Raw genomic sequence first — 55,167 nt, 5'->3', positions numbered from 1 at the left:
GCCTCGGGCAGAAGCTGACTGAACAGCGGCAAAGCGCCAGCGGTGGTTGCCGTCAGAAAGACCGAATCCGCGCCAGAGGAGTCCATTGCCGATTTGATCGTGGGGATCGAATTGATCACGCCCTGTTGCGAACGCTCGAACCCGACAGATCCCGCATTGTTGACGCGGCTGTTGCTCAGCGCGCCTGCGATAGCCGATTGACCCAATTGGCCGGAAGCATCGTTGCTGTGCACGATCACAATGCCGGTTTTGCCTTGCTGGCCTGCGTAACTGACAAGCCGGTTCGCGGTGTTGTCAAAGGTCGGACCCAGCACATAGACGTTGCCGCCCGCGATGGTGGTGTTGTTCGAAAATGACAGGACGTTGACCTTGTTGTTCAGCACTGCCAGACCTGCCGCATTTGCCGCTTGCGCATAAACGGGGCCCAGAATGATCTTGGCCCCGTCCGAGACCGCCTGCTGCGCCGCTGACGAGGCCGTACCTGCGTTGCCTGCCGTATCATAGACCCTCAGGTCGATATTGACATTCGGTAGATCATTCATCGCCAGCCTGGCCGCATTCTCAAGGCTTTGCGCCAGTGCAGCATCGCCCGATTGGCCGGATCCGAGCGGCACCAGAAGCGCGACGGGAACTGGCTCCGAGGTGTTGATCGACGGACCACCGGTATTCGCACCCGGCTCGCACGCGGCCACAAAGGCGGCGGCGGTCAGGGCAAAAACAAACCTGGTCAGTTTGCGGGCGGGCTTGCAAACGCTGAACATCTAAATGAAAACTCCCTGATCCGGCGGCTTTGAATGCTGCTATTCTATCGGTCTGCGATAATAAACGTCACGCTGTGAGGGTCCAGCTTTGAATTTCCAAAAGATCAGATTGGCCGCAGGCTTGTATTTTGTTGCCACTCCAATCGGAACCGCGCGCGATATCACGCTGAGGGCTCTGGATGTTCTGGCGTCCGCCGACATGATCGCGGCCGAAGACACACGCAGCCTGCGCAGGTTGATGGAGATTCACGGCATTCCGCTGGAGGGTCGTCGCATTCAGGCCTATCACGATCACAGCGGAGCCGGAGCGCGCGGCAAGATTCTGGATGCGCTGGCGCAGGGTATGTCGGTTGCTTATGCCTCTGAGGCCGGGATGCCGCTGATCGCCGACCCCGGTTACGATCTTGGGCGACAAGCGGCAGAACAGGGTCATCTGGTGACATGTGCGCCGGGACCATCGGCGGCTTTGATGGCGTTGACGTTGGCCGGGTTGCCGACAGATGCGTTCTTTTTCGCCGGGTTTCTGCCCAATGCTGCAGGGGCCAGAAGGACGCGGATCGAGGCGTTGCGCGACATTCCGGGTACGCTGGTCTTTTACGAATCGCCCAAACGCGTCGCCGCGTGTCTGTTGGATTTGTCAGAGGTTCTGGGGCAGGACCGACAGGCGGCGATGTGCCGCGAGTTGACCAAGAAATTCGAGGAAGTCCGGCGCGGAACGCTGGGCGAGTTGGCCGGGGAACTGGCCGAGCGAACGGTGAAAGGCGAAATCGTTCTGCTGGTGGAACGCGGACATTCACCGGTGGTTAAGGATTCGGACATAGAAGAAGCTTTGGTGAAGGCGCTCGAAACCCATTCGGTCCGGGATGCTGCTGATCTGGTGTCCAAGATGTACGACCTGCCAAGGCGTCCGATCTATCAACAGGCGCTGAAACTGGGAAAAGGATGACATGGCCAAACCCTCGATCCGTGGCTCGGTGTCCTATCACGCGGGACAGGCAGCCGAACAGACGGTGGCCGCCGACTATGAAAGGCGCGGCTATGCCATCGCTGGCCGCCGCTGGCGCGGGGCAGGGGGTGAGATCGATCTGATTGCCCGAAACGGCGATGGCGTGGTCTTTGTCGAGGTCAAAAAGAGCAAGAGTTTCGACAGTGCCGCCGCCCGGATCAGCCTGCGTCAGATCGAGCGCATTTGCGCCTCTGCCGCGCAATTTCTTGAGGGCGAGCCGCGCGGGCAGCTAACCAATGTCCGGTTTGATGCGGCGCTTGTGGATGCATCCGGGGCAGTTCAAATCATTGAAAACGCCTTTGGTCAGGGCTGATCGCCATTGAACCCTGCGCATCGCTGGGCCATGTATCAGGCGTGAAATCGAAGGACACGCCATGAAAATCGCTTTTCAGATGGACCCGATCGGGGCCGTGGATATCAACGCAGACAGCTCATTCCGGCTGGCCGAAGAAGCGCAGGCGCGCGGGCATGAGTTGTTTTTCTACAGCCCCGACCAACTGGCCTATCAGGAAGGACGCATTACCGCGCGCGGGCAGGACATGCAGGTGCAGCGCGTCCCGGGCGACCCTGCAATATTGGGCGCTGAGCGTGAGGTTGATCTGAGCGATTTTGACGTAATCTGGCTGCGTCAGGACCCTCCGTTTGATATGCATTACATCACGTCGACCCATCTGTTGGACCGATTGAAAGGGCAGGCTCTGGTTGTCAACGATCCGTTCTGGGTGCGCAACTATCCCGAAAAACTGCTGGTGCTGGATTTCCCGGATCTGACCCCGCCGACAACGATCGCGCGGGATTTGCAAACGATCAAGGCGTTCAAGGAAAAGCATCAGGATGTGATTCTGAAGCCGCTTTATGGCAATGGCGGCGCGGGCGTGTTCCGTCTGGATGCCAATGACCGCAACCTGACCTCGCTGCACGAGCTCTTCACCGGTTTCTCGCGCGAACCGCTGATTGTTCAGAAATTCCTGCCCGATGTCAGCAATGGCGACAAACGCGTGATTCTGGTTGATGGTGAGCCGGTCGGCGCAATCAACCGCGTCCCGGCCAAAGGCGAAACCCGATCAAACATGCATGTTGGCGGACGGCCCGAGAAAACCGGCCTGTCGGACCGTGACCTTGAGATTTGCGCGGCAATCGGTCCGCTGCTGAAGGAAAAAGGGCAGATATTCGTGGGGATCGACGTGATCGGCGACTACCTGACCGAGATCAACGTGACCTCACCCACCGGCATTCAGGAACTGGAGCGGTTTGACGGTGTGAACATTGCCGGGAAAATCTGGGACGCGATCGAAGCCAAAATCTAGGCCGCAACGCGCGCGCTGATGCGAAAACTCAGGGCCTCGGCCACATGGGGTCGCCGGATATCGGCGGTGCCTTCCAGATCGGCAATGGTCCGCGCGACCCGCAGAATGCGGTGAAAGGCGCGGGCCGACAGACCAAATCGTTCGGCGGCTTTGATCAGCAATTCTTTACCTTCGGCATCCGGCGTTGCGATTTCTTCCAGCAACTTGCCCTCGGCATCGGCATTCTGGCGGGTTGACGGCGCATCGCGAAACCGCGCGGCCTGAATGGCGCGGGCCTTTTCCACCCGCTCGGCCACGATGGCCGAACTGTCGCCCGACGGCGGCAGGTCCAGATCGGTGAAGCCAACGGGCGGCACCTCGATACGCAGATCGAACCGGTCCATCAGCGGGCCAGAGATACGGCCCAGATAATCCTCACCACAAACCGGAGCGCGGGAACAGGCGCGGGCGGGATCGGTGAGGTATCCGCATTTGCAAGGGTTGGCGGCAGCAACCAGCATGAACCGGCTGGGATATTTCACATGGGCGTTGGCGCGGGCCACCATCACCTCGCCGGTTTCAATCGGTTGACGCAATGTTTCCAGCACGGTGCGCGGAAACTCGGGAAATTCATCCATGAACAGGACGCCGTTATGGGCAAGAGAAATCTCTCCGGGTTTGGCACCCTTGCCGCCACCGACAATCGCGGCCATTGAGGCCGTGTGGTGTGGTTCGCGAAACGGACGCACCCGACTGATGCCGCCTTCGTCCAGCAAGCCACAGAGGGATTGGATCATCGAGGTTTCAAGCGCTTCGGCGGGTGTCAGAGGCGGTAGAATCCCCGGCAGGCGGGCGGCCAGCATGGATTTTCCCGATCCCGGCGTGCCGATCATGATCAGGTGATGACGTCCTGCAGCCGCGATTTCCAGTGCGCGTTTGGCACGTTCCTGTCCTTTCACGTCGCGCAAATCTCGCTCGCCTGCGGGCAGTGTGACTTCACCGGGTGTGGCCGCAGCCAATGGGGCCTGCCCGGAAAAGTGGCGCACCACATCGCCCAACGACGCGGCCCCGATCACCTGTGTCGCATCGACCCAAGCCGCCTCGGCGCTTGAGGCGCGGGGGCAGAGCAGGCTGCGATCCTCGGCCGCTGCGGTCATCGCTGCGGGCAATGCGCCGACCACAGGCACCAGCGATCCGTCTAAAGACAGCTCCCCTAGCGCCACGGCCCTTTCGGCGGCGTCTGCAGGGATGATGTCCAGCGCCGACAGCAACGCAACCGCGATCGGCAGATCGAAATGGCTGCCTTCTTTCGGCAGATCCGCAGGTGAAAGATTTATGGTGATCCGCTTTGACGGCAGGGCGATGGCCATTGAACTCAGCGCGCTGCGGACCCGGTCGCGCGCCTCGGATACGGCTTTGTCGGGCAGGCCGACGATGGAAAAAGCGGGCAGTCCGGGGGATACGGCGCATTGCACCTCGACCGGGCGGGCTTCGACCCCTTGGAAGGCGACGGTATGGGAACGGGCGACCATGAACAACCTTTTTGGTTAACAGGTCGTTGCTGCCATGGATGCGGTTTAGGAATGGTTAACGGCCCCTGCCATTGCGGTGAATTTCGGCCATGCGCCCGGATCCGCGACGGTTTTGTCGCGGCAAAACGCGTTGCAAAATCCCCAGACTTGCCCGTCCAGCTCCAGATAATGCGTCACCGGTTTGCCAGAATAAGGACAAGCAGCGTTACGCGATGGTCCAGTTTCGACGGCATAAGCCGCAGATGATCCGCCAATGGGCCAAGGCGTGTTTGGCAGGTTCAGTACGTACGGGAACGGATCATACGTCTTGGTCAATCCCATCGCGCGCCATTGCCTGACGGGCGCAGAGGCCAGCAGTTGCAGACAGTAGGCTTTGTTGGCGTCCGAAATAGGCAGGCCATACCCGATGATCCTAGCGGCGACGGGTGTGTAGAAAACATCTGCCAGCGAATAGGCTCCGAACAATGGGCCGGTGTCTGCGCCCGAAGTTGCGCGCGCATGGGTCCACAAGGTCTCGATCCGTTCCAAATCGGCGATGGTGGCCGATGAAGGGGCAAATCCTTGCCAGCAATGCTGTAGCTGCATTGAACATTCCGAGCGCAGCGCAGAAAACCCGGCCACCATTTCCGCGCAGAGCCACCGGGCGGTGGCGCGGGCCGCAGGGTCTTGTGGCCAAAGTCCGGCGTCAGGGTGGCGTTCTGCCAATGTCTCGGCCATGGCTAGGCTTTCGCCCACAACTGTTCCGTCGGGCAGTCGCAGGGCCGGGACAAGCCGGGCAGGTGCAAGCGGTGCCATATCCTGAGCCATCGAGCCGGAATAGAGCCCGACCATATGCGTGCGATAGGGTAGGCCAAACTGTTCCAGCATCAGCCAACCGCGCAAGGACCAGCTGGAAAACAAGCGGTCGCCTATAAAGAGATCATATGTCATGCCCCAACGATGACGATTGTCAGCCGATCCGTAAAACAGAGATTTGTGCGCCGCCCGTTCACGGACAGTGATTAATGCGCTCCACCGACCAAACATCCCCGTGCCGCGTGATTTCGGTGACGGACAGGTTGTCGATCCGGTGCGAAAACGCCTGTTGTGCATCCACGTCCAGCGCCCTTTGGACCTGAGTCAGGATGACCCCGAAATGCGCCACAACAATCAGGTCTTGCCCGTTATGGTCCGCGATCAGGCTATCGATCGTGTTGTTCACCCGCGCGCAAACCTCGTTCCAGCTTTCGCCATCTGGGGGACGGACGTCGCCCGGATTGTCCCAATAGGTGAAGGCAAGCTCTGGGTCTTCGGCTTCGATCTCGGCAAACGGTCGCAGTTCCCAGCTTCCAAAGTTGATCTCTCGCAAGCCACGTCGATGTGGCAGTCGAAGACGGGTTCCTTGAATGGCCGAAGCTGTATCGGCGGCCCGTGACAGATCCGAAGACACGACCACCGCCGCGCTGGGCAGATGATCGTGCAGCCGTTCAATCGCTTGCCCGTCGCTCAGGTCGGCGGGCAGATCGGACCAGCCCACCATGGTTTTGGCGTGAGTTGGGCCGTGCCGGACAAGGTGAAGGCGGGTCAAGGCAATTGCCCCTTTAGGACAAGCGGAAGGCCGGCGGTGACCTGAACCACAAGTTCAGCTTGCGCCGCCAGTGCAATGTTCAACCGGCCCTGTGCTTCGCGGAATTTTCGGGCCAGAACGTTTTCGGGGACAATGCCGTTCCCGACCTCGTTTGAGACCACAACAATGTCGGCCGCGCAGGACTGCAGCGCCTGAAATAGCACCGCCTGTTCCTGCGCAATATCGTTCTCTGCCAGCAGATGATTGGTCAGCCACATCGTTGCGCAATCGATCAGGCAGATCTGGCCGCTGGTCAGCTGACTCAGGTGGGGTTTCAGATCAAAAGGTGCCTCAATTGTGGTCCAGCCCGCGCCGCGCTGTGCAATATGCTGCACAATTTTTTGGCGCATCTCATCATCAAACACTTGTGATGTGGCGACATAAACTTGCTTTTTCCCTGACGAAGCAACAAGTTGTTCCGCAAAAGCGGACTTGCCCGACGCAGCGCCACCCAAAACAAAGGTTAAATTGGGACGCACTATTGTTACCTTTCTGGTGATCCAATCGGTGCAGTCCTGCGTATCGACCACAGGTCGGCAAGGCAAGCCCGACCAGCGCCGACAAATATGGGAGAGTTGCATGGCACTGGACAATGCAAACGATTTTTCGATGTCCCGACGAGCGATGAAGGCAGAACTGCTGGATGCCGAGACAGAATTGCGGTTGGCTTACGCCTGGCGTGACGACCGCGATGAACAGGCTTTGCATCGCCTGATTACCGCCTATATGCGGCTGGCGATTTCAATGGCGGCCAAGTTCAAGCGCTACGGCGCGCCGATGAATGATCTGATCCAAGAGGCCGGGCTGGGCCTGATGAAGGCCGCTGACAAGTTCGATCCAGATCGGGGCGTGCGCTTTTCGACCTATGCCGTGTGGTGGATCAAGGCCAGCATTCAGGACTATGTGATGCGCAACTGGTCGATGGTTCGGACCGGCTCGACCTCGTCTCAGAAATCGCTGTTTTTCAACATGCGTCGGGTTCAGGCGCGTCTTGAGCGTGAGGCGGCTACCGACGGGCTGGAGCTGGACCGTCATCAGCTGCACCAGATGATCGCCGCAGAAATCGGCGTACCCTTGCGCGATGTCGAGATGATGGAAGGGCGTTTGTCGGGGTCTGATTTCTCACTCAACGCCGTGCAATCGGCGGATGAAGAGGGGCGTGAGTGGATAGATGCGCTGGAAGATGAACGTGAACAGGCGGCTGAGGTCGTCGAGCAAAGCCACGATACGCAGCAATTGCGCGATTGGCTGGTGACAGCGATGCAAGCGCTGAACGATCGTGAAAGGTTCATTGTCCGCGAACGCAAACTGCGCGAACCGGCGCGTACTCTGGAAAGTCTGGGTCAGGAACTCGGACTGTCGAAAGAGCGCGTGCGTCAGCTTGAGGCGGCGGCTTTTGTGAAAATGCGCAAGAACCTTGAAGCGCAATCGCGCGAGGTGCAACACTTCTTCGCATGAGACATCTTGCGATTCTGGCCTGCGCCTGTTTTGTCAGTGCGGCTCGACCGGGCCTTGCACAGGAATTGATCCCTGATGATGTGACGGACGCCATGCGGGCGGCCGACGTCTTAATTCTTGGCGAAATCCACGACAATACGCAGCACCATTTGGTTCAGACCGAGGCAATCGAGGCGATCTCGCCTTCGGCCGTGGTTTGGGAAATGGTAACCGAGGAAGGGGCGCAGCGCCTTGCTCAAAAGGCTGCGACAAACCCCGAGGAATTGTCGAGGATACTGCGTTGGGCTGAGTCCGGCTGGCCGCCGCTCAGCATGTACTATCCAATTTTTCAGGCCGCGGATGTACCAATCTATGGCGCGATGGTTCCTCGCTCGGCAGCGAGGGCTGCAATGGAACGTGGGGCCGCCACGACGTTTGGGGCAGATGCGGCGCGGTTTGGTCTGACCGTCCCGCTTGCCCCCGAGGATCAAGCCGAGCGCGAGGCCGATCAGCTTGCCGCGCATTGTGATGCGCTGCCGCAAGAGATGCTGCCGCAAATGGTGGCCATTCAGCGTCTGCGCGACGCGGTTCTGGCGCGCGCTATCCTGCGCGCTGTGGATGAAACCGGAACGCCTGTGGCCGTCATCACCGGAAATGGCCATGCACGCAAGGATCGCGGTATCCCGACCTTTCTGTCGCGCCTGCGTCCGGGCCTCAAGGTTTTTGTGCTGGGTCAGTCCGAGGATGGTGCCGTAAATGGTGATTTCGATGCGGTAATCGACAGCCCTGCGGCTGAACGCGAAGACCCTTGCAAAGCCTTTGAGACGCAGAATTAACCGCTGGAACTTGGACCGGGCGTTGCCTAATGTCTGCACCGACTGGGACGGGAAGGGCTGAACATGCTGGCATCCAAACGCATTCTGCTGATCATCGGCGGAGGAATTGCGGCCTATAAGTCGCTGGATCTGATCCGCCGACTGAAAGAGCGTGGTGCGACTGTCACTCCGGTTCTCACCCGCGCTGCCGAAGAATTTGTAACACCCTTATCCGTGGCCGCACTGTCGGGGCAGAAAGCCTATCGCGATCTCTTTGACCTGACGGACGAGGCTGAGATGGGGCATATCCAGCTGTCGCGCTCTGCGGATTTGATCGTGGTCGCCCCGGCGACAGCGGATCTGATGGGTAAAATGACCTGCGGTCTGGCAAACGATCTGGCCTCGACCCTGTTGATGGCAACGGACACGCCGGTCTTGTGCGCACCAGCGATGAATGTGCGCATGTGGGATCACCCCGCGACGCAGCGCAATTTGACACAGCTGCAGAGCGACGGCGTCCGTTTTGTCGGCCCCAACGAAGGGGATATGGCCTGTGGCGAATACGGGCCGGGCCGCATGTCTGAACCGCTGGAGATTGTGGCCGCGATCGAGGCTCAACTGATTGCCGGGCCACTCGCGGGCAAGCGCATCCTCGTCACCTCAGGCCCGACGCACGAGCCGATTGATCCCGTACGCTATATCGCCAACAGATCATCTGGTGCGCAAGGCTCGGCGATTGCGCGTGCCTTGTCTGCCCTGGGTGCTGACGTGATCTTTGTAACCGGCCCTGCCGACGTTCCACCCCCCGACGGGGTTCAGGTTGTTCGGGTAGAGACCGCTCAGCAAATGTCTGACGCGGTTGACGCTGCTTTGCCAGCCGATGCCGGTGTGTTTGCGGCTGCGGTCGCGGATTGGCGTATGGCTGAAGCCTCGGACCGCAAGCTGAAGAAAAGCCGCGATGGTCTGCCCACGCTGGAATTTGCCGAGAATCCGGACATCCTCAAGCGCGTGTCTCAGTTGGATAAGGGCCGCCCCGGCCTTGTAGTTGGGTTTGCGGCTGAAACAGACAATGTAATCGAACATGCAACGGCCAAGCGGGAACGCAAGGGGTGTGACTGGATCGTGGCCAACGATGTCAGCCCTGCAACCGGGATTATGGGCGGGGCCGAGAATGCCATCATCCTGATCTCGGATCAGGGGGCCGAGGAATGGCCGCGCATGGGCAAGGATATGGTTGCAAACCGACTGGCGCAGAAGATCGCCGAAGCCTTGGCGGGGTGATCCGCCCACCCGGTAAGCTGGACGAGAGGGATGGAAATGGTCGCAATTCGTGTGATCCGAGAGGATTGGGCAGACCCGGCAGTGGCCTTGCCCTCGTATGAGACAGCTGGGGCGGCTGGTGCGGATGTGCGCGCCAATTTGCCTGACGCTAAATCCATCCTTCTGCGACCGGGCCAACGCGCGCTGGTCTCGACCGGGCTGCGGATCGAGATCCCACCCGGATACGAGGTGCAGGTGCGTCCGCGTTCAGGCCTTGCGCTCAAGCATGGGATCACCCTGCCCAACACACCCGGCACCATCGACAGCGACTATCGCGGGCCATTGGGGGTGATCGTTCTGAACGCCGGGCAAGAGGATTTCGAGATCGCCCATGGCGAACGCATCGCCCAGCTTGTGGTCGCGCCCGTTGTGCAGGCCCGTTTTGAAACGGTCGAGGCTTTGGGTGAGACTGCAAGAGGGGCGGGCGGTTTCGGCTCGACCGGACGCGGCTGATGCTGCTGGTTCTGTTCCTGGCTGCGGCGTTGTGGGGTGTTGGCGTTCTGGCTGGTGTGTCGCGAACAGCGCGCGTGGTCTCTGTCTCGGTCCTGTTACTGGGTGTGGTAACGGCGCATCTGGTGCTGCCGGATGGGCATCCCCTGCGGCTTGCGACAGGGGGGTCGGCCGCGATGTGGCTGATCCTTGGCGGCTTCGCGGTTTTGGCGCTGCTTTATGGGAAAGGACTTAAAATGCTGCGGAATCGCGCCACGACTGCGGCTAAGGCCCCAGAGCCAACGCCCGACAAGTTCAGCGAGACCGAGTTGGACCGATATGCCCGCCATATCGTCCTGCGGGAATTGGGCGGCCCCGGTCAAAAGCGTCTGAAAAAAGCCCGCGTTCTGGTGATTGGTGCCGGAGGACTGGGCGCGCCCGCGCTGCAATATCTTGCAGCTGCAGGGGTTGGCACAATTGGCGTCATCGACGATGACGTTGTGGAAAACGCCAACCTGCAACGTCAGGTCATTCATCGCGATGCCGATATCGGGATGCCCAAGGTGTTTTCGGCGCAACAGGCGATGCTGGCGCAAAACCCTAACGTTGTTGTCCTGCCTTACCACCGCCGTTTGACCGATGAAATCGCCACAGACCTGTTTGATGATTTCGACTTGATCCTTGACGGCACCGACAATTTCGACACCCGCTATTTGGCCAACCGAACTGCGGTGGCGCTTGGCAAGCCTCTGATCTCGGGTGCGTTGTCGCAATGGGAAGGGCAGCTAAGCGTCTTTGATCCCGCAACAACCGGGCCGTGCTATCAGTGCATCTTCCCCGAGGCGCCGGCGGCCGGGTTGGCGCCATCCTGCGCCGAGGCGGGTGTCATTGGTCCGTTGCCCGGCGTGGTGGGTTCGATGATGGCGGTTGAGGCGATCAAGGTGATCACCGGTGCAGGTCAGGCCCTGCGTGGTGAGATGCTGATATATGATGCGCTTTATGGCGAAAGCCGAAAAATTACCCTGACACAGCGGCCTGATTGTCCGATTTGCGGGACTTCTGAATAGGCGACCTCTGGATCATCGATCCGCGGGCTCTTAGCTATACGGTCAAAGGAGACCTCAATGACCAATCCGATCCTGTCCGACTGGACCACCCGGTTCGAAATCGCCCCCTTTGCCGATATCACCGACGAAGATTTTGCCCCTGCGCTTGAACAGGCGATGCAGGCCCACAACGCCGAAATCGATGCCATCGCATCGGCATCCGAAGCGCCCAGCTTTGCCAACACGATTGAGGCGCTTGAGGCTGCGGGCGCGCAAATGGACAAGGTTCTGTCAGTCTTTTTCACGGTGGCCGGCGCGGACAGCAATCCCAAACGGGAAGAGCTTCAGCGGGATATTTCGCCAAAGTTGGCGGCGCATTATTCGGCGATTTCATCGAACAAGGCACTGTTTCAACGGGTGGCGGATTTGTGGGATCGCCGCGACCAATTGGACCTGACCGAAGAACAGGCGCGCGTGCTGATGCTCACCCATCGCGGCTTTGTCCGCGCAGGTGCGGCCTTGCAAGGGGAGGACGACAGCCGGATGCAAGAGATCAAGGGTCGTTTGGCCTCGCTGGGTACGTCTTTTACCCAGAACCTGTTGGCAGACGAACGCGATTGGTTCATGGAGTTGACCGAGGATGATTTGCAAGGCCTGCCAGATTTCGTCGTGGATGCTGCCCGCGCCGCCGGAGAAGAAAAAGGCGCAGATGGCCCGGTTGTGACCCTTTCCCGGTCGCTGATCGTGCCGTTCCTGCAGTTTTCCCCTCGGCGGGACTTGCGCAAGAAAGCCTATCGCGCATGGACCGCACGCGGTGCGAATGGCGGCGAGACCGACAATCGCAACATTGCGGCCGAAATCCTGACCCTGCGACTGGAGCGCGCCAAACTGTTGGGCTATGACAGCTTTGCCGATTACAAGCTGGAAACCGAAATGGCGCGCACGCCGGATCGGGTGCGTGATCTGCTGATGCAGGTTTGGTCTCCGGCCAAGGCGCGCGCCGACGCGGATGCCGAGGTTCTGACCGCGATGATGCAAGAGGATGGCGTGAACGGCCCGCTAGAGGCCTGGGATTGGCGCTACTATGCCGAAAAACGGCGCAAGGCCGAGCATGATCTGGATGAAGCAGCGCTGAAACCTTACCTACAATTGGACCGTATGATTGAGGCGGCCTTCGCCTGCGCGGGCCGCCTGTTCGGGTTGGAATTTGCGCCGCTGGACGTGCCGCTATATCACCCTGATTGCCGCGCCTGGGACGTCACCCGGAACGGTCAGCATGTTGCGGTGTTCATCGGAGATTACTTTGCGCGTGGGTCCAAACGGTCGGGTGCCTGGTGCAGCGCGATGCAGGGTCAGGCGAAGTTTCCGAAGGAACAAGCGCCCATCGTGATCAATGTCTGTAACTTCGCCAAAGGCGACCCGGCGCTGCTGTCCTACGATGATGCGCGGACCCTGTTCCACGAATTCGGTCATGCGCTGCATCAGATGTTGTCGAATGTGACCTACGAAAGCATCTCAGGCACCAGCGTCGCCCGTGACTTTGTGGAGCTGCCAAGCCAGTTGTATGAACATTGGCTGGAAGTGCCCGAAGTGCTGGCCGAATACGCGACCCACGCAGAAACCGGTGAGCCGATGCCGCGCGACATGCTGGAAAAGGTCTTGCAGGCCGCCAATTTCGATCAGGGGTTTCAGACGGTCGAATATGTCGCCTCGGCGCTGGTTGATCTGGCGTTTCATGATGGCGATGCGCCAAGTGATCCGATGGCGAAACAGGCCGAGGTTCTGGCCGATCTGGGGATGCCGCAAGCCATCGGGATGCGCCATGCTACACCGCATTTCGCACATGTCTTTGCGGGCGACGGCTATAGCTCGGGCTATTACAGCTATATGTGGTCCGAGGTGATGGATGCCGACGCTTTTGCGGCCTTCGAGGAAGCAGGCGGAGCGTTTGACCCTGAACGCGCCAAAGCGTTGGAGAATAACATCCTCTCCACCGGCGGCTCGCGCGAGGCCGAAGAGCTGTATCTTGCCTTCCGGGGGCGCTTGCCGGGGGTCGAGGCGTTGCTGAAAGGGCGCGGATTGATCGCGGCTTAGTAACCCAATTCGCGGTCGACCAAATGCAGGAGGGGCTCACCCGCCTCTCCGCGCCGGATGTTCTCGCAGATGACCTGCGTCGCTGTGGTGGGGCGGGTCTCAGACGCGATATGGGGCGTGACCGTGACGTTGGGATGTGCCCAATAGGGGTGATCAGCGGGCAGTGGTTCGACCCGGAACACGTCCAGCGTGGCATGACCGATTTGGCCTGAATTCAACGCGTCCAACAGGGCATCGTCATCGATCAACGGCCCGCGTCCCGGATTGATGATCCGGGCCCCTTCGGGCAACAGCGCCAGCGTGTCGGCATTCAGCGTGTTCTCGGTGGCGGGCGTATCGGGCAACAGCAGAACGACGATTTCCGCCTGCGACAGCGCCTGTTTCAGGCCGCCAGGCCCGCTGAGGCAGGTCACGCCCGGGATTTCCTTTGGCGTTCTGCTCCAGCCCGTGACATTGAACCCCAGCGCCGTCAGGGCGCGGGCCGAGGCTTGCCCCAGCGCGCCCAGTCCCAGCACGCAGACATTGCGTTCCTGCGCCAGTGGCGGTGCCTGCGGTTCCCACGTCCCATCCTGCTTGGTGATGTGGGAATCCATGCCCAAATGGTAGCGCAGCACATGCCCTACGACCCATTCCGTCATCCCTTGTGCCAATCCGTGATCGACCATCCGCGCCAGCGGCACGGTCAGCGTCTTGTTATCCGCGATCTTCTCGACCCCGGCCCAAAGACTCAGAACGGCCTTCAGACGCGTAAAGGGCGTGAAGTCAAGCATCTCGCCAGTTGGGGCATAGACGATGTAGTCAACCTGATCCGGCTGAATATCCGTTGCCAGATGGAAATCCACCCCGGCCTTTTGCAGACCTTCGGTCAAAAGCGGTTCATATTCCGGCCATTGCTCAGGGCGCGCGGAAAACAGGACGTTCACGGGCATGGATGACCTTTCAGCGTGGACGGTGGATGTGGGCGCTTTGCACGATGCCAAAGGCTGCCATCAGCACCAGCATGGCCGAACCGCCATAGCTGACCATTGGCAAGGGTACACCCACAACCGGGGCCAGACCCATCACCATCGACATGTTGACGGCGAAGAACAGGAAGAAGTTCAGCGCGATCCCCAGCGTTACCAGTGACGAGAACCTGTCTTTGGTCGAAAGCGCCGTGACCATGCAGAAGATAAGGATCAGCCCGTAGAGGATCAACAAAGTAATGCCGCCGACAAAACCGAATTCCTCGGCCAGGGTGGTAAAGATAAAGTCGGTGTGTTTTTCCGGCAGGAAGTTCAGGCGCGACTGCGTGCCCTGCATGAACCCGCGACCATTCCACCCGCCCGAGCCCAGGGCGATCTTGGATTGGGTAATGTGATAGCCGGCACCCAGCGGGTCGGTTGAGGGGTCCAGAAACGTATCGATGCGGCGGAACTGATAGTCCTTCAGTAGCTGCCAATCGGTGCCACGGCTTTGGAACACAGCCGTGATCAACCCAACGCCTGCGGCGATAACGGCCGCGAAATAGGCCCAGTGAACACCGGCCAGAAACATCAGCCCGCCGCCTGCGGCCAACAGCAGGATCGATGTGCCCAAATCGGGTTGCTTCAAAACCATGAAAGTGGGGATCAGGATCAAGGCGACCGGGATCAATACCCACAATGGCCGAGAGGTCTTGTGCGCGGGTAGCCAGTCATAATACGCCGCCAGCACCATCACCAGCGCGACTTTCATCACCTCAGAGGGTTGCAGTCGCATAAATCCCAGATCGATCCAGCGCTGCGCACCCATCCCGATGGTGCCAAAAAGCTCTACAATGATCAGCAAACCGATTGAGCCCAGATAGGCCACCACCGACATGTTGCGCCAGAACCAGATCGGAACGATGGCGATGATGAACATAGCGGCCATGCCAAGGCCGAACCGCTCCATCTGAGGTTCCGCCCACGGTCTCCATGACCCACCCGCCACCGAAAACAGCATCAGGAACCCGGCGCTGGCGACGCTGATCAGCAGCAACGTCAGGGGCCAGTTCATATACAGAACCTTGCGGAACCCTGATGGCGTGGATTTGACGGCGTATTCGAGGTAACTCATGCGCGGTCCTTCTCGCCCGGACGCGCTTTGGGTCGCCGGTCACCTTCCAGCCGCTTTTGCTGTTCCTTGATGCGTTCGCGATCACCCTTGGGGTATGCCTCAAGCGGGGGCGTGCCGTTGTAGAGTGCCTGCAACATGATATCACGCGCAACCGGCGCGGCGGCTTTAGACCCACCGCCGCCGTGCTCAACCACAACGGCGATGGCGTATTTCGGGTTGTCATAGGGCGCAAAGCTAACGAACAGCGCGTGGTCGCGGCGTTCCCACGGCAGATCTTCGTTGCGGATCACACCTGCAGCGCGTTCGGCCTTGGTGATGTTGCGCACCTGGCTGGTGCCGGTCTTTCCGGCCATGCGGAAATCATCGGCAATGATGCGGCTGCGATAAGCCGTCCCGCGCCGGTCGTTCGAGACGGACCACATCGCCTCACGTATATAGTTCAGATTGGCGCGGTTGATCCCAAGCGGCTCGCCCGCGCCGGTTGGCTGTTCGATGCCGTCAATGGACCGGACCAGACGCGGCGTGACGGCGCGCCCGGTGGCGATCCTTGCCGTCATGACAGCCAGTTGCATGGGCGAGGCCAGCATGAAGCCCTGCCCGATCGAGGCATTGGCCGTGTCGCCGATCAGCCAGTCTTCACCATGGGTGCGTTGCTTCCATTCCTGATTGGGTGCCAGACCGGCGCGCACGGCAGACATCGGGATGTCGTGCTTGACGCCCAGCCCAAGGGTGCGCGCCATCTCGGAGATCTTGTCGATGCCGACCTTGATCGCCACGTCATAGTAATAAACATCGCAGCTGCGCTTGAGCGACGTGTTGAGGTCCACCATGCCGTGACCTCCGCGCTTCCAGCAGTGAAAGCGGCGACTGCCAACCTTGAGGTGCCCGGGGCAATAAACGGTATTGCCGGGGCCAACGATGCCTGCCTCAAGCGCGGCCAGCGCAGTGACCATCTTGAACGTCGAGCCCGGAGGATACGTGCCCTGAACCGTCTTGTTGGCCAGCGGGCGATATTTGTCCTGCGTCAGGATCTGATAATCCGCGACCGATATACCGCGCACAAACAGATTGGGATCGAAACTGGGGGCCGACGCCATCGCCCGCAGATCGCCGGTTTCGCAATCGATCACAACGGCAGCGGCGCTCTCGCCAGCCAGCCGCGCCTGAGCGTATTGCTGCAAGCCCGCATCGACCGACAGTTGCAAATCGGCCCCCGGCTGACCTTCCTGCCGGTCCAGTTCGCGCATGACGCGTCCGGTGGCGTTCACCTCGACGCGTTTTGATCCGGCCTTGCCGCGCAGGTCGATCTCTTGCTTGGCTTCCAGACCGACCTTGCCGATCTGGAATCTTGGGATACGCAGCACCGGTTCGGGGTCTTCGATCTGGCTCAGGTCGTAGTCGCTGACGGGGCCGACATATCCGACAATATGGGCGAAATCCTCGTATCGCGGGTACTGCCGCGTCTGACCGACCTCGGGCGTGACACCGGGCAGCGCGGGGGCGTTTACCGCGACCTTTGAGATATCTTCCCACGTCACCTGATCAACCAGTGTGACGGGCAGGAACGGGGCCGAGCGACGCATTTCGGTGCGCGCCCGCTCGATCTCATCCTCGTTCAGGGGGATCAGATCGGACAGTTTGGCGATGACCTTGTCGATATCGCCTGCATCCTCGCGCACGATAACAATCCGGTATGACGGCGAGTTCTGACCAATGATCTGACCATTGCGGTCATAAATGCGGCCCCGGGTCGGTGGGATCAGGCGAATGTTGATCCGGTTTTCCTCGGCCAGCAGACGGTATTCGTCGGCCTGATCAACCTGCATGAAACGCATCCGGGCTGCTAGGCCACCGATAAATGCGGCCTGCAATCCGCCCAACACCAGCGCCCGGCGCGGCAGGCGTTTATAGGCAAGACCCGGCGACTTTGGCTTGCGCTGTTTCATGTCCGCACCTGTGCGCCATCAGCGACCGATTTGCGCCGCACGCCAAACGCGCTCTGACTCAGCAGAACGATCACCGGATAGATCGCAATTGTCAGAACCATCTGTACCACCATGGGACCCAGTGCGGCCTGTTCTACCGATAGAATAGCAAGAATGACGCGATTGATCACAAAAACTGCCGTGATCACGGCGCCAACGGTGGTCCATTCGCTGATGAACCCAGCATCCCGCATCCCAAAGGCGGCCGAACGCAGATAAGACGCACCCATCACCACCAACGCAGCCAACAGGCCCGGCGGGCGTTGCAGCAACAGATCAGCCATCAGCATCACCAACGCAATGGTCAGGACCGGCACGTATTCGGGCCGCCGCAGCACCCACGCGTAAGTCAAGGCGATCAACAGGTCAGGAGACGGCAGTCGGTCCGGGCGCGTGTCCAGCGGCAAGAGGTGTAGGAACAGGATCAGGAGCGCCAGAACGACATAGAGGCTGCGCTTGATCCAGAGATGCGAGGGCGATCTATCCATCCCCGGCCTCCGGCGCGGTCAGGGCGGCCTCGGGCTGGCGCGGGCCAACGATACCACCCGGATCGCGAATGGTCGGCGCGGATTGAAAGCGCAGCACGCGTAGAAATTCCAGCCGTTCGAAATCTGCCGATAAGCGCACCCGCAAACGGCCACCCGGGTCCATGGCGATCTGACCGATCAGCAGACCGCCAGGGAAAACTCCGCCATCGCCCGAGGTGACGACGCGGTCGCCGGGGCGGACAAGTTCGCGGTTCTCCAGGAACTCGATTGCGGGTGTGGGTGTGTTGTCCCCGGTTACAAGCGCAGTTTGCCCTGACGGTTGGATCGTGGCGGGTATCGCGCTGGACGCGTCAGTCAACAGGATCACCCGCGCCGTATCCGGTCCGACGCCCGAAATGCGGCCTACAACCCCAATACCGTCCATCGTGGCCCAGCCATCCACGATACCGTCACGTTCGCCCACGTTCAGCAAGACCGATTGCCGGAAAGGTGAGCCGCTGTCGGCCATGACCACGCCGGTGATATAGGTCAGCCGCGCGTCCAGCCGCACGTTGTTCAGGTCCAGCAATCGGGCGTTTTCCTGTTCCAGCTGCAACGCCGCTTCTTTCCACGCGCGCATCAGGCGCAGTTCGCTGCGCAGCTCTTGATTCTGCTCGCTCAGACGCTGATAGCTTTGAAAGTCGCGAACCAGATTAACCGCTGCGGTGACGGGCACCATCGCCCATTCCATCGACGGAACAACCTTGTCAACAACCTGTGCGCGGAACCGTTCTACTCGGGGACTGTCGATGCGCCAGATGACGAAAATTCCCAGCAGGCACAGCACAACAATCCCCAACAGCAATCTGCGCAGAGGTGTTGTGTATTCGTCGCGCTGTGATCGGTCCTTTGCCACAGGCTACCTTCCCGTGCTGCTCGCGCCCGATTGTTCGCCCCATAAGGGTGCGCGCCTTAGCTTTCGTAGTCAATCGCGTGGCGCAGTTGTTTTTCGTATTCCAGCGCCTTGCCGGTTCCCAAAGCCACACAATTCAGGCTTTCATCGGCAATCGACACCGCCAAACCGGTCTGTTCGCGCAGCGCAAGGTCCAGATCGCCCAGCAAAGCGCCGCCGCCGGTCAGCATGACGCCCCTGTCAACAATGTCTGCCGCCAGATCGGGCGGTGTGGTTTCCAGAGCGGTCATCACCGCCTCGCAAATCTGCTGCACAGGTTCTGACAACGCTTCGGCCACCTGCGCCTGGCTGATCTCGATTTCCTTCGGCACACCGTTCAGCAGGTCACGCCCGCGGATATGCATCGACTGGCCGCGGCCGTCGTCGGGCATCCGGGCGGTGCCAATGGTGGTCTTGATGCGCTCGGCGGTGGATTCACCGACCAGCAGGTTCTGCTGGCGACGCAGATACGAGATGATGGCCTCATCCATCCGGTCTCCACCCACGCGGACCGAGCGCGCATAAACGATGTCGCCCAGCGATAGAACTGCAACTTCGGTTGTACCGCCGCCGATGTCGACGACCATGTTGCCGGTCGGATCGGTGATCGGCATCCCTGCGCCAATCGCCGCGGCGATCGGTTCCGCGATCAGGCCCGCGCGGCGCGCACCTGCCGACAGAACCGACTGACGGATTGCGCGTTTCTCAACCGGGGTCGCGCCATGGGGGACGCAGACAATGATCTTGGGCTTGGAAAAGGTCGAGCGTTTGTGAACCTTGCGGATGAAATGCTTGATCATCTCTTCGGCGGTGTCGAAGTCAGCAATCACACCTTCGCGCATCGGGCGGATGGCCTCAATCGATCCGGGTGTCCGGCCCAACATCAGTTTGGCGTCCTCGCCCACGGCGAGAACCTTTTTGACGCCATCCTTGACGTGATAGGCCACAACCGAAGGTTCCGACAGGATCACGCCGCGCCCCTTGACATAGACCAACGTATTCGCTGTTCCGAGGTCGATGGCCATGTCCGCTGTGAACAGGCCGCCCAGATTGCCAAAGATGCCCATAATTTTACTGATCCTGTTTGTCAGAATTTCCACTGCCCGCGACTCGACGGTTCCGGGACGGATGCCTTATAGGGTGCCAACTCGCCCGGTAAAAGGGCTGATTCCAAGACAATCAGCACCTTTTCGCCTCATTGATAGGGACTTTAGAAGGCAAAATGCTCTCATATCAACATATTTACCACGCCGGGAACCTTGCGGATGTCCATAAGCACGCGATTGTGGCAGAAACGCTTGCCTATCTGACACAAAAAGACAAACCGCTAAGCTATGTGGAAACCCATTCGGGGCGCGGACTGTATCAGTTGGACTCGGATCAGGCCGTTCAAACCGGCGAAGCCGCAGCCGGGATCGAGCGTGCGCTGGTCGAAGGCTGGTTCGATGCCACACATCCGTTGAGCCAGGCAATCGCGGCCGTCAAATCCAGATATGGCCAATCTGCCTATCCCGGTTCGCCGCTCATTGCGGCAAATCTGCTGCGACCGCAGGACAAGATGCATCTGGCCGAGTTACACCCGCAGGAATACCGCGCCTTGTCCAGCGCCTTGTCGGCGACTGACGCGCGCACCTATCAACAAGACGGGTTCGAACTGGCGCAGTCGCTGCTGCCGCCGACGCCAAGGCGGGGGTTTCTGCTGATTGACCCAAGCTATGAGATCAAGTCGGACTACGACCGGCTGCTGGGGATCATCACCTCGTTGAATCGCAAGTGGAATGTCGGGGTCATCGCGCTGTGGTATCCGATCCTTGCCAATGGGCGGCATCAGGCCATGCGGGATGTTTTGGCCAAGCGGGACTTCCCCAAGGTTCTCCATCATGAGGTCCGCTTTCCTGCCGCGCGCAAGGGTCATGGCATGATCGGATCCGGTATGTTTGTCGTGAACGCGCCCTTTGGTCTAAGCGATACGGCCAAACGGCTGGATCAGTTGTTCGGCAGCCTGTCTGCCTAAGCGTCGCGCTTAACCATAAGAAATATGTCAATAAAACAACGCACGCGGCAGGCGTGTTTGTTCGTGAGATCCTGCAGTTCACGCAGGGTCCGCATGTTTTTTGGCGCAAGCACCTTGAATTTCCGTACAGGTTACGCCAGTTATTTGTCAAATATGACAATAAACAAAATCTGGAACACTTCGATGGACTTCTTAAGCCGCCACATCAGTGATTTTCACCTGAGTTATTGGGAAAACCTGATCAACGACTGGTTCTTCGTCTTCGCGCTGGGCTTTCTGGCGTTTGAACTGCTGCGCTATGCGGTGGTGAAGAAACTGAACTGGCAGATGGTCGGGGATACCATCACCAACTTTATCACTCTGGCGTTCTTTATCGGCATCAGTTTTGTGCTGCTGGCTGGATTCTATATCGGGGCCTATGTCTGGGCCTTCCAGTTCGCTGTCTTTGACATCCCGACTACATGGGCATCCTTCATTATCGTGCTGATCCTTGCCGATCTTGCCTATTATTGGGAGCACCGGATATTGCACCGCGTTAACTTCCTTTGGGCGACGCATTCGGTTCACCACAGCTCGCCCTTCTTCAACATCTCGGTGGCGTACCGACATGGCCCGCTCGACGGGTTCTGGCCGTTGTTCTTTCACCTGCCGCTGGTGCTGCTGGGGTTCAACCCGTTTGTCGTTCTGATCGCGGAACTGCTGGTGCAACTCTATCAGACGGCCCTGCATACCGAGGTCATCAAGAAACTCTGGCGGCCGATTGAGTATGTCTTCAATACGCCCTCGCATCACCGCGTCCACCATGGATCGAACCGCAAATATCTGGATAAGAACTATGCCGGGATACTGATAATCTGGGACCGAATGTTCGGTACGTTCGAGGACGAAAACGAAGAGGTCGTCTATGGCCTCGTCAAGCCGATTGACTCGGTCAATCCTTTTGTCGCGTTTCTACACGGATTTTCCCGCCTGTTCCGGGATGTCTGGAACATGCCGGGGCTGAGAAACAAGCTGGGTGTGTTCTTTGGCCCACCGGGTTGGCAGCCCAAGTCAAAGCCGCAAAAGCCTGCGGAATAAGCTAAAGGAGTGCAGAATATGCCAAGTAACACCCAACGTATTACTGCGGCCATCGTGACCGCAGGGTTGTTTGTCGGCGGCGCCTGGGTTGCATCGGGGTTCGGAACAAACATCCAAGACGCTGCGGCCTCGACCACCGATGCGGCACAGCATGGTGGGGTGACCGTCAACCTGCGCGGAGGACGCAATTCAGACGGCAACATGATCGTCATGGCGTTCGATCAGCAGGCGGCCTTTGATAACATGGATTACACCAAAGCCGCAGGGTATCTAGAAGCGCCTGCTTCAACACAACCGATGCGTTTCGATTTTCCAGGTCTGGATGGTGAGTTCTATGCTGTGATCGCTTTTCACGATGAGAACGGGGACTACGATTTCAATTATGACGAGGAATACCTGCCGACCGAGGGCTATGCGGTGTCGGGCATGAATGACCTGAACGACGTCCCCGTATTTGAATACTCGCTGATTGCACCCGGAAAACCAGCGGATCTGACGCTGTTTTACTGGCCGTAGCAAAGACGCAGAATTGGAAAGGGCGGCCACATTGGGCCGCCCTTTTTTGTCTAGGACAGGTCTTTGTACGAAATCTCACGCGTGTCCGCGCCGGGACCGGCCTTTTGACGGCGCACAATCAGGCGGTTCAGCGCGTGGATATAGGCCTTGGCCGAGGCGACGACCGTATCGGTGTTTGCAGATTGACCAGTGGCGATCATGCCGTCCTCTTCCAGTCGCACGGACACCGTGGCCTGCGCATCCGTACCTTCGGTCACTGCGTGCACCTGATACAGCTGCAGATGCGCCGTGTTGGGATGCACGATCCGAATGGCGCGGAACGCAGCATCGACGGGGCCGTCGCCGGTTTCCGTGGCAATGACCTCTTTGCCATCCACTTCCATCTCGATGGTGGCTTCGGCCTTACCGACGGTGCCGCAGGTCACTTTCATCGATACAAGTTGCAGTTGGTCGTCGCCGTCATCATCATCCAGCGTCATCAGCGCGATGATATCGTCGTCGAATACCTCTTTCTTGCGGTCGGCCAGTTCCTTGAACCGGACAAAGATGTCCTTGAGCTGGTTGTCACCCACCTCATAGCCCAGCGTGTTCAGCTTATCGCGCAGCGCCGCGCGGCCCGAATGCTTGCCCAATGGCAAAGAGGTGCCGGACAGGCCGATATCCTCGGGGCGCATGATCTCGAAGTTCTCGCGGTTCTTCAGCATCCCGTCCTGATGGATGCCGCTTTCATGGGCAAAGGCGTTCTTGCCAACGATGGCCTTGTTGAACTGCACGTTAAAGCCCGACACCGTCGCCACCCGGCGCGATATATGCATGATCTTGGTGGTGTCGATGCCGGTATTCCAAGGCATGATGTCGTTACGCGTGCGCAGCGCCATCACGACCTCCTCCAGCGCGGTGTTGCCCGCGCGTTCGCCCAGACCGTTGATGGTGCATTCGATCTGACGCGCACCACCTGCAACGGCGGCCAGAGAGTTCGCGGTCGCCATGCCAAGGTCGTTGTGGCAATGGGTGGCAAAGACCACCTCATCTGCGCCTGGCACGGTTTCGATCAGACGTTTGATCAGGTCGGCGCTTTCGACGGGGGCGGTATAGCCCACCGTGTCGGGAATGTTGATCGTTGTGGCCCCGGCCTTGATCGCAATCTCGATCACGCGGCACAGGTAGTCCCACTCGGTCCGCGTTGCATCCATCGGCGACCATTGCACGTTGTCGCACAGGTTGCGCGCATGGCTGACGGTTTCGTGGATCTTCTCGGCCATTTCGTCCTGTGTCAGATTCGGAATGGCGCGGTGCAGCGGAGAGGTGCCGATGAACGTATGAATGCGGTTCTTTCCGGCGTGTTTCACCGCCTCCCAGCAGCGGTCGATATCAGCGAAATTGGCGCGGGCCAGACCGCAGATGCGGCTGTTCTTCGACCGCTCGGCAATCTCGGACACCGCTTTGAAGTCACCTTCGGATGCGATGGGGAACCCGGCTTCGATGATGTCGACGCCCATATCGTCCAGAAGCTCGGCGATCTCCAGCTTTTCGGCATGGGTCATCGTGGCACCCGGGCTTTGCTCGCCGTCGCGCAGGGTTGTGTCAAAGATCAAGACGCGGTCTTGGTCGGTCACGTTGGTCATGGGAATCTCTTTCTTGTCTGTCCTAAAGCCTATGGCGCGCTGGCGTCCTCCTCTGAGCGGGCGCGCCGGATGGCACGCTCAGAGGCGGATTAGGATCAGTAGGCCGGGCAGAGACGCACCGCGCATAGCGGTGTCAGCAACAAGGGTATCTGCACGGTTGATCATGGGATCCAGGTTATACAGGTCGATCTGGGAATGAAAAGCAGGAATTTTCGGATGTGGGATCTTTGGTGCCAGCACCGTTGATCCAAAGGAAAGCTCCGCTAGGTGCAAGCATATGAGAAAGGCATTGATCATAGGCGCAACCGGGGGGATTGGCGGTGCCGTTCGCCAGCAGCTTGAGGGCCGAGGCGTTGCCGTAACCGGCCTGTCGCGATCGGGCGAGGGTTTTGACCTGACTAAGCCCGATACGGCTGAGCGCATACTTTCCGAAATCCAGACTGACTTTGACCTGATACTCGTCGCTTCCGGGGCGCTTGAGATTGCGGGCGCGGCGCCCGAGAAATCGTTACGTACCCTTTCGGCGCAGGCCATGATGGATCAGTTCGCACTGAACGCGGTTGGGCCTGCGTTGATGTTGAAACATGCCGGCCGATTACTGCCCCGCGACCGTCGCGCAGTTTTTGGAGTTCTGTCCGCTCGGGTCGGGTCGATTGGCGATAACCGGCTGGGCGGGTGGGTTAGCTACCGTGCGGCAAAGGCTGCGGTGAATCAGATCGTGCATACCGCAGCGATCGAACTGGCCAGAACGCATAAACAGGCGATCTGCGTTTCGCTTCACCCCGGCACGGTCAAAACCGCCTTTACCGAGAAATATTCAGGCCGCCACCCGGCTGTCTCGCCGGATGAGGCAGCGCAAAACCTGATGCGCGTCATGGAATACCTGACGCCAGAGAATTCGGGTGGATTCTTTGACTGGGCTGGGAAGCCAATCCCCTGGTAGGCAGTTAGCCGTCCGAGGGTGTGGCGTCAGCATCGGTATCGGGGGTCGACACAGCCGGGGTGCCTGTGGCTTCTTCTGACAATTCGCCATCTTGCCAGATACCAGTTTCTTCTTCGCCGTTTGCGTATCGCATCGTGCCATCGCCGTGACGCTTGTTGTCCAGAAACGTGCCCTCATAGACATCGCCAGTGGCGTAGGTTGCAACGCCGGTTCCGGTGATCTTGCCGTTGGCCCATCCCCCGGTGTAGGTAAAACCACGCGGCGTTTTCAGCGTGCCTTCGCCATGGCGCTGACCGTTTTCGAACCCGCCCTCATAGATAGTTCCATCGGGAAAACTGGCCTTGCCTGTGCCTTGGCGGATTCCTTCGATCCAATCCCCTTCGTAGCGATACCCGTTGGCAAGGGTCAGGGTGCCGGTGCCGTGGTTGACGCCGTTCTTGAATTGCCCTGAATAGACAGTGCCATTGGGATAGGTTGCCTTGCCCGATCCTTCGAAAATGCCCGCTATCCAATCGCCATCATAGATGGTGCCGTCCGGATAGGTTTGAATGCCCTTGCCCTGCGGCAGATCAGCGACGAAATCCCCGACATAGGTGGTGCCATCGGGATAGGTCATCTCACCCAATCCCTCGATCTGACCATTTGTCCACTCGCCGGAATAGTCGAACCCGTCGGTGCCCAGAAACCGCCCTTTGCCGTGGCGCCGGTCATCCAGATAGTCACCCTCATAGGTTGCGCCGTTGGCATAAGTGGCTTTGCCCTTGCCGTGCCGTCGACCGTCCACAAGATCGCCTTCGTAGACATCGCCATTGGGCTGGGCTAAACGGCCTGTGCCCGTGATCCGGTCTTCGGTCCAGGCGCCGTCATAGATCATGCCATTGGACATTGTCAGAACACCCTGGCCGTGGCGCTGCCCCTCCAGAATATCGCCTTCATAAACGTCGCCGTTTCGGTAGGCGATCCTGCCCTTGCCCTGTTTGGCCCCGTCGATCCAGTCGCCCTCGTAGGAATAGCCGTTGCTTGACGTAATGACACCTTTGCCATGGCGGCGGCCATTCTGGAACGCGCCTTCATAGCGCATACCATTTGCGTATTGCGCCACGCCGGTTCCATGGATGGAGCCGTCGGACCATTCACCCTCATAGCTGCCACCATCACCATAGACGATCTTGCCGATCCCATCCGGCTTGCCGCGCACAAAGCTTCCCTCATAGACCGATCCGTTGGCGTAGCGGGCTGTGCCCTGACCCTGAATTTCACCCTCGACCCACTCGCCCGAATATTCGAACCCGTCGGGCAGGCGATAGGTGCCGGTACCGTGACGCAGGCCGCCCTGAAACGTTCCCTCGTAGACGCCGCCAATGTCGTCATCTGCAACGACGATCTGGCCATCTTCCTGAGCGGTCAGAACCTGAGCCGACAGGGCAAGGGCTGCAATGGCGATGGAAGTGCGGATCACGTTCATTTTCTACCTGCCTGTAATGCGTGCGGTGTCTCAAACAGCTGGCGCAAAACTAGGATACCGCAAGGGGCAGGGCAACGGCTTTTGCCGCATTGGTCTTTTCCTTGCGCTGTGATCTGGTAAATGCGTTTGGAACTGACGAGCGCAAGAGGGCAAGCATGGCCGATCGTTTCCGCATCACGCTGGCGCAACTGAATCCCACTGTTGGGGATATCGAGGGGAACGCTGCAAAAGCCGTCGCAGCCTGGCAGCAAGGGCGCGCGGCCGAGGCTGATCTGGTCGCCCTGCCCGAAATGTTCATCACCGGCTACAACACGCAGGATCTGGTGATGAAGCCGGTGTTTCATCGTGCCGCAATGGCCGCTGTCGAACAGCTTGCGCAGGATTGCGCCGATGGCCCGGCGCTTGCGATTGGTGGGCCGTGGGTCGAAGACGACAAGCTGCACAATGCCTATCTGATCCTCAAGGGCGGTCGTATTGCCAGCAAGGTTCTCAAGCATCACCTGCCGAATGAGACCGTTTTCGATGAGGTTCGCTTGTACGACTCCGGCCCGATGGGCGGGCCTTATGCGGTGGGAAACACCCGCATCGGCAGCCCCATTTGCGAGGATGGCTGGCACGAGGATGTCGCGGAAACGCTTGAGGAAACGGGGGCCGAGTTTCTGTTGATCCCCAACGGTTCGCCCTATTTTCGCAACAAATACGATGTGCGGCTGAACCACATGGTCGCGCGCACGGTCGAAACAGGGCTGCCGGTGATCTACCTCAACATGGTGGGCGGTCAGGACGATCAGGTATTTGATGGCGCCACATTTGGACTGAATCCGGGCGGAGAGCTTGCGTTCCGAATGCCGGTGTTTGACGAAGCGATCACCCATATTGATCTTGCGCGCGGCGATGCGGGCTGGCGCATCGAGCCTGCCGAGATTGTGCCGCAGCCCGACGAATGGGAACAGGACTATCGCGCGATGGTTCAATCCTTGCGCGACTACATGGGCAAGACCGGGTTCAAACAGGCCGTTCTGGGCTTGTCCGGTGGCGTTGACTCGGCGCTTGTCGCGACCATCGCCGTCGATGCAATCGGGGCGAAGAATGTGCGGTGCGTGATGTTGCCGTCCGAGTTCACCAGTCAAGCGTCGCTGGATGACGCCGAGGCCGTCGCCAAAGCGCTGGGCGTGCACTACGATTTCGTTCCCATCTCGGACAGCCGCGCGGCGGTCACGAACACACTGGCGCCGATATTTGCGGGCCGGGATGAGGATTTGACCGAGGAAAACATCCAGTCCCGTTTGCGCGGGCTGCTGCTTATGGCGATCTCGAACAAGTTTGGCGAGATGCTGCTGACCACCGGGAACAAGTCCGAAATCGCGGTGGGCTATGCCACGATTTATGGCGACATGAACGGCGGCTATAATCCGATCAAGGATCTATACAAAACTCGCGTGTTCGAAACCTGTCGCTGGCGCAACGCCAATCATCGCGACTGGATGATGGGACCTGCGGGCGAGGTAATCCGCCCCTCGGTCATCGACAAACCGCCCAGTGCAGAATTACGGGCGGACCAGAAGGACAGCGACAGCCTGCCGGATTATCCGGTTCTGGACGCGCTTCTAGAGATTCTGGTGGATCAGGACGGGTCGGTCTCCGATTGCGTCGAGGCCGGGTTTGACGAGGCCGATGCGCAGCGGGTCGAGCATTTGATTTACATCAGCGAATACAAGCGGTTCCAGTCTGCGCCGGGCACCCGCCTGACCCCGCGCGCCTTCTGGCTGGACCGCCGCTATCCCATCGTGAATCGCTGGCGCGATCGGGGCTGACATACCAATTCGCCGCTGCTTTGAGCCCCCTACCGCGCTGCGCTGGCGTGAATGTTGCGATTTGAACGACAGTCTTTCGTTTTTGCGTAAACTGTTCACAAAACCCAGCAATCACAAAAAGTTAGCCTCTCACATAGCTTGCATTTGAGCCCATTTTTTGCCACATTTAAGACAGGGGTTTGCCTCATGTGGGGCAAGCGTGACGCATTCCAACAAGGCCCGGTGCCAAATGGGGCGAACGAGTTGGACATGTGAATCTGGGTGAATGCACCAAATTGTTTGGGTGCAATGAATGGTATTGGTGATCAAATGGTTGATACTTATGATAAATCGCTTCATGCGCCGCGGCAGTACAAAACAATGGAATCGCCGCCGCAAGAACTGGATGAGGTTGCGCTTGATGCAGCCATCGCGGGCCTGATCGGAGGTTGCGAGCCCGAAGAAACGCCGCGCCGTTCTGAATTTCCCGATCTTCTGCCGCAGGATCCCGCCGTGACCGACGCGCAGCAGGATTCGGGTGTTGGTGCTGTTCTGCGCCAGACATGGGCGCAACTCTCGGGTGCTGCGTAAGTCAGGCTTTTTCTACTTATCTAGATGACGCGGAAAATCTCTGCACGTTGACCTTATGGCCACAGGTCAGGTCAATTCACCTGGCCGTGGTCTTTCGACATTGTCAGTTCCGCCGTCCTGAGGCTCCCTACCGGCCCGAGGACTATGAATCGAGCGGTAGATGCCAGGCCCCAAACCTACCCATGTTGAACCGGATCTGCATCTGCCCAAGCAGGTCGATGCCGTTGTCATAGGCGGCGGCATTATTGGTGCCAGCACCGCGCTGGAACTGGCCGAGCGCGGCATCTCTGTTCTGCTCTGCGAAAAGGGGCAGATTGCGGGCGAACAAAGTTCGCGCAACTGGGGCTGGGTTCGGCTGGGTATGCGTGACCCCCGTGAAATTCCTTTGATGCAGGAAGCGCTGCGCGCGTGGCAGGACATGGATCAGCGGCTGGGGCGTGACACCGGGTATGTTCAGGCGGGTATTCTGTTCGGCGCCTCCGGCAAGCGGGCCCGCGCGAACCTTGAAAGATGGGTGGAGAATGTGGATGGGCAACACACCGAGGCTGAAGTCCTGTCAGGTGCTGCATTGAATGCGCTGTTGCCCAGCGGTGCGGTCCAGTTCGAGTGTGCCCTTCATATGCCGCAGGATGGCCGGGCCGAGCCGCAATGGGCGGCTCCTGCCATGGCCGAGGGCGCGCGGGACCGGGGTGCGGTCATCCTGACAAACTGCGCTGTCCGCAGCGTCGACATGCAGTCCGGTCGCGTGGCCGGGGTGTTCACCGAACGCGGACGGGTTGCGTGCGAAAGGGTCGTTCTGGCGGGCGGGGCCTGGTCGCGCCTGTTTGCAGGCAATGCCGGGATCGATTTGCCGCAGTTGAAGGTGCTCAACACGGTAATGCGCACCTCGCCCGTTGCCGACGGACCCGAACCCGCGCTGTGGTCGGACAATTTCGCCCTGCGCAGACGAGCCGATGGTGGCTATACGATTGCGTCGGGCCATGAAAACACGGTCGATCTTGTGCCGGATAGCTTCCGGCTGGCAAAACATTTCCTTCCCGCCTTCCGTCAGGAATGGAAGTCTTTGCGCTTTCGCATTTCGCGCAGATGGGCGGTTGAGGCCAGACAGGACCGGGCATGGCTGCCCACCGATGTGACCCCGTTTGAACACTGCCGCGTACTGGACCCCGAGCCGTCGCAAAAAGTGCTGCGGCAGACCTGGGATCGAGCGCGCAGGGGGATTCCGGCCCTCGCGCAGGCGGAAATCGTTCAAAGCTGGGCGGGTTTGATCGACGTGACACCTGACGCCATCCCCGTCATCTCGGACGTGGATGACATGCCGGGGTTGGTCATCGCCACAGGCTTTTCGGGCCATGGCTTTGGCATAGGGCCCGGCGCAGGCCGCCTTGTGGCCGATCTGGTCACAGGTGCTGCGCCCTGCGTTGACCCGGCCGCCTTTCGGCTCTCGCGCTTTACGGATGGCTCGGACGTGCGGCCGGACCCGGGGTACTGAGCACTCAACCCATCATCTGATAGCTGACCGGCACAAAGCGGAAGCCGTCGCCACGCGTTTCCACATAGCCCGCCGCAGGGAAGGGCATGTGATAGCCGATCATCGGCACCTTGTCGGCAGCCAGCAAACCCAAAACATTGCGACGAGAGGCCGTGGCAGCGGCTTTGTCCATGTCGAACCGGACCTCCCATTCGGGATGGGCGAAGGACCAGACATAATGATTGGCCAGATCCGCCGTCAGGATCAGGCGCTGGCCGTTGCTTTCCAGATGATAGACCATATGACCGGGCGTGTGCCCGAAGGCGGCCATCGCCGTGACGCCGGACACCACATCGTTGCCGTCTTCGACAAATGTCATCTTTTCGGCCAGCGGCGTGACCTTTGCGGCAACCAGATCGCCAACACGATTGCCTGCATCCTGCGCGGCCCAGAATTCATACTCTGGCGCGGCGGTGACATAGCGTGCATTTGCAAAGGTGGCTGCGTCATTGGTTGTCATGCCGCCGATATGGTCGGGGTGCATGTGGGTCAGCACGACCACATCGATCTGATCCGGTGTCACACCAGCGTCCGCCAGAGCCGCCTGAATGCCGCCTTGTCCAAGGCCGGTGTCGAACAGAACCAGTTCGGAACCGGTATTAACCAGGGTCGGTGTAAAGAAGAACTGTGCCACGTCGGGAGAGATGAAGTTGTCGGCTGAAACCTGCGCGAATTCTTCGTCCGAAGCGCCGCCGCCAAAAATCTCTTGCGCTCCGTCCCGGGGCAAGCTGCCATCCAGCAGGGTGGTAACGGTGAAATCGCCCAATTGGAACGACTTTGCGACTGTCGAGTTTGCCTTGGTCTCGGACCCAGCGGCCAGAACCGGGGCTGCGGTTGCTGCGAAAGGTAGTGCCGCAGCTGTTCCAAGGGCCGCGCGGCGGGTCAGTTTGATGGTCATCGTCGTTCTCCCTGTCAGAGCATAATTGAAGGATCTAGGCCGGTCCGAACCTGTCTCCAGTCCGTGCACCCGGTATTTAGGCTGCGCGGATGCACATTACGTGTTAATTTTTGTTCATGCCGCAATCCGCAAACAAAACCGCACCGACCGGGCAAAGCGTCGCGGAATTTCTCGCCACGGTGCAGCCCGCGCCAAAAGCGCAAGAAGCTCAGCAGCTTGACCAGTTGTTTCGCAAGGCAACGGGGTTCGCGCCGCAGATGTGGGGCCCGTCGATTGTCGGCTACGGCTGCTATCACTACCACTACGCGTCCGGGCGCGAGGGGGATTTTCTGGCGACGGGGTTCTCACCGCGAAAGGCTGCACATTCAATCTATATCATGCCGGGCTATGCTGATTTCGGCGATATCCTGTCGAGACTTGGAAAACACAAGCTGGGCAAATCCTGTCTTTATGTGAACAAACTGGCGGATATCGACTTTACGGTCCTGTCCGAACTTGTTCAGGCGGGGTTGCAGGATCTGGCACAGAAATGGCCGGTCGTGCCAACCTGACGGACTTCATCTTTTCAAAAATACTCTCACCGATCCGGCGCGTTTTCCGTGATCCGCTGGACAATTCGCCCATCCTGTGACAAGAGCCGCGCCAACAGGAGACACCCATGACCACCACCCGTTTCGCCCCGTCGCCCACCGGTTACATCCATGTGGGCAACCTGCGCACCGCGCTGATGAATTACATGATCGCACGCAAGGCAGGCGGCACGTTCATCCTGCGCATCGACGACACCGACCCCGAGCGCTCGAAGCAGGAATATGTCGATGCCATCAAGCAGGACCTGGAATGGTTGGGACTGCACTGGGACCGAGTCGAGCGCCAGTCCGAGCGCCTGGACCGCTATGCCGAGGCCGCTGACAAGCTGCGCGAGATGGGCAGGTTCTACGAGGCGTTTGAAACGCCGACCGAACTGGACCTCAAGCGCAAGAAGCAACTGAACATGGGCAAGCCGCCGGTCTATGACCGTGCGGCGCTGAATCTGACGGATGCCGAAAAGGATGCTCTGCGCGCCGAGCGTGGGAACGGCGTTTGGCGGTTCAAACTGAATCATTCGCGGATCGAATGGGCCGACGGCATTCTGGGCGATATCTCGATCGACGCGGCCTCGGTGTCTGATCCGGTGCTGATCAAAGCGGACGGTCAGGTTTTGTATACGATTGCCTCAGTGGTGGACGATACCGAGATGGGCGTGACCGATGTGGTGCGCGGCTCCGACCATGTGACGAACACGGCGACACAGATTCAGATCATCGAGGCGCTGGGGGGCAGCTGCCCGCGGTTTGCGCACCATTCGCTGCTGACCGGCCCTCAGGGTGAGGCACTTTCGAAACGTCTGGGCACATTGGCCCTGCGCGATCTGCGCGAACAGGGTGTCAAGCCAATGGCGCTGCTGAGCCTGATGGCGCGGTTGGGCTCGTCTGATCCGGTTGAGTTGCGGGCGGATATGGCGGAACTGATCGACGGGTTCGATGTCACGCGCTTTGGCGCGGCCCCGACCAAGTTCGACGTGCAGGACCTGTTCCCGCTGACCGCGAAACATCTGCAATCGTTACCTTTGGCGGATGTGGCTGACGCGGTGGCCAACGCTGGCGTTCCGCCCGAGCTGGCCGAGCCGTTCTGGGCGATGGCGCGCGAGAATATCACCACATTGAACGACCTCAAAGGCTGGTGGGATCTGTGCCGCGATGGGGCTGAGCCGCTGATCGACGACGAGGATCGTGATTTCATCGCCGAGGCGATGGCGCTGTTACCCGAAGGCCCGTTCGATGGCGAGACCTGGGGCGCTTGGACCAATGCCGTAAAAGAGGCGACGGGTCGCAAGGGCAAGGGCCTGTTCATGCCGCTGCGCAAGGCGCTGACGGGTATGGAGCGTGGACCGGAAATGGCGGCTCTGCTGCCGTTGCTTCAGGTGATCCGCGCGCGTGGCTAAGTTGATCGCGCCTTGTGGCGCGTGCCTCCGGCGGAGGTATTTTTGAACAGAAGAAGGGGTGGGCGGCGCGTCTGCCCTTTGTTATGCAGGCTGGATGATCCTGCAGCCCAGCCGTGTCAGGTGGTCGTCGACAAAACGGGTCTCGTCCGGTTTCAGCGGCTGGTGGCGCGGATAGCGGGGCGCGGCGCGGTCATTCAGGATCGGAGCCTGCCAGCCGTCGGTGGTGGCAAAGAACCTTTCGGCACCTTCGGGGCCGAAGGCGCGCAAATAGCCCTGAACTACTACATCGAGATAGCTGAGGACCACCGGGTAGTCTTCGGTTGCGCGGGTGTGGCGGCCCTCAGGCACCGCATAAACTGCGATTTCGACATCATGGGTCAGCGTGTGCGACACAGATTGCGTGGCGGACACGCGGTCATAGGCCCATTCCCGTTCATCCAGCGCCGCCCAGTCGTTCTTTGGCACATGGGCGATCATGCCGTCGATCTCGGATCCGGGGTCAGGAATTGCCGTCAGCATGGCAACTGGACGCAGGTCAGTGTGACGCCAAGCCCGTCGCCAGCCCTTCAACCGCGCCGGGTGTGGGTTGGGGAAATCATGTGTGGAAAGATTCACCAGGCTGCCATAGCCAAAGAAATAGGGGTCTGCCATCCGGCGCGCGGTCCTTGTTGCGATTGATGTATGTCAAACCGGTTTTTTGCCGAACATGCAATAAGGCTTCATTCAGATTCGAGGGAGGTCCCGATGCGCATTACCAAACGGACGAACATTGCAGTGCGGCTGTTGATGTATTGTGCCGCCCATCAAGACAGGTTGGTGACAAAATCCGAGATCGCCGAGATTTGCAATATCTCGGAAAACCACCTGGCGCAGGTGATCAATCAACTGAGCCAATTGGAGTATCTGAGTACCAAACGCGGGCGCAATGGTGGGATGACGCTGGCCCGTGGAGCCGATCAGATTCGCATTGGCGCGGTGTTTCGCGACATTGAAGGGGCATTGCCGATTGCCGAGTGTTTTGCCGATGCCGACAATACCTGCCCTCTGACAGAAGCGTGCCGCCTGCGGCTGGCGTTGCAGGATGCGGCCGAGGTTTTTTACGCGTCGTTGGATGAGATTACGCTGGACGCGCTGATCTGCGACAACGACCCGCTTCTGAGGATCTTACAGCCGGTGGCCTGCGCCCGCTGACATCAATCGCTGGCGCGCAAGACCCGAGCCGGACGCACTGCAAGGGGGCGCAGGGCAAATGTCAAACCGGCGGCCAGAGTCACGATGATTCCGGTTGCAATGATACCAAGCGCCGAAGGCCAGATGATTGTGTAACCGGTGTCAAAGATGTAAGTGGCAACGGCCCAACCGCCAAGAACTCCGGTGAGCAGGGCAACAAGACCCGCCGCAGCACCCAGCAGGATCGAACGCAGTGCAAAGCTGAACAATATGCGTCGCCTGCCAGCGCCCAGCGTTTTCAGAACAGCCGCTTCATACCGGCGTGCGGGTTCTCCGGCGGCGGCAGCGCCGATCAACACCAGGAACCCGGTCAGCAGGGAAATGCCTGCCCCGTAAGATGTCGCTGCGGCCAGCCCTGCAAGCAGACCTGATACCCGGTCAATCGCATCCCGCACCCGGATCGCCGTGATATTGGGATATTGCCCGGCCAGATCCCGCAGGATCTCGGCTTCGGCCTGTTCCTCGGCATAGACCGTGGCGATGAAGCTGTGGGGGGCTCCGGACAGGGCTGCGGGGTTCATTGACATGACAAATCCCATACCCGCCGTCGAGAAATCGACCTCTCGTAACGAGGTCAGGGTGGCGGTGATGTCGCGCCCCAGAACGTTCATCGTCAGCTCATCCCCAATTGTCAGGCCCATTTCCTGCGCCTCTTCGGCCGCGAAGCTGAGTTGGGGTGGGCCGGAATAATCCGATGGCCACCAGACCCCTTTGGTGATCCGCGTGTTTGCCGGGGGTTCGGCAGAATAGGTCACGCCCCGGTCGCCTTCCAGAACCCAGTGATCGCCCGCGACCTCTTGGGCGGGGCGGCCATTGATCTGTGTTATGATCCCACGCAGCATTGGGGCGCTTTCAATGCGACTGACGGCCGGATCGTTCTGCAGGCGTTCGGTAAAGCCGGGCATCTGGTCTTTCTGAATATCGACAAAGAAATAGGACGGGGCCACATCGGGTAGGTTCCCGGAAATCGCATTTCGCAAGGTGCCGTCGATTTGCCCAACAGCGGCCAGAACCGACAGGCCCAGACCCAGGGACAGAACCACCGATGCGGCCCCCTCTTTCGGGCCGGATATGGCGGATAGCGCCCAACGCAGGGGTGCATTTCCACGCGCCCAGGGGCTGCCAACCCGCGCCAGCCACCGGATGCCAAAGGCCGCCAGCGACAGTAAAAGCAAGGCCCCTGCGATCCCACCTGCGGTCCATAACGTCAACCGGGCTGAGCCTGTGAACCAGGCAGCCGAGGCAATCAGAAGGGACAGGCCGATCCCGGTTGCCAGCACATAGACCGGGCGTGGGATGGCGCGGGCCGAAGCCAGTGCATCGCGGAACAAGGTTGCGGCGCGCACTTCTTCGGTTCGGGCCAGTGGCCACAGGGTGAACAGAAACGCGGTTAGCACGCCGTAGAGTGCGGCCTCGGCCAATGGACCGGGATAGAGGGCAAAGACCGCCGGAATGGGCAGGCGGCTTTCGATCACAGGGGCAAGCAAGAGCGGCAGGGCCGAACCCAATATCAGGCCGATTGCGATACCGATACCGGACAGAATGCCAATCTGGATCAGGTAGGTTTGAAAGATCGTCGCTCGATCCGCGCCCAATGTGCGCAAGGTAGCGATGGTTTGGGTTTTCTGAGATAGATAGGCGCGCACAGCGGCAGACACGCCGATCCCACCAACCGCCAATCCGGCCAGACCGACCAGCACCAGAAAGGCGCTGAGACGTTCGACGAATTCGGCAATACCGGGCGCACCATTGCGGGCATCGGTCCAACGCATCCCGCTGCCATCCAAGGTCGCGTCAGCCTCGGCAGACAATTGCGCCAGATTGCTGTCTTGCGGAAGATCCAGACGGTATTTTGTGGAAAACAATGTGCCCGGCTGCAACAGGCCAGAGGCCTGCAGATCCTGCGTACGCACCAATGTACGCGGTCCCAGCCCAAATCCGTCAGCAGCCCCATCGGGTTCGTGGATCAAGGCGGCCATCAGAACGAAGTCTTGCGTGCCCAATGCAAAGCGATCCCCGACCGACAGCCCCAACCTGTCGATCAGCGCAGGGTCCATAACCGCGCCGGGCAATCCGTCCAGGCCGCTCAGGGCTTGGGACAGGGGCATTGGCGGTTCCAGTTTTGGCGTTCCGAGCAAGGGATAGGCCGCGTCAACCGATTTGACCTGGGTCAGGGCGCGTTCAGGTTCGGATGTACGGGTGACGGCCATCGAGCGGAAATCGACCACTTCGGACAGATGGTCGGCGGCCTCTTCCATCCAGGCGCGTTCGTCTTCGGAGGCAAAGCGATAGGTGAATTCCAGTTGCGCATCCCCGCCCAACAGTGCTGCGCCTTCCTGTACCAATCCGGCATGAATGGCGTGTCGCACCGAACCAACTGCTGCAATGGCCGCAACGCCCATAGCAAGACATGCCAGGAAAATCCGAAATCCGCGCAGGCCACCGCGCAGTTCACGCCGGGCCAGCCGACCCGCAAGCCGCAGGCTCATTCCGCTGCCTCGCGCGCGGCGTCCTCAGTAATGCGCCCATCCCGCAAACGTACCACCCGGTCGCATTTTTGGGCCAGTGAATGGCTGTGTGTGACCAGAACAAGCGTCGCCCCGTGCCGGTCGCGCAGATCAAACAGCAGCTCGACAATGGCAGTCCCATTGGTTTCGTCGAGGTTCCCGGTCGGCTCGTCCGCCAGCAGAATGCGGGGACGCGGGGCCGAGGCACGCGCCAGCGCCACCCGTTGCTGCTCACCCCCGGACAGTTGCGCCGGATAGTGATCGCGGCGGTGCGACAGGCCGACGGCATCCAATTCGGCGCTGGCGCGTTCAAACGCATCCTTGTGTCCGGCCAGTTCCAGCGGCGTGGCCACGTTTTCCAGCGCGGTCATGGTTGGGATCAGGTGAAAATTCTGGAACACGACGCCCATCGTATCACGCCGAAAACGCGCCAACGTATCTTCGTCCAACTGTGTCAGATCTTGACCAAGCGCGGTAATCGATCCACCGGTTGCCTGTTCCAGCCCGCCCATCAACATCAAAAGCGAGGATTTACCGGATCCGGATGGACCAATCAGCCCAAGGGTTTCCCCTTGATGAACTGTCAATGTAATGTCGTGCAGGATATTTACCCGGCCAGCATTGCCATCCAGCGACAAAGCGGCATTTTGAAGATTAAGAACAGGTGTCGACATCAGTGTTTCCGAGCAAGGACGATAAGATGGGATATGGAGTGGTTGATATTTTGCGCAAGGCCCTGATGCCAGGTCTGTTTGCCTGCTGCGGTTTTGCGGCCACAGCCGAACAGGTCGTTATCGCGGCGCTTGGGGATTCGCTGACGCAGGGCTATGGATTGGTCGAGCAGGACGGGTTCGTTCCTCAGTTACAGGCGTGGCTGCTGGAGCAAGGGGCCGACGTTCGCCTGATCAACGCAGGGGTTTCGGGCGACACCACAGCCGGAGGGGCGTCCCGGGTCGGATGGACACTGACCCCGGATGTGGATGGGATGATCATCGCACTGGGGGGCAATGATCTGCTGCGCGGTATCGACCCCGCCGTTTCGCGTGCAAATATGCAGTCGATCTTGACCGCAGCGCAGGAGGCGGGTGTGGGTGTTCTGTTGGTCGGGATGCAGGCTCCGGGTAACTATGGACCCGATTACAAACAGGCCTTTGACGCGATCTATCCGGACCTTGCGCAGGAGTATAAGGTGCTGTTTGCAGAGAGCTTTTTTGAGGGCCTGCAAGCAGATGGCGATCCCGGTGCAGTTGGTCAATTCATGCAGTCTGATGGCATCCACCCGAATGCCGAGGGGGTTGCCCGGATCGTCAAGGCGCTTGGCCCGTCCGTTTTGGAACTGGCTGAAATGTCAGGCAAGCAGGAGTGAGCGATGCCGGGGCGGTTCTTTCTGACGCGACCGTTTGACAAGATCGCTGAAGCTCTGAACGTAACCGGCGATGTTGATGTGCAGCCGCCTCGTCGCAATATTCAACCCGGGCAAGAGATGATCGTTCTGACCGAGGCCGGTCTGAAGCCCATGCGCTGGGGCATGATCCCGGTCGGGCGCGTCAATGCGCGAGGTCGCCCGGTGATGGAGACGATCATCAACGCCCGGTCTGAAACGGTGTTCGACAAATCCGCCTTCGAAGGGGTTGGTCGCGCGGTTGTCCCCGTAGATGGCTGGTACGAATGGACCGGTGAAAAGCGCCGCAAAACCGCGTGGCGGATTGCGTCTGCGGATGGAGAACCTTTGTATTTCGCGGCGATTACAGACAGTTGGCAGGCTCCGGGCGGAGTGCAGGTCGATCAGTTCGCTGCAGTGACCTGCGCGCCAAATGCCGATCTGGAACCTATTCATCACCGGATGGGTGTCTTGCTGAAACCCGAGGCCGTACAGACATGGCTGACAGGAACCGAAGCGCAGGCCAAGGTGCTTGCGCGCCCTTGGCCAAATGGTCTGTTACACATAGAAGAAGCCACGGATGTTGACTGGACCGGGCTTTAGGGCCGGTCAGACGACGGTGACGACAGTGCCGATCGGTACACGTGCATAGAGATCGATAACATGTTCGTTCAGCATCCGGATACACCCGTTCGAGGCCGCGCGCCCTATGGTCTGCGGCTGGGTCGTGCCGTGGATGCGGAAATAGGTGTCGACGCCGTTCTGAAATAGATAAAGTGCTCGTGCGCCCAAGGGGTTATCGCCTCCGCCCGGCTGGACATAGTCATTGTCCTTGAACTTGGCATAGGCCACCGGGTCGCGTTCGATCATCTCTTCGGTAGGCCGCCAGGTGGGCCACTCCTTCTTGACGTCGATGGTGGCGGTGCCGGTAAATTCCAGCCCCGCTTTTCCGACGCCGCAGCCATAGCGGATCGCCTTGCGCGGCTCGGTCACGTAATACAGGTAGAACGAGCGCGGTACGACCAACAGCTGGCCGGGCAGAAATTGTTTTTTGATTCTAACGAATTGCGGGGTTGGGTCGTATTCGACCGCTTTCTTGGCGCTGGCGGTGCCGGGCAGCATGATCGCTGCCGTCCCGGCCATAAAAGCGCGGCGAGTAAACATATTGCGTCCCTTCCAAAGACAAATGAACTTTTGGTCCAGTCTCGAAAGGATAGCCGATTTGGTCAATCGCCGGGGCGACATAACCGGAATGTGATGTATTCTGCGTGCCACACATGCTGTCGTGCAGCAACAAAAGGGTGAGGAAATATCCTCACCCTTTCAATAGCTTAGGCCAGCGCGATGTCGTCCGCGCTTTCGCGGCCGTCACGACCGGCGCGCAGTTCGTAGGTGACTTTCTGGTTGTCGGCCAGACCGGTCAGGCCCGAACGCTCGACAGCCGAGATGTGAACGAAGATGTCTTTGCCGCCATCTTCGGGTGCGATAAAGCCGTAGCCTTTGGTGGTGTTGAACCATTTTACGGTGCCTGCGGGCATATCCGTTATCTCCTGTTTGGTGCTGCCCACGGAGTTGCGGCAGCCTGGCGTCGTAGTCTGGATCGAGTGACTGAGCGCCGTGGAAGGAGACAGTGGGTCGAAATAGAAAAACGTAAGCCTCTTGGATATGGCATCGGGGCGGAAGGCTGGCAAGAGGGGATTGTCCGACTTGTACACGGGTTTGCAGGGCTTTTGTTCGTTTTGTACAAAAATCCGCCGATGGGTTTGGTTATCGCAGTGGTGGGTTTTGATATGGGTGGATTATCGCAGAGGTCGTTCAGAACCTGTTAACCAGCCTTGTGCTCTGGTCACGGCATGAGCACCAATCGCCGTATCCGCATTCCCGGCGCCAAATATTTTTTCACCCTGTCGCTGGCAGACCGGTCGTCGGACCTGTTGGTGCGGGAGGTGGCGCATTTGCGGGCAGCCTTTGCGGTGACGCAGAGGGAGAGGTCGTTTTGGTGTGACGCGGTTGTGGTGTTGCCGGATCACCTGCACGCGGTTTGGACCTTGCCGCCGGGGGATGCGGATTATTCGATGCGGTGGGGGGCGATCAAGGCGCGGAAACATGCTTATTGAATAAGTGAACCGAAGATCGGACTCTTTCACAGCAAGAGAAGCTTCATAACGCGAAAGACAAGTAGTCGCTTAGATAAAGGAGGAGGCTAGGTGTGCTCGCGATCGCCAACAGCCAAATTACACGTTTCCGCTTCTGGTTCTCTTGGAGCAAGAGCATATCGGTAAGGCGGATGGCATCTTCGAATTCGGTGCCAGTTGTTGAATATTCATGTTGGGGAAGCTTGTTTGGCTGACTGCTCCGCAAGTAAGTGCTTCTGATTACATGACTTAGTATATTTCCGTAAAGTAGGTGAGCTTTTAAGTGCGTCAAAACCCTACGCGTTCTCTTTCTTTTGGTTTGCACATCCAACAGAAAGAACGTCGCAATAAGGAGCGGAGAATAATAGCCTAAGTTCATTAAATAGGTGGTCCAAAATGACTCATTAGAAATAGAAGTATGAAAATCAACGCTTCCCCAAGTGCTCTCAAGCTTGCTCAAGATATTATCTGTGTAATTCGATTTGAAGAATTTAGGTATGTCTGGAAACGTAGGGTAGATCGAAACAGAGCTTCCGAAAATCGCAGTGAAACCGACAAAAAATCGCACCTGTCCGAACTTTGGAGTTACGCGCTTAATATATGAAGTATAAGAACTTATTGCTACTGCGTGCCGCATCCTAAACAAATTAAGTATTTGGCGTGTGATCGAGATCGCGAAGGGTTTCACACCCCTGTTCCAAGCTGCTGCGATTAGTGCTAAAACTATCAATGCAACAAGCGAACCTGCAACGCCTGCCAACACATGAGCGTAGCCGGAAGGTGGTGAGCTCTCGCTCATTTTCAAGATAGTCCAGAAGAAGACCGACGCTACAAAAGTCAGAATGTAAGTTTTAGTACTTCGGTAGATAGGCAGCCCAAATGCAATTCGCTCGTTAGATGTCCTCGTCCAATAGACTGCCTTTTCAAAAAGTGCGACATATGACTGACGTAGTCTAAGCAAGCCGGGCAATTGGTTCTTTGTTGTCTGGGAGCGTTCATCTTCAGACGAAGTTTGCGCCCAAGGTGCGAAATCCGCTTTTAGTTCAACTAGTCGACTGCTGGATTGTAGGCACCGTTCCAACTCTTGATAATCTGGTGCCTCGGCGAATGAGCCCGAGACTTGTGCAGGGTTTTTGTGCAGAGGTTGCCAATCATTACCTCTCACATTGGAATGTCTGGAATTGTTAAACACATGCGTGTGGCCGAGACATTCCTTAATATGCAGTGAAACCAAACTTGCGATATTGTACTTTAGATGTTGATCAATTTCGCCAGAATTCCAACATATTGTAAAAAGAAAAAGCCCGTCCGTTCTATATGCGGTTTGGATCGCTTCAACGTTTTCGCGCACCAATTGAATTGGTAATCCGCGCTTTATGGCACAGTTAACAACCGCATCTATTTGGAACTGACTTCCAGGGTCACCAAACACTACGGGGCAAAACGAATTTGTTGGCCTTGGACACCAATCAAGGTAAACGTCATATTTGTTCATAAAGCTAGTTAATTAGTTTTATTGCGGCCAATATGTAGAAGAAAACGTATGGTAAGAATACCAGGATAATATCTGATCTCTTACCTTCATTTTCCACGATATCATCTTCGGATGAATCTATGTCAAGTCTTCGAATACACATCAAAATCTCCAAATATAAACCCGATGCTACTCGGACTGTCTTTGCAGTTTCAAGACTTTTGTATCGTGCTCACGTTCACCTCGCGAACTTCTTATGCTTCAACCGTTTAGGCTCCAGCGCGTCTGGTCCTAACCGCCGCTTCTTGTCCTCTTCGTAATCCTCGAAGTTGCCCTCGAACCATTCCACATGCGCGTCCCCCTCAAACGCCAGAATATGCGTGCAAATGCGGTCGAGGAAGAAGCGGTCGTGCGAAATCACCACGGCACAACCGGCGAAATCGACCAGTGCGTCCTCCAACGCGCGCAGGGTTTCGACGTCCAGATCGTTGGTGGGTTCGTCGAGCAGCAGGACATTGCCGCCCTCTTTCAGCAGGCGGGCCATGTGGACGCGGTTGCGCTCACCACCCGATAGCAGAGAGACCTTCTTCTGCTGGTCGCCGCCCTTGAAGTTAAACGACGAGCAATAGGCGCGGGAATTGACCTGCGCGTCGCCCAGCTGGATGATCTCGGCGCCGCCGGTGATCGCCTCCCACACGGTGTCGTTATCGGCAAGGTCGTCGCGGGACTGGTCGACATAGGACAGTTCGACCGTGTCGCCCAGCGTGATGGTGCCGCTGTCGGGCTGTTCCTGACCGGTGAGCATCTTGAACAGCGTCGATTTACCCGCGCCGTTGGGGCCGATGACGCCGACAATGCCGCCGGGGGGCAGGGCAAAGTCCAGCCCTTCGATCAGTTGCTTGTCGCCCATGTGTTTCGATAGGCCCTCGACCTCGATCACCTTGCCGCCGAGGCGCTGGCCGTTGGGGATGACGATCTGGGCGCGGGTCAGCTTTTCGCGTTCGGACTTTTCGGCCAATTCGTTATAGGCGTTGATCCGGGCCTTGGATTTGGCCTGACGGGCCTTTTGGCCCTGACGCATCCATTCCAGTTCGCGCTGCAGGGTTTTCTGCTTGGATTTGTCCTCGCGGGCTTCCTGCTCCAGCCGTTTGGCTTTTTGTTCCAGCCACGCGGAGTAGTTGCCCTCGTACGGAATACCGCGCCCGCGGTCGAGTTCGAGGATCCAGCCGGTGATGTCATCCAGGAAATAGCGGTCGTGGGTGACGATCAGGATGGTGCCCTTGTAGTCGATCAGGTGCTGTTGCAACCAGGCGATCGTTTCGGCGTCCAGGTGGTTGGTCGGTTCGTCCAAGAGCAGCATGTCGGGCGCTTCGAGCAACAGCTTGCAGAGCGCCACGCGGCGTTTCTCACCGCCCGAGAGGTTGGCGATGTTGGCATCGTCGGGCGGGCAGCGCAGCGCCTCCATGCTGACGTCGATCTGGCTGTCGAGGTCCCAGAGGTTCTGGCTGTCGATTTCGTCCTGCAGCTTGGCCATCTCGTCAGCGGTTTCATCGCTGTAGTTCATGGCCAGTTCGTTATAGCGGTCGAGGATCGCCTTCTTTTCCGCCACGCCCAGCATGACGTTTTCGCGAACGGTGAGAGTTTCGTCCAGCTTTGGTTCCTGCGGAAGGTAACCGACTTTTGCGCCCTCAGCCGCCCATGCCTCGCCGGTGAAATCCTTGTCGAGGCCGGCCATGATCTTCATCAGGGTCGACTTACCCGCGCCGTTGACGCCGACGACACCGATTTTCACGCCGGGCAGAAAGCTCAGGTGGATGTTTTCAAAGCACTTCTTGCCACCGGGATAGGTCTTTGAGACACCCTGCATGTGGTAGACATATTGATAGGCGGCCATGTCGCGTCCTCTGGGTCGGGGAAATTGAGTTGGGCGGTGTGATATCCGAGCCAGAGGGGGCGAGCAAGAATAGTTCTGTGCTTAGTCGAAGGCTTCCAGTAATTTTTCGGTTAAAGATTTGTTTTCGATGACCAGACCTTCCTCGCGGATTCGCCGAACAATTTCGGGGTTAACCATCTGAGCCGCTTTTTCTCCGGCCATCTGGCCTGTTTGCGCGCCATGCTGCATCATCGCAGGCATCTTGCGGAGCAGATTCTTCCCCGTTGGGCTGTCGTAGAACCGGGCGATGTCGTGCAGTTCGGAAGCAGAGAAATTGTCAATGTAGAATTGAGCCGTCGGCACCCGCATCTCATGGATGAAACTGTCCATGAATGCGTCCATCACGATGTCAATAAACGCTTCGGGATCGGATATTGTGATGCCCTCGGAATTTAGGTCGTGTTGGATGGCTGGTATCAAGATAGGGCGCATCGCAACGAGCACGCCTTGCACGATTTCTTCGTTTACTGTGACCTCAGCAATATAGTCAGCATCTTCCCGCGCGCCGGCAAACAAAGGGTTTGAGGCGAAGGTGAGGATTGCAATGGCCATTGAGAACTTGCGCAATAGTTTGTCCAATCGATGAAGTGTTTCAATATGGGCGCAATGCTTATCCAGTTCGCACGGACGCTGCAAGCTATGGTAGCTTAGGCCGTCAGGCAATTAATCCACGCGTTGTGAAGGTTAAAAATAACGGAAGGAGCAGTAGATGGCGGCGACATTCCGGGACATGATTGCAGGTTATCCGCAGCCCGGTCATGTGGAGTGGATCGGGGTGCGGCCTGAACGGCGGGTAACGATGCAGTCTATTGAGACCGTCATGATTTCTGCAAACGGCCTCGACGGCGACCGCAGCCGCGCAGGCAAGCGGGCCGTAACTCTGATCCAGCAGGAGCATTTGGGGGCGATTGGGTCTTATCTGGGGCGGGGGCCGGTCGCGCCTGAAGTCTTGCGGCGCAATCTGGTGGTTTCGGGGATCAATCTGGCGGCACTCAAGGGGCGGGAGGTGCAGGTGGGGGAGGCCATTCTGCGCTTTACCGTGATCTGTGCGCCGTGCAGTCGGATGGAGGAGGCTCTGGGTAAAGGTGGCTATTCTGCCGTAAGGGGACATGGCGGGTGGTGTGCCGAAGTGGTGCGGCCCGGGCGGGTCGCCTTGGGCGATGTGGTGCAGCCGGTTGATTGACAACCTCGTGCAGTTCTGACCATCAGCAAGGGATGGAGCGGTTTCAAATTCCATACGCGCGGCCCGGGCAGGTCGTGGGGCTGTTCGGGGGGTCTTTCGATCCGCCGCATCAGGGCCATGTGCATGTCACGCGTGAGGCGATGAAGGCGTTTGGGCTGGATCGGGTGTGGTGGCTGGTGTCTCCGGGCAATCCGTTGAAGACGCGCGGGCCTGCACCGCTGGCGCAGCGTCTGAAGGCAGCGCGGGCGGTGATGGCGCATCCGCGGGTTGAGGTGACCGACGTTGAAGCGGTGACCGGGACACGGGCGACGGCGGATACGCTGGCTGCGCTGCACAGGCTTTATCCGCAGGTGCGGTTGGTGTGGATCATGGGGGCCGATAATCTGGCGCAGTTTCATCGATGGAAAGACTGGCGGCAGATCATGGACTCGGTCCCCGTTGGCGTTGTCGCGCGTCCCGGCGACCGGATTTCGGCGCGGATGTCACCAGCGGCGCGGCTTTATGCGAAATACCGGATCGACGGGCAGGCGCGGCATTTGCTGGGCCGAGCGCAGGCGCCTGCGTGGTGTTTTGTGAACGTGCCGATGGTTGACGTCAGTTCAACTGATCTTCGCAATCGCGGCATCTGGGGCGATGGGGTGTTGCCCGAATGACTCCGGTCGGGGCATAATCTTAATCTAGTGATTGTCTGCATTTAAGCTCTGGGATTTTAATTGACCCATGGTTGATCGTATTTCGCGACGTTTGTTTCTGACCGGGCTTGGGGCATCATTGGCCCCCGTTGCCGGTCTTGCCGATGCCCCCCTGACATCCTTGCGACCGCAAGTGCGGGGCGTACAGGTCAGTGGTGCCGAGCGGCTGGTGCGGCAGGCCGGGCTGCGCGGGGATGTTGTGTTTGCCGTGGCGGATGTCAAAACCGGGGCGCAGCTAGAGGCGCTGGGCGGCGCGCAGGGTCTGCCGCCCGCAAGCGTCGCCAAGGCGCTGACCGCGCTTTATGCGCTGGATGTGTTGGGGCCGGATCATCGGTTTGAAACCCGGCTGGTGGCGGACGGGCCAGTCGAGAACGGTATCCTCAAAGGCGATCTGATCCTGGTGGGCGGGGGCGACCCGCTGCTGGATACGGATGCGCTGGCCACGATGGCGGCCAATCTGCGCGAGGCGGGGATTACCGAGGTGCGCGGGGCGTTCAAGGTCTATGACGGGGCGCTGCCTTACGTGTTCAGCATCGATCCCGGTCAGCCGGACCATGTGGGGTACAGCCCTGCGATCAGCGGGATTTCGTTGAATTTCAACCGGGTGCATTTTGAATGGAAACGCGCCGCGACCGGTTACGACGTCAGCATGGATGCGCGCAGTGCGCGGTATAACCCATCCGTCGAAATGGCGGCGATGCGGGTCGAGAACCGCAGCCTGCCGATTTACACCTATCAGCCAAGCGCGCGGCAGGATCGCTGGACCGTGGCCAAGGGTGCGCTGGGCAATGGCGGGGCGCGGTGGCTGCCGGTGCGTAAGCCCGCGCAGTACGCCGGGGACGTGTTCAAGACGCTGGCACGTTCAAACGGGATCGTGCTGGGCCGGGTGCAGGTCACGCGCGAGACACCGAAGGGCACCGATCTGGTGATCCATCAAAGCGACCCGTTGCAGAGCATTCTGCGCGGGATGCTGAAATATTCGACCAATATCACGGCTGAAATGGTGGGGTTGGCGGCGTCGATCGCGAGGGGGGCTGCGCCGCAAAATCTGGCCGAGTCGGCGCAGGAGATGAACCGCTGGGCCGCCGAGACCTATGGTGTCGATACCATCGCGATGGTGGATCATTCGGGTCTGGGCGATGCGTCGCGTATGGCGCCGGGCGATCTGGTGGCGGCACTTGTGATGGCGCGCAAGACCGGGGCGCTGCGACCTTTGCTGAAGCCTTTTGCCCTGACCGACAGTCAGGGGCGGCCGATGCGGGATCATCCGATCAAGGTGGATGCCAAGACGGGGACGCTGAATTTTGTCTCGGGTCTGGGCGGGTTTTTGACCACGGCGGACGGGTCCGAGCTGGCCTTTGCCATCTTCACCGCAGATGTGGATCATCGCGCGACGATCCCGCGTGCAAACCGCGAGCGCCCGGATGGCGCGCGCAGCTGGAACCGCCGCTCACGCAAATTGCAACGCGCCCTGATCGAGCGCTGGGGCGCGCTGTATGGCAGTTAACGAGCGGGCGCAGTATCAGACGGCGTGACGCGCGCGCGCGCCGCGTTCGATCGCGGCGGCATGCAGGCGGTCGACGTTCAGCTCGTACCGGATTTCTTCCAGCAGGCGCAGTTCGGTTTCCGCCAGAGCCCCATCCGCTGCCGCCACATCGCAAGCCAGCGCATAGGCGGTTTCGTTCAGACGGTCGGGCAGGTTTTCGCGGACAAGGCCGAACAGGGCATCCAGCCCATCTTCTTGTTCGAACAGGTCGAACACGATCTGCGAGACAACGCGGGTGCGGTCGATATCATAGTCGGCAAAGACCGGCAGCATGTTGACCGCGGTTTCGATCTTGACCAGCTCGGCGGTGCGGATGTTTTCGTCCGAGGCCGAAATCGCCACCATGATCGCCACAAGGCAATCCTGCGGGGACATGGGGGGTGGGGTTTGCTGAGCCATGGGATCGTCCTGCGTGATTTGGTGCAGGCGCACGATAGGAGGGGGTGCGTGGAGGTTCAACAGGTAGTTTGGGGGAGCGGAGAGTGCGATCGGAGGGCGAGGGATGATCTGGAGGTTTTTGTGAGGGTCGGCTTTCAGCCCAAAGCGACCATTCATTGCGCCTTTGATCAAGCTTTTCGAAGGGCACTTCAACTGTTATCCCTTTGCCTATGATTATGTGGTTTCGAAGCTTCTTGTTGATTGCGGTGTCGCCAGGTTCAGCTGCGTTGGCCTGCAGTCCTGATCCAAGTTTCCCCTACGACGATATAGTCTCGAAGGACGTGTTGCTGGCCACTGCCACCGTAAGGGCGTTCGAAATTGAAAATTCTGAATCTGAATTGTGCTGGAAAACCAGCTATTCGGATGCTCAATATTTGTACGGAGTTGGTGCAAAACAGTTTTTTGTCAGAACATGCTGGGATGAGGAAACGGCAGATGACGAGCTAGGTGCAGATCCAGAAGCACTTGATATTTATGGTTTTGTAAAGAACGCCAACGTTGTTTTGGGTTTAGTGCGTCCGCCGGGAAACCCCTCGTCACTAAGGTACGCCATTCCGTCATGTTGGGGATGGTTCCATATCAATTTGGACGCGTTCTCGAACGAAGAGCGTGAGGAATTTTTTCAAGAACTCGAAGACCAAATCAAAAGTGCACAATGACGGCTAAATCCGCAAAACGGACATTTGCGCGGCAAAGCAGCCATCGATCAAACGTCGTTCTGGCCTACAGAGACATGAATTTTCCCTCCCTTCATTGACTCATGCTGCATCCGCACAATAACAGGGGCCGGTCCGGCTGCATGGGGTGGCTGGCGCGTTTCCCGATGGAGCAAACCAATGTCTGAACTGCGTGACACCGCGATGTCGTCCAAGGCCTGGCCTTTTGAAGAGGCGCGGCGGTTGCTCAAACGGTACCAGAAAGGCGCTCCGGACAAGGGGTACGTGCTGTTCGAGACGGGCTATGGCCCCTCGGGGCTGCCGCATATCGGCACCTTTGGCGAGGTGGCGCGGACCACGATGGTCAAGCGCGCGTTTGAGGCGCTGTCGGATATTCCGACCAAACTGATCTGTTTCTCGGACGATCTGGACGGGATGCGCAAGGTGCCCACCAACGTGCCGAACCCTGAGGCGTTGCAGGAGTATCTGCAATGCCCGCTGACCTCGGTGCCTGATCCGTTTGGCACGCATGACAGTTTTGGTGAGCACAACAACGCGATGCTGCGGCGGTTCCTCGATACGTTTGGGTTCGAATATGAGTTCTATTCGGCACGGGACTTTTACCGCTCGGGTCAGTTTGACGAGGTTCTCAAGCGGGCGGTTGAGAAGTATGACGACGTGATGGCGATCATGCTGAAAAGCTTGCGCGAGGAACGGCAGCAGACCTATTCGATCTTCCTGCCGATCCACCCGGAAACGGGCCGGGTTCTGTATGTGCCGATGAAAAAGGTCTGTGCCGAGACCTACACCGTGACCTTCGATGACGAGGACGGCAAGGAATGGACGCTGCCCGTCACCGGTGGCAACGTCAAGCTGCAGTGGAAGCCAGATTTCGGCGCGCGCTGGGCGGCTCTGGGTGTGGATTTCGAGATGTATGGCAAGGAACATGCCACCAACGAGAAAATCTATGACGCGATCTGCCGGGCTTTGGGTGGCCGCGCGCCAGAGCATTTTTCGTACGAACTGTTCTTGGATGAGAATGGGCAGAAGATTTCGAAATCGTCCGGCAATGGCGTGTCGATTGACGAATGGCTGACCTATGCGCCGACGGAATCACTGGCGTATTTCATGTATCAAAAGCCCAAGACCGCCAAGCGGATGCATTTCGATGTGATCCCGAAAGCCTATGATGAGTATCATCAGCAGTTGCGGGCCTATCCGGGGCAGGATCTGAAGGCGCAGTTGAACAACCCGGTGTGGCATATCCACGGCGGGGATGTACCCGCATCCACGCTGATGGTGCCCTTTGCGATGCTGCTGAATCTGGCATCCGTTTCGGGGGCCGAGGACAAAGAGGCGCTGTGGGGCTTTATCCGCCGCTATGCGCCCGAGGCCACGGCGGAAACGCATCCCGATCTGGATCAGGCGGCGGGCTTTGCGGTGCGGTATTTCAACGATTTCGTCAAACCGACTCGCAAACACCGTGCGCCCACGGAGCAAGAGCGTGAGGCGCTGGAGGCGTTGAAAGCGGCGTTGGAAGCCTATGACGGACCGATCGAGGACGAGGCACTGCAATCGGTCGTCTATTCCATCGGACGTGAGCGGTTCGATCCGATGCGCGGCTGGTTCACGGCGCTGTACGAGGTGCTGCTGGGTGCGTCCCAAGGCCCGCGCTTTGGAGGATTCATCGCGCTGTATGGCGTGCCCGAGACGATTGCCCTGATCGACAAGGCACTGGCCGGAGAGCTGGTCTGATTTGACCTGATGGCGCTTGGGGCTACTCTTGGTTCAGGAGGTGGCCCCATGCGTCGTATCTTGCTTGCCGTTGCCCTGAGTGCCGGGATGGCCTCGGGTGCCTATGCTCAGAACGCTGAGATCGAGGCCAATATCGCGGCGCAGATACAGGCGTTCAAGGCGGATGATTTCGCCACCGCCTTTACCTTTGCCAGCCCCAACATTCAGCGCCTGTTCGGCACGCCCGAGAATTTTGGTGTCATGGTGCGGCGCGGTTATCCGATGGTTTGGCGACCCTCGGATGTGCGGTTTCTGGACCTGCGCGAGGAGGCCGGAGCCCTGTGGCAAAAGGTGATGATCACCGATGGCAATGGCCGGGTGCATATTCTGGACTATCAGATGGTGCAGCAGGACAATGGCTGGAAGATCAACGGTGTGCAGTTGCTGGGTAACGCCGACCCGGCAGCCTGACGCAACACCACCGTCACGGTGACATGAGCGGCAGTTAACCCCTTTTCGATAGCAAGACCTTCGCGCTTGGGCAGCGTCCCGGGCTTTGGGTTTTGGCGCGCTGATGGCGCATATGGGAAAGGGATTTTACATGAACAAGGCAATCACCGACGGCATCGTGTTCATGCCGCCTGCCTTCGCGGATGGGCTGAGCGTGTGGTCCAGCGGCGACGGCACCCCCGGATCACCGACCTACGATGGCTCGGGGTCGGGTGCGTTTGTTCCCGCAGATGCGGATTTCGCGGGTTGTCTTGAGATTCTCAAGACCGATGCCACGCAGCGGCTGCGGTATATGGGCCAAACCCAGTTGCTGCCGGGGTGCTATTTGCAGATCAAGGCGCGGGTCAAGGCGATCAGTGGGCCCTTGCCCGAGGTCCGCATCGCCGGATGGGCCGGTGGTGCGGGTGATGCGCATGTGACCGGGCTGGTCGAGCAGGGCCCGGCGACGCAGCTGGCGGCTTATGGCAGGGTCTATGAAATCTCGGCCATTGTGGGTACCGGACGGCGACAGGGTGTGGATATGCCCTGGGGACCGCAGGCAATCTATGGGCATTTTGGTCTGGATATCAACGGCACCAACGGGGCGCTGGTCCGGATCGATGATATCGAGATCGTCGATATCTCGGGCGTGTTTCTGCGTGACATGATCGGAGTGGTCGATGTGCGCGATTTCGGTGCGGTGGGCGATGGTGTTGCTGATGACTCGGTTGCATTCGAGGCGGCGGATCAGGCTGCAAATGGGCGCCGGATTTACGTGCCGCCGGGCACTTATCTGCTGAACCAGAATGTCAGCCTGTCGGCGGATGTGGATTTTGACGGCACCGTGACGATGCCGGATGACCGGATGCTGCTGCTGACCAAGAGCTTTGATCTGCCAAGCTATATCGCCGCTTTCGGCAACGAGGAACTGGCCTTTAAAAAGGCGTTTCAGGCGTTGTTGAACAATTCGGATCATGACTCGCTGGATCTGGGCGGGCGCAAGATTGCCGTGACCGGGCCGATCGATCTGCAGGCGGCGGTTCCGAACCGGACCAGCTATGCCACCCGCCGGGTTCTGCGCAACGGGCAGTTCGACGTCAAAAGCAGCGCAGCCTGGGATACCGAGACCTTCACCTCGGTCGCGAGTTACAGCACGTCCGATCCGCTGAAGCTGTCGAACGTGGCCAATGTGGCGAACATTCCGGTCGGGGCCCTGATTACCGGCAGCGGTGTCGGGCGCGAGGTCTATGTGCGTTCCAAGAATGTCGGCGCAGGTGAGATTACCCTGAGCGCGCCAATGTTTGGTGCCGCGGGCACCCAGAGCTTTACCTTTACCGATTTCAAGTACTTGCTTGATTTTTCGGGGTTCAGCTCGTTGCAGAAATTCGGCATGGAGAGCATCGAGTTTCAGTGCAACAGCCGCTGCAGTGCCATTCGCCTTGCCCCCAGCGGGAACACCTTTGCGCTGAACGATTGTTTCATCAGCCGTCCCAAGGATCGCGGGATCTCATCGATTGGGCGCGGCTGTCAGGGGATGCTGATCGACGGCTGTCAGTTCCTGTCCAGCGAAGAAGGGCTGGATGTGGCGGATCGCAGCTCGATCGCGCTGAATTCCAACGCCAACGACGTCAAGCTGCGCCATAACCGGGCCAACCGGTTCCACCATTTCGCGGTTCTGGGCGGCGACAACAATCTGGTTCTGGGCAACCACTTCTTTCAGGGCGACGACAGTTCGAACGGGGTGCGCAATGCCGGTCTGGTGATGATCGGCGGCTATAACAGCTCGTCCATTGCCGAGAACTATGTCGATAACTGTTTTATCGAATGGACCAACGAACATGATGCCTCGCCCAGCTATAGCTCGGGCTATTCGTTCAGCGCGCTAAGCATCACCGACAATATCTTTTATGCCAGCAATGTCGCGTCATGGTTCCGCTATATCGTGATACGCCCGCATGGCAGCGGGCATTTCCTGAACGGGCTGGCGGTCACCGGTAACAAGTTCCGCACCAATGCGGGATCGATCAGCCGGGTTGAGGGCGTGAACACCAGCATTGCCAGCCTGAACCCCGAGCGGTTTTCCCGTGTCAACTTTGCCAATAACACCTTTCACGGGATATCGACCCCCTGCGAGAACCCGCTGAGGGTGCGATACAGCCGCAGTTCGCGGTCGTCATCCTGGACCATCAGTTCCGGCGGCAAGCTGCCCTTTGGCGCGCGCGCGCTGGGCTGTGACGCGGTTGTGGCCATCGGGCCGTTGCGGACACAGCTGGGGACAACCAAATACACCGCGCCCTATGTCGAGCTGAAACAGGGATCAAGCCAGAACCATGTGCGGTTGCGCTGGCCGGAATCCCTGAGCGGTGAGGTGTCGGTGATCATGCGCGCGGATCGCTGATCAGCATGGCCGGTCGCCTGTCGGGGCGGCCGGTCAATAGGTTAGCCAGAGCGCGAATTTGAATCCTGTGTGGTCGCGCAGGGCATTGCGCTCGGCCCCCACGATCCAGGCGGTATTCCCGGATTTGGGGCGATAGATGACCGAGGGGCGGACGCTCCAGTAAAATGGCTGATCGGGGATATATGAGGTTTCGACCTGCAAAAGCGGGTCGAACCGCCGCCCCGAGGACAGGCCCGCGGTCAGGTCCAGCTTGCGGATCAGCGCGTCATGCGTGCGATATTCCAGCGCGGTATCAACGGCCAGCCAGCCGTTGCCCAGCCCGGTCTGAATGTTTTTGCCATAAGACAGCGTCGCCTTGTAGAGCGCCCAGGTACGCAATTGCCGGTGATGGGCTCCGACGCCGATCTCGCCCGCCAGCCGCCCTGCCTTGCCGAAATCGGCCACCGGAAACCGGCCAAAGATCAGCGCGTGCCCGTAGAGATCCTGATGCTCTTCAGCGTCCAGGCCAAGGGTCAGGTTGGGCCGAAACCCCCATTCCGCATAGAGCGATGTTTTGAACCTGTAGGTGTCGTGTTCCTTGAACGTGGTGACGGAGGTTGCGGCAAATACCGTGCCCTGATCGCGCAGCCACGCCCCGGCAGAGGCCCAGCCGCCGAGCATACACCACATCAGAATTGTTAACACCAGGTATCTCATGCCCGCAGCATCGGAGGACATGGTTAACGCTTGGTTAGTAATCTCTTCATTTTCCGGAAAGAATTTTCCCGTGCACATGGGGCAGGAAACGGGTTGCGAATTTCAAAGCTGTGCTAGGCTGGGACCAGCCAAAGGAGAAGCCACATGCCGCAGATTTCAAAGACCAACAGCTGTCAGACCGTCATCACCACGTTTGAGATGACGCCCGGAACCTGTCAGGATCTTCTGGAGGCGCTGACGGATGCCTATTCCGAGTTCATCTCGAAACAACCGGGGTTCATTGCGGCCGGTCTGCATGTCAATGACGCCCAGACCCGGATCGCCAACTATTCCCAATGGGAGCGGCGCGAGGATTTCCTTGCGATGCTGCGCACCCCGGAAATGCGCGAACGCAACCGTCGGGTGAACGAGCTGTGCAAAAGCTTTGAGCCGGTCATGTATGACGTGGCCGAGACGTTCTGACGGTCCTGATCTGGATCAATGTCCCGGCGGCGGCGATGCGCCATTCTGGCGCCGCCTAAACGGAGATTTGCGCCATGTACCACAATATTCTTGTTCCGATCTCGTTCGATGCCGACCGCGACACCTCGGGGCCGCTGAAGCTGGCGCAGATCCTGTCCACACCCGATGCGCAGGTCACTTTGCTGCATGTGGTCGAACATATCCCGGACTATGCGATTTCCTATATGCCAACCGAGTACATGACCGAGGCGCGGCGGGCGATTCAGGCCGAACTGGACGGATTGGCCGCAAAGGTTCCCAACGCCAAAGGCATCGTGGTCGAGGGCCATTCGGGGCGCACGATTCTGGATTGGGCCGAAGTGAACAAGCCCGACCTGATCATCATGGCCTCGCACCGCCCGGGTATGCAGGACCTGCTGCTGGGCTCGACCGCGACCCATGTGGTGCGGCACGCCAAATGCGCGGTGCATGTGGTACGCTGAGGAAATCCTTACGGTGGCCATCGGGGGGCCTTGGGATTGCCACATCCCCGCGTTACCAACCGCCACATGACGGATGATTCTTCTGAACCAACCATGAGCCGCCGTTCAATCCGGCGGCACCGGCGTGCCGAGGAACAGCGGCGTCGAGCGCTGTCGCCGTTTCGCATTCTGTTCATGATCCTGGCCCTGCCGCTGACCACGGGCATCATCGCAATCGGCACCTATATGCGCGCCACTGACCGGGACCGCCCCGAGGCGGTGCTGCATCTGGTGGCGCTGGCCGGGTGTGATGCGACCCGGGCCATGGGATTTGGGGCGTTTTACGAAGGCGAGGTCGGGTATCACAAGCGCAATGATCCGGATGGGGATGGGGTGGCTTGCGCGTCTGTTGCACCCGGCACGGGTTTTGTCGCCCCGCAAGAGGCCGAAGCCCCAAAGCAGCGCACAGTCGGCACCGCGAAGTTTCTGAAACCCTGAGA

At 59.2% G+C, this 55,167-nt stretch carries 56 protein-coding genes (1 of these 56 running past the window's edge); 32 read left to right on the top strand and 24 right to left on the bottom strand.

Features of this window, described 5'->3' with window-relative positions:
• Positions 1-761: the 5' portion of a penicillin-binding protein activator gene (locus ACR0FG_RS04130; RefSeq protein ID WP_480890428.1), read on the bottom strand. The gene continues 412 nt to the left of window position 1, outside the view; the window shows 761 of its 1,173 coding nt (coding positions 1-761); the start codon lies at positions 759-761; its stop codon lies beyond the left edge, outside the window.
• Positions 762-849: 88 nt separating this feature from the next.
• On the opposite strand from ACR0FG_RS04130, the gene rsmI reads away from it, so the two are divergent.
• The 3 genes from rsmI (at position 850) to gshB (ending at position 3,074) form a co-directional block, all read left to right on the top strand.
• Positions 850-1,707, top strand: coding sequence for a 16S rRNA (cytidine(1402)-2'-O)-methyltransferase (rsmI, locus tag ACR0FG_RS04125; protein WP_480890425.1), 858 nt, complete (start codon positions 850-852; stop codon positions 1,705-1,707).
• Between the two features lies 1 nt (position 1,708).
• A complete protein-coding gene (locus ACR0FG_RS04120; protein WP_480890423.1) occupies positions 1,709-2,080 on the top strand; it encodes a YraN family protein in 372 nt (123 codons plus the stop codon).
• A gap of 61 nt (positions 2,081-2,141) precedes the next feature.
• Complete coding sequence (gshB, locus tag ACR0FG_RS04115) at positions 2,142-3,074, top strand: glutathione synthase (RefSeq protein ID WP_480890421.1); 933 nt, start codon at positions 2,142-2,144, stop codon at positions 3,072-3,074.
• Here the strand turns inward: gshB and ACR0FG_RS04110 are convergent.
• Genes ACR0FG_RS04110 through cobU form a run of 4 tightly spaced genes read right to left on the bottom strand, consistent with a single transcriptional unit; the run spans position 3,071 to position 6,772 of the window.
• On the bottom strand, positions 3,071-4,585 hold the full coding sequence (locus ACR0FG_RS04110; protein ID WP_480890419.1) for a YifB family Mg chelatase-like AAA ATPase: 1,515 nt from the start codon (positions 4,583-4,585) through the stop codon (positions 3,071-3,073). The genes gshB and ACR0FG_RS04110 overlap by 4 nt on opposite strands.
• A 45-nt stretch (positions 4,586-4,630) precedes the next feature.
• Positions 4,631-5,515, bottom strand: a complete 885-nt coding sequence (locus tag ACR0FG_RS04105) for a glutathione S-transferase N-terminal domain-containing protein (protein WP_480890418.1) — start codon at positions 5,513-5,515, stop codon at positions 4,631-4,633.
• Positions 5,516-5,573: 58 nt separating this feature from the next.
• A complete protein-coding gene (locus ACR0FG_RS04100; protein ID WP_480890416.1) occupies positions 5,574-6,152 on the bottom strand; it encodes a histidine phosphatase family protein in 579 nt (192 codons plus the stop codon).
• Positions 6,149-6,772, bottom strand: coding sequence for a bifunctional adenosylcobinamide kinase/adenosylcobinamide-phosphate guanylyltransferase (gene cobU, locus ACR0FG_RS04095; RefSeq protein WP_480890413.1), 624 nt, complete (start codon positions 6,770-6,772; stop codon positions 6,149-6,151). The genes ACR0FG_RS04100 and cobU overlap by 4 nt, the downstream gene beginning before the upstream one ends.
• Between cobU and ACR0FG_RS04090 the strand changes: the two genes are divergently transcribed.
• The 6 genes from ACR0FG_RS04090 to ACR0FG_RS04065 all read left to right on the top strand — a co-directional run bounded on the left by ACR0FG_RS04090 (position 6,771) and on the right by ACR0FG_RS04065 (position 13,332).
• On the top strand, positions 6,771-7,649 hold the full coding sequence (locus tag ACR0FG_RS04090; protein ID WP_170712770.1) for an RNA polymerase factor sigma-32: 879 nt from the start codon (positions 6,771-6,773) through the stop codon (positions 7,647-7,649). The genes cobU and ACR0FG_RS04090 overlap by 2 nt on opposite strands.
• The gene (locus tag ACR0FG_RS04085) at positions 7,646-8,464 is read left to right on the top strand and encodes a ChaN family lipoprotein (RefSeq protein WP_480890410.1); all 819 of its coding nucleotides are present in this window, start codon (positions 7,646-7,648) and stop codon (positions 8,462-8,464) included. The genes ACR0FG_RS04090 and ACR0FG_RS04085 overlap by 4 nt, the downstream gene beginning before the upstream one ends.
• A 63-nt stretch (positions 8,465-8,527) precedes the next feature.
• Positions 8,528-9,724, top strand: a complete 1,197-nt coding sequence (coaBC, locus tag ACR0FG_RS04080) for a bifunctional phosphopantothenoylcysteine decarboxylase/phosphopantothenate--cysteine ligase CoaBC (protein WP_480890408.1) — start codon at positions 8,528-8,530, stop codon at positions 9,722-9,724.
• Positions 9,725-9,760: 36 nt separating this feature from the next.
• Positions 9,761-10,216 (top strand): dUTP diphosphatase, encoded by a 456-nt coding sequence (dut, locus tag ACR0FG_RS04075; RefSeq protein ID WP_480890901.1) that lies wholly within the window; start codon positions 9,761-9,763, stop codon positions 10,214-10,216.
• The gene (locus ACR0FG_RS04070; protein WP_480890405.1) at positions 10,216-11,259 is read left to right on the top strand and encodes a HesA/MoeB/ThiF family protein; all 1,044 of its coding nucleotides are present in this window, start codon (positions 10,216-10,218) and stop codon (positions 11,257-11,259) included. The genes dut and ACR0FG_RS04070 overlap by 1 nt, the downstream gene beginning before the upstream one ends.
• A gap of 57 nt (positions 11,260-11,316) precedes the next feature.
• Positions 11,317-13,332 (top strand): M3 family metallopeptidase, encoded by a 2,016-nt coding sequence (locus ACR0FG_RS04065; RefSeq protein WP_480890402.1) that lies wholly within the window; start codon positions 11,317-11,319, stop codon positions 13,330-13,332.
• Here ACR0FG_RS04065 and ACR0FG_RS04060 read toward each other — a convergent pair.
• From ACR0FG_RS04060 to ACR0FG_RS04035, 6 genes are read right to left on the bottom strand one after another with little or no spacing between them, the layout of a single operon-like run.
• A complete protein-coding gene (locus ACR0FG_RS04060) occupies positions 13,329-14,261 on the bottom strand; it encodes a 2-hydroxyacid dehydrogenase (RefSeq protein ID WP_480890401.1) in 933 nt (310 codons plus the stop codon). The two genes, ACR0FG_RS04065 and ACR0FG_RS04060, sit on opposite strands and share 4 nt — an antisense overlap.
• A gap of 10 nt (positions 14,262-14,271) precedes the next feature.
• Positions 14,272-15,411, bottom strand: a complete 1,140-nt coding sequence (gene rodA / locus ACR0FG_RS04055; RefSeq protein ID WP_480890399.1) for a rod shape-determining protein RodA — start codon at positions 15,409-15,411, stop codon at positions 14,272-14,274.
• The gene (gene mrdA, locus ACR0FG_RS04050; protein ID WP_480890397.1) at positions 15,408-17,357 is read right to left on the bottom strand and encodes a penicillin-binding protein 2; all 1,950 of its coding nucleotides are present in this window, start codon (positions 17,355-17,357) and stop codon (positions 15,408-15,410) included. Before mrdA ends, rodA begins: the two co-directional genes overlap by 4 nt.
• Positions 17,354-17,884, bottom strand: coding sequence for a rod shape-determining protein MreD (locus ACR0FG_RS04045; RefSeq protein ID WP_480890395.1), 531 nt, complete (start codon positions 17,882-17,884; stop codon positions 17,354-17,356). The genes mrdA and ACR0FG_RS04045 overlap by 4 nt, the downstream gene beginning before the upstream one ends.
• The gene (mreC, locus tag ACR0FG_RS04040; protein ID WP_480890393.1) at positions 17,877-18,779 is read right to left on the bottom strand and encodes a rod shape-determining protein MreC; all 903 of its coding nucleotides are present in this window, start codon (positions 18,777-18,779) and stop codon (positions 17,877-17,879) included. The genes ACR0FG_RS04045 and mreC overlap by 8 nt, the downstream gene beginning before the upstream one ends.
• Before the next feature lie 56 nt (positions 18,780-18,835).
• Positions 18,836-19,882, bottom strand: a complete 1,047-nt coding sequence (locus ACR0FG_RS04035) for a rod shape-determining protein (protein ID WP_039523195.1) — start codon at positions 19,880-19,882, stop codon at positions 18,836-18,838.
• 155 nt (positions 19,883-20,037) lie between these two features.
• Here ACR0FG_RS04035 and ACR0FG_RS04030 point away from each other — a divergent pair, with 155 nt between their 5' ends.
• The 3 genes from ACR0FG_RS04030 to ACR0FG_RS04020 all read left to right on the top strand — a co-directional run bounded on the left by ACR0FG_RS04030 (position 20,038) and on the right by ACR0FG_RS04020 (position 22,422).
• Positions 20,038-20,829 carry a 23S rRNA (adenine(2030)-N(6))-methyltransferase RlmJ gene (locus ACR0FG_RS04030; protein WP_480890391.1) on the top strand — a complete coding sequence of 264 codons (792 nt, stop codon included), beginning with the start codon at positions 20,038-20,040 and terminating at the stop codon, positions 20,827-20,829.
• Positions 20,830-21,012: 183 nt separating this feature from the next.
• Positions 21,013-21,906: a sterol desaturase family protein gene (locus ACR0FG_RS04025; protein WP_480890388.1), complete on the top strand. Its 894-nt coding sequence runs from the start codon at positions 21,013-21,015 to the stop codon at positions 21,904-21,906.
• An 18-nt stretch (positions 21,907-21,924) separates the two neighbouring features.
• Positions 21,925-22,422: a DUF2141 domain-containing protein gene (locus ACR0FG_RS04020; RefSeq protein ID WP_480890385.1), complete on the top strand. Its 498-nt coding sequence runs from the start codon at positions 21,925-21,927 to the stop codon at positions 22,420-22,422.
• A gap of 50 nt (positions 22,423-22,472) precedes the next feature.
• Here ACR0FG_RS04020 and ACR0FG_RS04015 read toward each other — a convergent pair whose 3' ends face one another.
• Positions 22,473-24,047, bottom strand: a complete 1,575-nt coding sequence (locus ACR0FG_RS04015; RefSeq protein ID WP_480890382.1) for a 2-isopropylmalate synthase — start codon at positions 24,045-24,047, stop codon at positions 22,473-22,475.
• Between the two features lie 277 nt (positions 24,048-24,324).
• Between ACR0FG_RS04015 and ACR0FG_RS04010 the strand changes: the two genes are divergently transcribed.
• Positions 24,325-24,990: an SDR family NAD(P)-dependent oxidoreductase gene (locus ACR0FG_RS04010; protein ID WP_480890379.1), complete on the top strand. Its 666-nt coding sequence runs from the start codon at positions 24,325-24,327 to the stop codon at positions 24,988-24,990.
• A 4-nt stretch (positions 24,991-24,994) separates the two neighbouring features.
• Here the strand turns inward: ACR0FG_RS04010 and ACR0FG_RS04005 are convergent, their stop codons facing one another.
• Entirely contained in the window at positions 24,995-26,455 is a 1,461-nt protein-coding gene (locus ACR0FG_RS04005; protein ID WP_480890376.1) for an MORN repeat-containing protein, read from the bottom strand.
• A gap of 155 nt (positions 26,456-26,610) precedes the next feature.
• Here ACR0FG_RS04005 and ACR0FG_RS04000 point away from each other — a divergent pair, with 155 nt between their 5' ends.
• From ACR0FG_RS04000 to ACR0FG_RS03990, 3 genes are all read left to right on the top strand, one after another.
• A complete protein-coding gene (locus tag ACR0FG_RS04000; protein WP_480890373.1) occupies positions 26,611-28,269 on the top strand; it encodes an NAD+ synthase in 1,659 nt (552 codons plus the stop codon).
• 360 nt (positions 28,270-28,629) lie between these two features.
• Positions 28,630-28,839 (top strand): hypothetical protein, encoded by a 210-nt coding sequence (locus ACR0FG_RS03995; protein ID WP_480890370.1) that lies wholly within the window; start codon positions 28,630-28,632, stop codon positions 28,837-28,839.
• A gap of 160 nt (positions 28,840-28,999) precedes the next feature.
• On the top strand, positions 29,000-30,331 hold the full coding sequence (locus ACR0FG_RS03990) for an NAD(P)/FAD-dependent oxidoreductase (protein WP_480890367.1): 1,332 nt from the start codon (positions 29,000-29,002) through the stop codon (positions 30,329-30,331).
• Between the two features lie 4 nt (positions 30,332-30,335).
• On the opposite strand, the gene ACR0FG_RS03985 is transcribed toward ACR0FG_RS03990, so the two are convergent.
• A complete protein-coding gene (locus ACR0FG_RS03985) occupies positions 30,336-31,268 on the bottom strand; it encodes an MBL fold metallo-hydrolase (protein ID WP_480890364.1) in 933 nt (310 codons plus the stop codon).
• A gap of 116 nt (positions 31,269-31,384) precedes the next feature.
• Between ACR0FG_RS03985 and ACR0FG_RS03980 the strand changes: the two genes are divergently transcribed.
• Positions 31,385-31,819: a DUF1801 domain-containing protein gene (locus tag ACR0FG_RS03980; protein ID WP_480890361.1), complete on the top strand. Its 435-nt coding sequence runs from the start codon at positions 31,385-31,387 to the stop codon at positions 31,817-31,819.
• A 107-nt stretch (positions 31,820-31,926) separates the two neighbouring features.
• Positions 31,927-33,252 (top strand): glutamate--tRNA ligase, encoded by a 1,326-nt coding sequence (gene gltX / locus ACR0FG_RS03975; RefSeq protein WP_170712814.1) that lies wholly within the window; start codon positions 31,927-31,929, stop codon positions 33,250-33,252.
• Positions 33,253-33,333: 81 nt separating this feature from the next.
• On the opposite strand, the gene ACR0FG_RS03970 is transcribed toward gltX, so the two are convergent.
• Positions 33,334-33,903, bottom strand: a complete 570-nt coding sequence (locus ACR0FG_RS03970) for a gamma-glutamylcyclotransferase family protein (protein WP_480890358.1) — start codon at positions 33,901-33,903, stop codon at positions 33,334-33,336.
• Between the two features lie 93 nt (positions 33,904-33,996).
• Here ACR0FG_RS03970 and ACR0FG_RS03965 point away from each other — a divergent pair, with 93 nt between their 5' ends.
• On the top strand, positions 33,997-34,443 hold the full coding sequence (locus tag ACR0FG_RS03965) for an RrF2 family transcriptional regulator (protein WP_480890356.1): 447 nt from the start codon (positions 33,997-33,999) through the stop codon (positions 34,441-34,443).
• A gap of 2 nt (positions 34,444-34,445) precedes the next feature.
• Here ACR0FG_RS03965 and ACR0FG_RS03960 read toward each other — a convergent pair whose 3' ends face one another.
• Together ACR0FG_RS03960 and ACR0FG_RS03955 are read right to left on the bottom strand one after the other, a co-directional pair.
• Positions 34,446-36,971, bottom strand: a complete 2,526-nt coding sequence (locus ACR0FG_RS03960) for an ABC transporter permease (protein ID WP_480890353.1) — start codon at positions 36,969-36,971, stop codon at positions 34,446-34,448.
• The gene (locus ACR0FG_RS03955; protein WP_480890352.1) at positions 36,968-37,663 is read right to left on the bottom strand and encodes an ABC transporter ATP-binding protein; all 696 of its coding nucleotides are present in this window, start codon (positions 37,661-37,663) and stop codon (positions 36,968-36,970) included. The genes ACR0FG_RS03960 and ACR0FG_RS03955 overlap by 4 nt, the downstream gene beginning before the upstream one ends.
• 26 nt (positions 37,664-37,689) lie before the next feature.
• Between ACR0FG_RS03955 and ACR0FG_RS03950 the strand changes: the two genes are divergently transcribed.
• Complete coding sequence (locus ACR0FG_RS03950; protein WP_480890350.1) at positions 37,690-38,355, top strand: arylesterase; 666 nt, start codon at positions 37,690-37,692, stop codon at positions 38,353-38,355.
• A 3-nt stretch (positions 38,356-38,358) separates the two neighbouring features.
• A complete protein-coding gene (locus tag ACR0FG_RS03945) occupies positions 38,359-38,973 on the top strand; it encodes an SOS response-associated peptidase (RefSeq protein ID WP_480890347.1) in 615 nt (204 codons plus the stop codon).
• 6 nt (positions 38,974-38,979) lie between these two features.
• Here the strand turns inward: ACR0FG_RS03945 and ACR0FG_RS03940 are convergent, their stop codons facing one another.
• The gene (locus ACR0FG_RS03940) at positions 38,980-39,534 is read right to left on the bottom strand and encodes a L,D-transpeptidase (protein WP_170712826.1); all 555 of its coding nucleotides are present in this window, start codon (positions 39,532-39,534) and stop codon (positions 38,980-38,982) included.
• A gap of 167 nt (positions 39,535-39,701) precedes the next feature.
• Positions 39,702-39,908, bottom strand: a complete 207-nt coding sequence (locus ACR0FG_RS03935) for a cold-shock protein (RefSeq protein WP_170712828.1) — start codon at positions 39,906-39,908, stop codon at positions 39,702-39,704.
• Between the two features lie 315 nt (positions 39,909-40,223).
• Between ACR0FG_RS03935 and ACR0FG_RS03930 the strand changes: the two genes are divergently transcribed.
• Complete coding sequence (locus tag ACR0FG_RS03930) at positions 40,224-40,487, top strand: REP-associated tyrosine transposase (RefSeq protein WP_480890343.1); 264 nt, start codon at positions 40,224-40,226, stop codon at positions 40,485-40,487.
• Between the two features lie 43 nt (positions 40,488-40,530).
• Here the strand turns inward: ACR0FG_RS03930 and ACR0FG_RS03925 are convergent, their stop codons facing one another.
• The 3 genes from ACR0FG_RS03925 to ACR0FG_RS03915 form a co-directional block, all read right to left on the bottom strand.
• Positions 40,531-42,000, bottom strand: coding sequence for a hypothetical protein (locus ACR0FG_RS03925; RefSeq protein ID WP_480890340.1), 1,470 nt, complete (start codon positions 41,998-42,000; stop codon positions 40,531-40,533).
• Between the two features lie 217 nt (positions 42,001-42,217).
• Positions 42,218-43,873 carry an energy-dependent translational throttle protein EttA gene (gene ettA / locus ACR0FG_RS03920; protein WP_480890337.1) on the bottom strand — a complete coding sequence of 552 codons (1,656 nt, stop codon included), beginning with the start codon at positions 43,871-43,873 and terminating at the stop codon, positions 42,218-42,220.
• 81 nt (positions 43,874-43,954) lie between these two features.
• Complete coding sequence (locus ACR0FG_RS03915; protein WP_480890335.1) at positions 43,955-44,464, bottom strand: DUF2059 domain-containing protein; 510 nt, start codon at positions 44,462-44,464, stop codon at positions 43,955-43,957.
• Positions 44,465-44,621: 157 nt separating this feature from the next.
• Here ACR0FG_RS03915 and ACR0FG_RS03910 point away from each other — a divergent pair, with 157 nt between their 5' ends.
• The 3 genes from ACR0FG_RS03910 (at position 44,622) to dacB (ending at position 47,294) form a co-directional block, all read left to right on the top strand.
• Complete coding sequence (locus ACR0FG_RS03910) at positions 44,622-45,095, top strand: MOSC domain-containing protein (RefSeq protein ID WP_480890333.1); 474 nt, start codon at positions 44,622-44,624, stop codon at positions 45,093-45,095.
• A gap of 32 nt (positions 45,096-45,127) precedes the next feature.
• The gene (locus ACR0FG_RS03905; protein WP_480890331.1) at positions 45,128-45,748 is read left to right on the top strand and encodes a nicotinate-nucleotide adenylyltransferase; all 621 of its coding nucleotides are present in this window, start codon (positions 45,128-45,130) and stop codon (positions 45,746-45,748) included.
• Positions 45,749-45,815: 67 nt separating this feature from the next.
• Entirely contained in the window at positions 45,816-47,294 is a 1,479-nt protein-coding gene (dacB, locus tag ACR0FG_RS03900) for a D-alanyl-D-alanine carboxypeptidase/D-alanyl-D-alanine endopeptidase (protein ID WP_480890328.1), read from the top strand.
• A 15-nt stretch (positions 47,295-47,309) separates the two neighbouring features.
• Here the strand turns inward: dacB and ACR0FG_RS03895 are convergent, their stop codons facing one another.
• Positions 47,310-47,732 (bottom strand): tellurite resistance TerB family protein, encoded by a 423-nt coding sequence (locus ACR0FG_RS03895; protein ID WP_170712842.1) that lies wholly within the window; start codon positions 47,730-47,732, stop codon positions 47,310-47,312.
• A 323-nt stretch (positions 47,733-48,055) separates the two neighbouring features.
• On the opposite strand from ACR0FG_RS03895, the gene ACR0FG_RS03890 reads away from it, so the two are divergent.
• The 4 genes from ACR0FG_RS03890 to ACR0FG_RS03875 all read left to right on the top strand — a co-directional run bounded on the left by ACR0FG_RS03890 (position 48,056) and on the right by ACR0FG_RS03875 (position 53,048).
• Positions 48,056-48,430 (top strand): hypothetical protein, encoded by a 375-nt coding sequence (locus ACR0FG_RS03890; RefSeq protein WP_480890325.1) that lies wholly within the window; start codon positions 48,056-48,058, stop codon positions 48,428-48,430.
• Between the two features lie 177 nt (positions 48,431-48,607).
• Complete coding sequence (locus tag ACR0FG_RS03885; RefSeq protein ID WP_480890322.1) at positions 48,608-50,182, top strand: lysine--tRNA ligase; 1,575 nt, start codon at positions 48,608-48,610, stop codon at positions 50,180-50,182.
• Between the two features lie 48 nt (positions 50,183-50,230).
• Positions 50,231-50,632, top strand: a complete 402-nt coding sequence (locus ACR0FG_RS03880) for a DUF4864 domain-containing protein (protein ID WP_480890320.1) — start codon at positions 50,231-50,233, stop codon at positions 50,630-50,632.
• A gap of 130 nt (positions 50,633-50,762) precedes the next feature.
• Entirely contained in the window at positions 50,763-53,048 is a 2,286-nt protein-coding gene (locus tag ACR0FG_RS03875) for a glycosyl hydrolase family 28-related protein (RefSeq protein ID WP_480890317.1), read from the top strand.
• A 33-nt stretch (positions 53,049-53,081) separates the two neighbouring features.
• On the opposite strand, the gene ACR0FG_RS03870 is transcribed toward ACR0FG_RS03875, so the two are convergent.
• Positions 53,082-53,732 carry a hypothetical protein gene (locus ACR0FG_RS03870; RefSeq protein WP_480890314.1) on the bottom strand — a complete coding sequence of 217 codons (651 nt, stop codon included), beginning with the start codon at positions 53,730-53,732 and terminating at the stop codon, positions 53,082-53,084.
• Positions 53,733-53,888: 156 nt separating this feature from the next.
• Between ACR0FG_RS03870 and ACR0FG_RS03865 the strand changes: the two genes are divergently transcribed.
• The 3 genes from ACR0FG_RS03865 to ACR0FG_RS03855 all read left to right on the top strand — a co-directional run bounded on the left by ACR0FG_RS03865 (position 53,889) and on the right by ACR0FG_RS03855 (position 55,165).
• A complete protein-coding gene (locus tag ACR0FG_RS03865; RefSeq protein WP_170712854.1) occupies positions 53,889-54,206 on the top strand; it encodes an antibiotic biosynthesis monooxygenase family protein in 318 nt (105 codons plus the stop codon).
• Positions 54,207-54,280: 74 nt separating this feature from the next.
• A complete protein-coding gene (locus ACR0FG_RS03860; RefSeq protein WP_480890310.1) occupies positions 54,281-54,688 on the top strand; it encodes a universal stress protein in 408 nt (135 codons plus the stop codon).
• Between the two features lie 93 nt (positions 54,689-54,781).
• Positions 54,782-55,165, top strand: coding sequence for an excalibur calcium-binding domain-containing protein (locus ACR0FG_RS03855; protein ID WP_480890307.1), 384 nt, complete (start codon positions 54,782-54,784; stop codon positions 55,163-55,165).
• The last annotated feature ends 2 nt before the right edge of the window (positions 55,166-55,167 follow it).

The organism is Ruegeria sp. E1 (genome assembly GCF_056534225.1).
The sequence above is the reverse complement of the archived record's forward strand: the minus strand, read 5'-3'. Positions and strand labels throughout refer to the sequence as shown.

Bases quoted from the DNA above. Each gene is read 5' to 3' on its own strand.
- ACR0FG_RS04120 (WP_480890423.1), top strand. From the start codon at position 1,709: ATGGCCAAACCCTCGATCCGTGGCTCGGTGTCCTATCACGCGGGACAG.
- gshB (WP_480890421.1), top strand. From the start codon at position 2,142: ATGAAAATCGCTTTTCAGATGGACCCGATCGGGGCCGTGGATATCAAC.
- ACR0FG_RS04110 (WP_480890419.1), bottom strand. From the start codon at position 4,585: ATGGTCGCCCGTTCCCATACCGTCGCCTTCCAAGGGGTCGAAGCCCGC.
- ACR0FG_RS04105 (WP_480890418.1), bottom strand. From the start codon at position 5,515: ATGACATATGATCTCTTTATAGGCGACCGCTTGTTTTCCAGCTGGTCC.
- ACR0FG_RS04090 (WP_170712770.1), top strand. From the start codon at position 6,771: ATGGCACTGGACAATGCAAACGATTTTTCGATGTCCCGACGAGCGATG.
- cobU (WP_480890413.1), bottom strand. From the start codon at position 6,772: ATGCAACTCTCCCATATTTGTCGGCGCTGGTCGGGCTTGCCTTGCCGA.
- ACR0FG_RS04085 (WP_480890410.1), top strand. From the start codon at position 7,646: ATGAGACATCTTGCGATTCTGGCCTGCGCCTGTTTTGTCAGTGCGGCT.
- coaBC (WP_480890408.1), top strand. From the start codon at position 8,528: ATGCTGGCATCCAAACGCATTCTGCTGATCATCGGCGGAGGAATTGCG.
- dut (WP_480890901.1), top strand. From the start codon at position 9,761: ATGGTCGCAATTCGTGTGATCCGAGAGGATTGGGCAGACCCGGCAGTG.
- ACR0FG_RS04070 (WP_480890405.1), top strand. From the start codon at position 10,216: ATGCTGCTGGTTCTGTTCCTGGCTGCGGCGTTGTGGGGTGTTGGCGTT.
- ACR0FG_RS04065 (WP_480890402.1), top strand. From the start codon at position 11,317: ATGACCAATCCGATCCTGTCCGACTGGACCACCCGGTTCGAAATCGCC.
- ACR0FG_RS04060 (WP_480890401.1), bottom strand. From the start codon at position 14,261: ATGCCCGTGAACGTCCTGTTTTCCGCGCGCCCTGAGCAATGGCCGGAA.
- rodA (WP_480890399.1), bottom strand. From the start codon at position 15,411: ATGAGTTACCTCGAATACGCCGTCAAATCCACGCCATCAGGGTTCCGC.
- mrdA (WP_480890397.1), bottom strand. From the start codon at position 17,357: ATGAAACAGCGCAAGCCAAAGTCGCCGGGTCTTGCCTATAAACGCCTG.
- ACR0FG_RS04045 (WP_480890395.1), bottom strand. From the start codon at position 17,884: ATGGATAGATCGCCCTCGCATCTCTGGATCAAGCGCAGCCTCTATGTC.
- ACR0FG_RS04035 (WP_039523195.1), bottom strand. From the start codon at position 19,882: ATGGGCATCTTTGGCAATCTGGGCGGCCTGTTCACAGCGGACATGGCC.
- ACR0FG_RS04030 (WP_480890391.1), top strand. From the start codon at position 20,038: ATGCTCTCATATCAACATATTTACCACGCCGGGAACCTTGCGGATGTC.
- ACR0FG_RS04025 (WP_480890388.1), top strand. From the start codon at position 21,013: ATGGACTTCTTAAGCCGCCACATCAGTGATTTTCACCTGAGTTATTGG.
- ACR0FG_RS04020 (WP_480890385.1), top strand. From the start codon at position 21,925: ATGCCAAGTAACACCCAACGTATTACTGCGGCCATCGTGACCGCAGGG.
- ACR0FG_RS04015 (WP_480890382.1), bottom strand. From the start codon at position 24,047: ATGACCAACGTGACCGACCAAGACCGCGTCTTGATCTTTGACACAACC.
- ACR0FG_RS04010 (WP_480890379.1), top strand. From the start codon at position 24,325: ATGAGAAAGGCATTGATCATAGGCGCAACCGGGGGGATTGGCGGTGCC.
- ACR0FG_RS04005 (WP_480890376.1), bottom strand. From the start codon at position 26,455: ATGAACGTGATCCGCACTTCCATCGCCATTGCAGCCCTTGCCCTGTCG.
- ACR0FG_RS04000 (WP_480890373.1), top strand. From the start codon at position 26,611: ATGGCCGATCGTTTCCGCATCACGCTGGCGCAACTGAATCCCACTGTT.
- ACR0FG_RS03995 (WP_480890370.1), top strand. From the start codon at position 28,630: ATGGAATCGCCGCCGCAAGAACTGGATGAGGTTGCGCTTGATGCAGCC.
- ACR0FG_RS03990 (WP_480890367.1), top strand. From the start codon at position 29,000: ATGCCAGGCCCCAAACCTACCCATGTTGAACCGGATCTGCATCTGCCC.
- ACR0FG_RS03985 (WP_480890364.1), bottom strand. From the start codon at position 31,268: ATGACCATCAAACTGACCCGCCGCGCGGCCCTTGGAACAGCTGCGGCA.
- ACR0FG_RS03980 (WP_480890361.1), top strand. From the start codon at position 31,385: ATGCCGCAATCCGCAAACAAAACCGCACCGACCGGGCAAAGCGTCGCG.
- gltX (WP_170712814.1), top strand. From the start codon at position 31,927: ATGACCACCACCCGTTTCGCCCCGTCGCCCACCGGTTACATCCATGTG.
- ACR0FG_RS03970 (WP_480890358.1), bottom strand. From the start codon at position 33,903: ATGGCAGACCCCTATTTCTTTGGCTATGGCAGCCTGGTGAATCTTTCC.
- ACR0FG_RS03965 (WP_480890356.1), top strand. From the start codon at position 33,997: ATGCGCATTACCAAACGGACGAACATTGCAGTGCGGCTGTTGATGTAT.
- ACR0FG_RS03960 (WP_480890353.1), bottom strand. From the start codon at position 36,971: ATGAGCCTGCGGCTTGCGGGTCGGCTGGCCCGGCGTGAACTGCGCGGT.
- ACR0FG_RS03955 (WP_480890352.1), bottom strand. From the start codon at position 37,663: ATGTCGACACCTGTTCTTAATCTTCAAAATGCCGCTTTGTCGCTGGAT.
- ACR0FG_RS03950 (WP_480890350.1), top strand. From the start codon at position 37,690: ATGGGATATGGAGTGGTTGATATTTTGCGCAAGGCCCTGATGCCAGGT.
- ACR0FG_RS03945 (WP_480890347.1), top strand. From the start codon at position 38,359: ATGCCGGGGCGGTTCTTTCTGACGCGACCGTTTGACAAGATCGCTGAA.
- ACR0FG_RS03940 (WP_170712826.1), bottom strand. From the start codon at position 39,534: ATGTTTACTCGCCGCGCTTTTATGGCCGGGACGGCAGCGATCATGCTG.
- ACR0FG_RS03935 (WP_170712828.1), bottom strand. From the start codon at position 39,908: ATGCCCGCAGGCACCGTAAAATGGTTCAACACCACCAAAGGCTACGGC.
- ACR0FG_RS03930 (WP_480890343.1), top strand. From the start codon at position 40,224: ATGAGCACCAATCGCCGTATCCGCATTCCCGGCGCCAAATATTTTTTC.
- ACR0FG_RS03925 (WP_480890340.1), bottom strand. From the start codon at position 42,000: ATGAACAAATATGACGTTTACCTTGATTGGTGTCCAAGGCCAACAAAT.
- ettA (WP_480890337.1), bottom strand. From the start codon at position 43,873: ATGGCCGCCTATCAATATGTCTACCACATGCAGGGTGTCTCAAAGACC.
- ACR0FG_RS03915 (WP_480890335.1), bottom strand. From the start codon at position 44,464: ATGGCCATTGCAATCCTCACCTTCGCCTCAAACCCTTTGTTTGCCGGC.
- ACR0FG_RS03910 (WP_480890333.1), top strand. From the start codon at position 44,622: ATGGCGGCGACATTCCGGGACATGATTGCAGGTTATCCGCAGCCCGGT.
- ACR0FG_RS03905 (WP_480890331.1), top strand. From the start codon at position 45,128: ATGGAGCGGTTTCAAATTCCATACGCGCGGCCCGGGCAGGTCGTGGGG.
- dacB (WP_480890328.1), top strand. From the start codon at position 45,816: ATGGTTGATCGTATTTCGCGACGTTTGTTTCTGACCGGGCTTGGGGCA.
- ACR0FG_RS03895 (WP_170712842.1), bottom strand. From the start codon at position 47,732: ATGGCTCAGCAAACCCCACCCCCCATGTCCCCGCAGGATTGCCTTGTG.
- ACR0FG_RS03885 (WP_480890322.1), top strand. From the start codon at position 48,608: ATGTCTGAACTGCGTGACACCGCGATGTCGTCCAAGGCCTGGCCTTTT.
- ACR0FG_RS03880 (WP_480890320.1), top strand. From the start codon at position 50,231: ATGCGTCGTATCTTGCTTGCCGTTGCCCTGAGTGCCGGGATGGCCTCG.
- ACR0FG_RS03875 (WP_480890317.1), top strand. From the start codon at position 50,763: ATGAACAAGGCAATCACCGACGGCATCGTGTTCATGCCGCCTGCCTTC.
- ACR0FG_RS03865 (WP_170712854.1), top strand. From the start codon at position 53,889: ATGCCGCAGATTTCAAAGACCAACAGCTGTCAGACCGTCATCACCACG.
- ACR0FG_RS03860 (WP_480890310.1), top strand. From the start codon at position 54,281: ATGTACCACAATATTCTTGTTCCGATCTCGTTCGATGCCGACCGCGAC.
- ACR0FG_RS03855 (WP_480890307.1), top strand. From the start codon at position 54,782: ATGAGCCGCCGTTCAATCCGGCGGCACCGGCGTGCCGAGGAACAGCGG.